Annotated in this window: 46 protein-coding genes, 2 pseudogenes and 3 riboswitches (1 of these 51 running past the window's edge); of the genes and pseudogenes, 17 read left to right on the forward strand and 31 right to left on the reverse strand. The window is 48.5% G+C overall.

Going from position 1 to position 57671, the window contains the following annotated elements; genetic code table 11:
• A partial coding sequence (gene nrdD, locus JWH17_RS07445) for an anaerobic ribonucleoside-triphosphate reductase (RefSeq protein WP_269755827.1) occupies positions 1–1014 on the reverse strand: 1014 nt, incomplete at its 3' end.
• Between the two features lie 41 nt (positions 1015–1055).
• Positions 1056–1259: riboswitch (cobalamin riboswitch) on the reverse strand.
• A 211-nt stretch (positions 1260–1470) separates the two neighbouring features.
• Positions 1471–1662: riboswitch (cobalamin riboswitch) on the forward strand.
• 171 nt (positions 1663–1833) lie between these two features.
• Here nrdD and JWH17_RS07450 point away from each other — a divergent pair.
• The 4 genes from JWH17_RS07450 (at position 1834) to JWH17_RS07465 (ending at position 7647) form a co-directional block, all read left to right on the forward strand.
• A complete protein-coding gene (locus tag JWH17_RS07450; protein WP_205221969.1) occupies positions 1834–3972 on the forward strand; it encodes a methylmalonyl-CoA mutase family protein in 2139 nt (712 codons plus the stop codon).
• Complete coding sequence (gene scpA / locus JWH17_RS07455; RefSeq protein ID WP_205221970.1) at positions 3969–6146, forward strand: methylmalonyl-CoA mutase; 2178 nt, start codon at positions 3969–3971, stop codon at positions 6144–6146. Before JWH17_RS07450 ends, scpA begins: the two co-directional genes overlap by 4 nt.
• Positions 6147–6232: 86 nt before the next feature.
• Complete coding sequence (meaB, locus tag JWH17_RS07460) at positions 6233–7396, forward strand: methylmalonyl Co-A mutase-associated GTPase MeaB (RefSeq protein WP_205221971.1); 1164 nt, start codon at positions 6233–6235, stop codon at positions 7394–7396.
• Between the two features lie 47 nt (positions 7397–7443).
• Positions 7444–7647: a hypothetical protein gene (locus tag JWH17_RS07465; protein ID WP_205221972.1), complete on the forward strand. Its 204-nt coding sequence runs from the start codon at positions 7444–7446 to the stop codon at positions 7645–7647.
• A gap of 141 nt (positions 7648–7788) precedes the next feature.
• Here the strand turns inward: JWH17_RS07465 and JWH17_RS07470 are convergent, their stop codons facing one another.
• The 9 genes from JWH17_RS07470 to JWH17_RS07510 form a co-directional block, all read right to left on the reverse strand.
• Entirely contained in the window at positions 7789–9192 is a 1404-nt protein-coding gene (locus JWH17_RS07470; protein ID WP_205221973.1) for an MFS transporter, read from the reverse strand.
• A gap of 163 nt (positions 9193–9355) precedes the next feature.
• Entirely contained in the window at positions 9356–10015 is a 660-nt protein-coding gene (gene ribB, locus JWH17_RS07475; protein WP_205221974.1) for a 3,4-dihydroxy-2-butanone-4-phosphate synthase, read from the reverse strand.
• A 102-nt stretch (positions 10016–10117) separates the two neighbouring features.
• Positions 10118–10267: riboswitch (FMN riboswitch) on the reverse strand.
• Positions 10268–10442: 175 nt separating this feature from the next.
• Positions 10443–11522, reverse strand: a complete 1080-nt coding sequence (locus JWH17_RS07480) for an HD domain-containing phosphohydrolase (protein WP_205221975.1) — start codon at positions 11520–11522, stop codon at positions 10443–10445.
• A complete protein-coding gene (locus JWH17_RS07485) occupies positions 11512–13371 on the reverse strand; it encodes an ATP-binding response regulator (RefSeq protein ID WP_205221976.1) in 1860 nt (619 codons plus the stop codon). Before JWH17_RS07485 ends, JWH17_RS07480 begins: the two co-directional genes overlap by 11 nt.
• A 737-nt stretch (positions 13372–14108) precedes the next feature.
• Positions 14109–14468, reverse strand: coding sequence for a hypothetical protein (locus JWH17_RS07490; protein ID WP_205221977.1), 360 nt, complete (start codon positions 14466–14468; stop codon positions 14109–14111).
• Between the two features lie 261 nt (positions 14469–14729).
• Entirely contained in the window at positions 14730–15146 is a 417-nt protein-coding gene (locus JWH17_RS07495) for a secondary thiamine-phosphate synthase enzyme YjbQ (protein ID WP_205221978.1), read from the reverse strand.
• A 779-nt stretch (positions 15147–15925) separates the two neighbouring features.
• Positions 15926–17527 carry a 4Fe-4S binding protein gene (locus JWH17_RS07500; RefSeq protein WP_205221979.1) on the reverse strand — a complete coding sequence of 534 codons (1602 nt, stop codon included), beginning with the start codon at positions 17525–17527 and terminating at the stop codon, positions 15926–15928.
• Positions 17528–17529: 2 nt separating this feature from the next.
• Positions 17530–18450 (reverse strand): DUF362 domain-containing protein, encoded by a 921-nt coding sequence (locus JWH17_RS07505; RefSeq protein WP_205222064.1) that lies wholly within the window; start codon positions 18448–18450, stop codon positions 17530–17532.
• A gap of 193 nt (positions 18451–18643) precedes the next feature.
• Entirely contained in the window at positions 18644–19603 is a 960-nt protein-coding gene (locus JWH17_RS07510) for an alpha/beta hydrolase (protein WP_205221980.1), read from the reverse strand.
• A gap of 496 nt (positions 19604–20099) precedes the next feature.
• Here JWH17_RS07510 and JWH17_RS07515 point away from each other — a divergent pair, with 496 nt between their 5' ends.
• The gene (locus JWH17_RS07515) at positions 20100–20489 is read left to right on the forward strand and encodes a YbaN family protein (protein ID WP_205221981.1); all 390 of its coding nucleotides are present in this window, start codon (positions 20100–20102) and stop codon (positions 20487–20489) included.
• A 243-nt stretch (positions 20490–20732) separates the two neighbouring features.
• On the opposite strand, the gene JWH17_RS07520 is transcribed toward JWH17_RS07515, so the two are convergent.
• A complete protein-coding gene (locus JWH17_RS07520; protein ID WP_205221982.1) occupies positions 20733–20930 on the reverse strand; it encodes a transposase in 198 nt (65 codons plus the stop codon).
• A 112-nt stretch (positions 20931–21042) separates the two neighbouring features.
• Positions 21043–22080: a T6SS phospholipase effector Tle1-like catalytic domain-containing protein gene (locus tag JWH17_RS07525; protein WP_205221983.1), complete on the reverse strand. Its 1038-nt coding sequence runs from the start codon at positions 22078–22080 to the stop codon at positions 21043–21045.
• Between the two features lie 771 nt (positions 22081–22851).
• On the opposite strand from JWH17_RS07525, the gene JWH17_RS07530 reads away from it, so the two are divergent.
• On the forward strand, positions 22852–23340 hold the full coding sequence (locus JWH17_RS07530) for a rhodanese-like domain-containing protein (RefSeq protein ID WP_205221984.1): 489 nt from the start codon (positions 22852–22854) through the stop codon (positions 23338–23340).
• 106 nt (positions 23341–23446) lie between these two features.
• Here the strand turns inward: JWH17_RS07530 and JWH17_RS07535 are convergent, their stop codons facing one another.
• Both JWH17_RS07535 and JWH17_RS07540 read right to left on the reverse strand, forming a co-directional pair.
• A complete protein-coding gene (locus tag JWH17_RS07535; protein ID WP_205221985.1) occupies positions 23447–23692 on the reverse strand; it encodes an ATP-binding protein in 246 nt (81 codons plus the stop codon).
• Positions 23693–23857: 165 nt separating this feature from the next.
• Positions 23858–24160: pseudogene (locus JWH17_RS07540) on the reverse strand (sigma 54-interacting transcriptional regulator); the annotation flags it as partial.
• Between the two features lie 734 nt (positions 24161–24894).
• Between JWH17_RS07540 and JWH17_RS07545 the strand changes: the two are divergent.
• A complete protein-coding gene (locus tag JWH17_RS07545; protein WP_205221986.1) occupies positions 24895–26802 on the forward strand; it encodes a UbiD family decarboxylase in 1908 nt (635 codons plus the stop codon).
• Between the two features lie 144 nt (positions 26803–26946).
• On the opposite strand, the gene JWH17_RS07550 is transcribed toward JWH17_RS07545, so the two are convergent.
• Both JWH17_RS07550 and JWH17_RS07555 read right to left on the reverse strand, forming a co-directional pair.
• Complete coding sequence (locus JWH17_RS07550; RefSeq protein ID WP_205221987.1) at positions 26947–28113, reverse strand: ATP-grasp domain-containing protein; 1167 nt, start codon at positions 28111–28113, stop codon at positions 26947–26949.
• A 63-nt stretch (positions 28114–28176) separates the two neighbouring features.
• Positions 28177–29448 carry an O-acetylhomoserine aminocarboxypropyltransferase/cysteine synthase family protein gene (locus tag JWH17_RS07555; RefSeq protein WP_205221988.1) on the reverse strand — a complete coding sequence of 424 codons (1272 nt, stop codon included), beginning with the start codon at positions 29446–29448 and terminating at the stop codon, positions 28177–28179.
• 181 nt (positions 29449–29629) lie between these two features.
• On the opposite strand from JWH17_RS07555, the gene JWH17_RS07560 reads away from it, so the two are divergent.
• The 4 genes from JWH17_RS07560 to JWH17_RS07575 all read left to right on the forward strand — a co-directional run bounded on the left by JWH17_RS07560 (position 29630) and on the right by JWH17_RS07575 (position 33463).
• On the forward strand, positions 29630–30568 hold the full coding sequence (locus JWH17_RS07560; protein WP_205221989.1) for a LysR family transcriptional regulator: 939 nt from the start codon (positions 29630–29632) through the stop codon (positions 30566–30568).
• A 345-nt stretch (positions 30569–30913) separates the two neighbouring features.
• Positions 30914–31333, forward strand: a complete 420-nt coding sequence (locus tag JWH17_RS07565) for a VOC family protein (protein ID WP_205221990.1) — start codon at positions 30914–30916, stop codon at positions 31331–31333.
• Positions 31334–31452: 119 nt separating this feature from the next.
• Positions 31453–33129, forward strand: coding sequence for a glutamate--cysteine ligase (gene gshA / locus JWH17_RS07570; protein WP_205221991.1), 1677 nt, complete (start codon positions 31453–31455; stop codon positions 33127–33129).
• 193 nt (positions 33130–33322) lie between these two features.
• The gene (locus tag JWH17_RS07575; RefSeq protein ID WP_205221992.1) at positions 33323–33463 is read left to right on the forward strand and encodes an HAD family hydrolase; all 141 of its coding nucleotides are present in this window, start codon (positions 33323–33325) and stop codon (positions 33461–33463) included.
• A 127-nt stretch (positions 33464–33590) separates the two neighbouring features.
• Here the strand turns inward: JWH17_RS07575 and JWH17_RS07580 are convergent, their stop codons facing one another.
• Entirely contained in the window at positions 33591–34154 is a 564-nt protein-coding gene (locus JWH17_RS07580) for a TetR/AcrR family transcriptional regulator (RefSeq protein ID WP_205221993.1), read from the reverse strand.
• Positions 34155–35136: 982 nt separating this feature from the next.
• Between JWH17_RS07580 and JWH17_RS24320 the strand changes: the two genes are divergently transcribed.
• The 5 genes and pseudogenes from JWH17_RS24320 to cobO all read left to right on the forward strand — a co-directional run bounded on the left by JWH17_RS24320 (position 35137) and on the right by cobO (position 38070).
• Positions 35137–35385 (forward strand): redoxin domain-containing protein, encoded by a 249-nt coding sequence (locus tag JWH17_RS24320; RefSeq protein ID WP_205221994.1) that lies wholly within the window; start codon positions 35137–35139, stop codon positions 35383–35385.
• Between the two features lie 12 nt (positions 35386–35397).
• Positions 35398–35784, forward strand: a complete 387-nt coding sequence (locus tag JWH17_RS24325; protein ID WP_205221995.1) for a redoxin domain-containing protein — start codon at positions 35398–35400, stop codon at positions 35782–35784.
• A 152-nt stretch (positions 35785–35936) separates the two neighbouring features.
• Positions 35937–36380, forward strand: a pseudogene (locus tag JWH17_RS07595) (NAD(P)/FAD-dependent oxidoreductase); the annotation flags it as partial.
• Between the two features lie 148 nt (positions 36381–36528).
• The gene (locus tag JWH17_RS07600; protein ID WP_205221996.1) at positions 36529–37164 is read left to right on the forward strand and encodes a flavodoxin family protein; all 636 of its coding nucleotides are present in this window, start codon (positions 36529–36531) and stop codon (positions 37162–37164) included.
• Between the two features lie 309 nt (positions 37165–37473).
• Positions 37474–38070 carry a cob(I)yrinic acid a,c-diamide adenosyltransferase gene (cobO, locus tag JWH17_RS07605; protein ID WP_332468388.1) on the forward strand — a complete coding sequence of 199 codons (597 nt, stop codon included), beginning with the start codon at positions 37474–37476 and terminating at the stop codon, positions 38068–38070.
• Between the two features lie 262 nt (positions 38071–38332).
• On the opposite strand, the gene JWH17_RS07610 is transcribed toward cobO, so the two are convergent.
• Both JWH17_RS07610 and JWH17_RS07615 read right to left on the reverse strand, forming a co-directional pair.
• Positions 38333–38629 (reverse strand): hypothetical protein, encoded by a 297-nt coding sequence (locus JWH17_RS07610; RefSeq protein ID WP_205221998.1) that lies wholly within the window; start codon positions 38627–38629, stop codon positions 38333–38335.
• A gap of 11 nt (positions 38630–38640) precedes the next feature.
• Entirely contained in the window at positions 38641–42087 is a 3447-nt protein-coding gene (locus tag JWH17_RS07615; protein ID WP_205221999.1) for a DUF6519 domain-containing protein, read from the reverse strand.
• Positions 42088–42178: 91 nt separating this feature from the next.
• On the opposite strand from JWH17_RS07615, the gene JWH17_RS07620 reads away from it, so the two are divergent.
• Positions 42179–42331, forward strand: a complete 153-nt coding sequence (locus JWH17_RS07620) for a hypothetical protein (RefSeq protein ID WP_205222000.1) — start codon at positions 42179–42181, stop codon at positions 42329–42331.
• A 119-nt stretch (positions 42332–42450) separates the two neighbouring features.
• Here the strand turns inward: JWH17_RS07620 and JWH17_RS07625 are convergent, their stop codons facing one another.
• The 12 genes from JWH17_RS07625 to JWH17_RS07680 form a co-directional block, all read right to left on the reverse strand.
• Positions 42451–44490, reverse strand: a complete 2040-nt coding sequence (locus JWH17_RS07625; protein WP_205222001.1) for a hypothetical protein — start codon at positions 44488–44490, stop codon at positions 42451–42453.
• Positions 44487–47432, reverse strand: a complete 2946-nt coding sequence (locus JWH17_RS07630) for a putative baseplate assembly protein (protein WP_499776905.1) — start codon at positions 47430–47432, stop codon at positions 44487–44489. Before JWH17_RS07630 ends, JWH17_RS07625 begins: the two co-directional genes overlap by 4 nt.
• On the reverse strand, positions 47429–50173 hold the full coding sequence (locus JWH17_RS07635; protein WP_499776906.1) for a putative baseplate assembly protein: 2745 nt from the start codon (positions 50171–50173) through the stop codon (positions 47429–47431). Before JWH17_RS07635 ends, JWH17_RS07630 begins: the two co-directional genes overlap by 4 nt.
• Positions 50170–50538, reverse strand: coding sequence for a GPW/gp25 family protein (locus JWH17_RS07640; RefSeq protein ID WP_205222004.1), 369 nt, complete (start codon positions 50536–50538; stop codon positions 50170–50172). Before JWH17_RS07640 ends, JWH17_RS07635 begins: the two co-directional genes overlap by 4 nt.
• On the reverse strand, positions 50535–50852 hold the full coding sequence (locus JWH17_RS07645; protein ID WP_205222005.1) for a hypothetical protein: 318 nt from the start codon (positions 50850–50852) through the stop codon (positions 50535–50537). Before JWH17_RS07645 ends, JWH17_RS07640 begins: the two co-directional genes overlap by 4 nt.
• 17 nt (positions 50853–50869) lie before the next feature.
• Positions 50870–51385 (reverse strand): phage baseplate assembly protein V, encoded by a 516-nt coding sequence (locus JWH17_RS07650; RefSeq protein WP_205222006.1) that lies wholly within the window; start codon positions 51383–51385, stop codon positions 50870–50872.
• A complete protein-coding gene (locus tag JWH17_RS07655; protein WP_205222007.1) occupies positions 51382–52512 on the reverse strand; it encodes a hypothetical protein in 1131 nt (376 codons plus the stop codon). Before JWH17_RS07655 ends, JWH17_RS07650 begins: the two co-directional genes overlap by 4 nt.
• Complete coding sequence (locus JWH17_RS07660) at positions 52505–52867, reverse strand: hypothetical protein (RefSeq protein WP_205222008.1); 363 nt, start codon at positions 52865–52867, stop codon at positions 52505–52507. The genes JWH17_RS07655 and JWH17_RS07660 overlap by 8 nt, the downstream gene beginning before the upstream one ends.
• Complete coding sequence (locus JWH17_RS07665) at positions 52867–53520, reverse strand: hypothetical protein (protein ID WP_205222009.1); 654 nt, start codon at positions 53518–53520, stop codon at positions 52867–52869. The genes JWH17_RS07660 and JWH17_RS07665 overlap by 1 nt, the downstream gene beginning before the upstream one ends.
• A 126-nt stretch (positions 53521–53646) precedes the next feature.
• Positions 53647–56721, reverse strand: a complete 3075-nt coding sequence (locus JWH17_RS07670; protein WP_205222010.1) for an eCIS core domain-containing protein — start codon at positions 56719–56721, stop codon at positions 53647–53649.
• Complete coding sequence (locus JWH17_RS07675; RefSeq protein WP_205222011.1) at positions 56714–57013, reverse strand: hypothetical protein; 300 nt, start codon at positions 57011–57013, stop codon at positions 56714–56716. The genes JWH17_RS07670 and JWH17_RS07675 overlap by 8 nt, the downstream gene beginning before the upstream one ends.
• Positions 57010–57671, reverse strand: the 3' end of a protein-coding gene (locus tag JWH17_RS07680; RefSeq protein WP_205222012.1) for an ATP-binding protein. Its footprint extends 1249 nt past the window's final position; 662 of the gene's 1911 nt are visible here — the last part of the coding sequence; its start codon lies off the right edge, out of view; the stop codon is at positions 57010–57012. Before JWH17_RS07680 ends, JWH17_RS07675 begins: the two co-directional genes overlap by 4 nt.

Genomic DNA, 57671 nt, shown 5'->3' on the forward strand with positions numbered 1-57671 from the left:
CCCCTGGGCATCCCCCTCCCCCATTACCTCCAGAAAGGCCTGGTTAATCATGGTCATTTCCGCCTGGAAATCACCATACGTTGCCTCCTGAAGCACTCCGCCGATAAAAACCGGCTGGTCAGCAATGGTTGCTGGAGGCTGCAGGTCCATGGTCAAATTCGTAAATGGTGTTTGAAAACCGACCCTGGTGGGGACATTCAAGTTAAAAACGAACTCCTGAATGGCCTGTTTAACATCAGCGAACTCAAGGCCATCGTAACGGACAAAGGGAGCCAACAGAGTATCAAAGCTGGAAAAGGCCTGCGCACCGGCTGCCTCTCCCTGTAGAGTATAGAAAAAGTTTACTACCTGTCCAAGCGCTGAACGAAAATGCCTAGCTGGCATCGACACGGCCTTGCCGCTTACTCCGCAAAATCCCTGACGCAGCAGGTCCTGCAAATCCCATCCTACACAGTAGGTTGACAACAGACTGAGGTCATGCAAATGGAGATCGCCTGCTTCATGCGCTGCACGCACCTCCGGCGGATAGATGGCATTGAGCCAGTATGTTTTACTGATTTCACTGGAAATATAGTGATTCAACCCCTGAAGAGAATAGCTCATATTCGAGTTTTCCTCTATTTTCCAGTCTAATCGCTCCAGATACTGATCAATAATTCTTACATCTGCCTCTTCTGCCAGCTTACGGGCCAGGCTACGCTGCTCCCGATATAAAATATACGCTTTTGCGGTTTTTTTATGAGGAGAACTTAACAAGACCTCTTCCACCAGATCCTGAATGGACTCGACTTCGGGAATTTCGTTTTCTACCAATGCCTTTGCAAGTCCCAGTACCCAAACAGTCAACCTTCGTGCTTCCGGTTGATCGAATTCGCCAGTTGCCTGGGCGGCTTTTAAAATGGCGCCAGTAATTTTCTCGGCCTGAAAGGGGGTTACGATACCGTTGCGTTTACGGATATGGTGGAAAAACAGCTCAGGGGAGACAGCTGCCGCTGCCGGGGAACCATCATACATGTTTGTCTCCTTTCCGCGAAGGTCCGCTTGCACCAGATTGGCAAGCATGAATAAACCTGGCAGGTCTTCGGACTCATGGACATCATTCTACGTCCCTACTGGCCGTCGCTTCCCAATCCTTACACGAATCAGTGCTCAATGACGGCGGTCGTTTCCATTCACCGCTGCGGGACAGTTCCGGATTTAAACCGGATTCCCTCTTACCGCTCCTCCCTATGAGAAGCACCAGGTAGAAGTGCACTCTATATAGAGCCACTCGAATTTGTCAACACAAAATATTGGCAGTTGTGTTTCCATGATAACTTTTAGAAACAAAAAAAATAATATAAAATACCTGTAGGTTTGCCTCAAAAATCACCCTGTATTAAACTCAACCTCAACACATCATATTACAACTATTATTTCCAGTTAATCGAACTTACTTGACACCTCTTAAAATTTAATCTAAGAAACATAGCATACATACAAAGTATTGGTGCTTGATGTAACCATCGGGCTTAAAAGGGAAAACGGTGCAAATCCGTTGTGGTCCCGCCGCTGTAACCGAGGACGAAAGCTGCAGAATGTCACTGGCCATTTATGGTTGGGAAGACGTAGCGAGTAGGATGATCCGGAAGCCAGAAGACCTACCATTGACTTTTCTATCAGCGCAAACGGCGAGGAAACCGTATTTGCATGATGTAAACTGTTGAAGCATGTAGCAGTTTATTTGGGGTGATGAAGTAAACTGGGCGCAATCCCCCAGCTCTTTTTAAAAGAGCTGGGGGATTTTTTTTGTTTTTTTTTTCGAACCATCCAACAATGGAATAGGAGATAGAAATGAGTGAGGCTTTAGATATCTTACAGGCTTTTCCTGCTCACACCCATGCGGACTGGCTAGAGGCGGTTGATAAACAGCTCAAGGGTAAACCATTTGATAAGGTACTGGTAAAAAAGACCTACGAAGGGATTGATATCCAACCGATGTATTTCCAGCATGACTTGGACAAACTCGATTTTGTAAACACCTTACCCGGGCAATTACCGTATGTGCGTGGGACCTCTGCATCAGCAAGCGTTGTCAATCCCTGGGAGATTGCCCAGGAAATTACCGACTCAGACCCTGAAGAATTTAACGCAGCAGCCCTTAACGACCTCGGTCGCGGGCAGAATGCACTCAATGTAATCTTTGACAATGCCACCTGCAAAGGAATCAATCCAGACAAGGCTGCTGCTGAAGATGTGGGCAAAGGTGGGCTTTCTATTGCTACGATGGCAGATTTTGAAAAGGCTTTCAAGGACATTGATTTCACTGCTATACCGATGCAACTGCACTGTGGATTTTCAGGAGTTGGGATGACCGCGTTGCTGGCAGCACATCTGAAAAAACAGGGTACGAATCCACAAAAGCTCACAGGCTGTATTGCTGTTGATCCGTTAAGTTATCTTGCTGTGCAGGGATCGCTACCTCTTCCACTTTCCCAAGCCTATGATGAAATGGCACAAGTAACCCATTGGGGCCTGGCCAATGCTCCCGAGTTACAAACTATTGCTGTTCATGTTGACCCTTATCAGCGTAGTGGCGGCAATGCTGTACAGGAAGTGGCCTATGCTATGGCAACGGCAGTTGAGTACGTCCGAGCCATGCAGGAACGAGGACTCACCATCGATGAAATAGCACCCAGAATCATGTTCGCCTTTTCCATTGGTGCTGATTTCTTCATGGAGATTGCCAAATTTCGTGCAACAAGAATGGTCTGGTGCCAAATAGTGGAATCTTTCGGTGGCAACGAAGAGTCCAGAAAAATGAGAATCCATGCCCGCACCTCAACCTGGAACAAAACCCATGTTGACCCATGGGTTAACATGCTCCGAGTATCCACCGAGGCTTTTTCCGGAGTGGCAGGCGGAGTGGATTCCATGCATGTCAGTCCTTTTGACGAAATATTCAGACAACCCAACGAATTTTCCAGACGTATTGCACGAAATGTCCACATCGTCCTCAGGGATGAGGGTCATTTTGATAAAGTGGTCGATCCAGCTGGCGGTTGCTGGTATGTCGAAACTATCACCGGAGAGATAGCAAAAAAAGCCTGGGAACAGTTCCAGGAAATAGAAAAGCAGGGCGGCATGTTTACCTTCCTGAACGCAGGAACTCCTCAGCAGCAAGTTGCTGAAATTGCTGCTCAACGTGCCAAAAATATTGCTATCCGGAAAGATCGCTTTGTTGGTACAAATATGTACCCTAACCTCTTGGAAAAGCCTGAATCAACTGATGAGCTCGATGCTTTTGCATTTCAGGCTGACCGAGTTGAACAGGTTATCCAATATGAAGGTCAAGCAGATCAAGCAGCTCGTGACGCAGCCTTGGCACAAGTAGCTGCAAGCAAAAAGAACGTTACTGCCGACACTGTTGAAAAGGCCATAGCCGCAGCATCAGCCGGTGCAACCCTTGGAGATCTATTCCAGGCTCTCCGTGGTGAAACTACAACCACGGAAACGGTTACCCCGCTCAATATCCACCGTGGTCCTGAACCGTTTGAACAGCTCCGTCGTGCAACAGAAGCCTATACCGCCCAAACAGGTGCGACTCCCAAGCTTTTTCTAGCTAACATGGGCCCTATCCCACAACACAAAGCCCGTGCGGATTTCTCCACAGCATTTTTCAATGTCGGAGCCTTTGAAACAATCGGCAACGATGGTTTTGGTTCAGTTGATGAAGCAGCCGAAGCAACTCTGGATTCAGGAGCTAAAGCGGTGGTTATTTGTTCTACAGATACTGACTACCCTGAGGTAGTACAACCTTTAGTGAGCAAGATAAAATCTGCCCAGCCGGGCACCCTTATCATCTTAGCAGGATACCCTCAAGATCATATAGAATCCTTCAAAGAGGCCGGTGTCGATGAATTCCTGCATATACGTTCAAACGCTCTGGAACTTTTAGGCAAAGTGCAAAAACATTTGGGGGTGACAGCATGAGCAATCCTAATTTTACAAATATAGCCTTTGATCCGACCAAGTCGCGCATGGATTATTCCACATGGGCGGCAGCCATTCAAAAAGAAACAGGCATGTCTGCTGAAGACCTGGTTTGGAAAACAGTGGAACAAATAGATGTCAAACCTATGTACAGGCGCGACGACTACCAAGGGCTTGACCATCTTTCCTATATGGCTGGCATTGCCCCTTACCTTCGCGGACCATATGCGACCATGTTTGTCATGCGACCATGGACGGTTCGCCAGTATGCCGGTTTCTCCACAGCTGAAGAAAGTAATGCTTTTTACCGTCGTAATTTGGCAGCTGGACAGAAAGGTCTTTCCATTGCCTTTGACCTTGCTACCCACCGTGGGTACGACTCTGACCATGAAAGGGTTGTAGGTGATGTTGGTAAGGCTGGGGTTGCGGTTGACTCCATCCTGGACATGAACATCCTCTTTGCCGGTATTCCTCTCGATGAAATGACGGTTTCCATGACCATGAACGGCGCAGTACTGCCAATCATGGCCTTTTATATCGTCGCTGCAGAGGAACAGGGGGTTAAACAGAGTCAGTTAGGCGGAACCATCCAAAACGATATTCTCAAGGAATATATGGTTCGTAACACCTATATTTATCCGCCGGCAAACTCGATGAAGATCATCTCCGACATCTTTGCCTACACTTCCGAAAACATGCCGAAATACAACAGTATCAGTATTTCAGGGTATCATATGGAGGAAGCCGGTGCGACTTCAGACATTGAAATGGCCTATACCCTCGCCGATGGCTGGGACTATGCCCGTGCTGGTGTAAATGCGGGTATGGATATCGACACCTTTGCTCCACGGCTCTCCTTTTTCTGGGCCCAAGGCATGAACTACTTTATGGAAATTGCCAAAATGCGGGCTGCCCGTGTTCTTTGGGCAAGAATTATAAAGACTTTTGATCCCAAGAATGTAAAGTCCCTTGCACTGCGGACACACAGTCAGACTTCAGGATGGAGTTTGACCGAAGGCGACCCCTTCAACAATGTATGCCGAACCGTTATCGAAGGAATGGCTGCAGCCCTTGGCCACACCCAGTCCATGCACACCAACTCACTGGATGAGGCCATTGCACTGCCCACCGAGTTCTCCGCACGTATCGCTAGAAACACCCAGCTCTACCTGCAGGATGAAACCAATATCCTCCGCCCTGCTGACCCTTGGGCCGGTTCCTACTACCTTGAAGCCTTGACAGGAGCGATCATGCAGCGTGGCTGGTCTCTTATCCAAGAGATTGAAAGTCTCGGCGGTATGGCCAAGGCTATTGAAACCGGTCTCCCCAAAATGAGGATTGAGGAAGCTGCAGCTCGTCGACAGGCAGGGATCGATTCGGGACAAGAAAAAATTATCGGAGTCAATAGTTTTTGCCTGGATAAAGAAGAAGCATTGGATACCCTTGAGGTAGACAATACTGCTGTTCGCGAAGCACAGCTTGAACGCCTGGCAAAACTCAAATCAATGCGCGACGAAACCAAATGTCAAAGCGCTTTGAACGGGTTAACTCAATGCGCAAAAACCGGGGAAGGCAACTTGCTGGCGCTTGCCATAGAAGCTGCCAGAGCCAGAGCTTCATTGGGAGAGATTTCCGATGCGCTGGAGAAGGAATGGGGCCGTCACACCGCTGTCATCCGTTCCATATCCGGTGTCTACAAATCCAAATTCAGCGAAAAGGAAGAAGTAGAAAAAGTCATTCAAATGACCAAAGAGTTTGAACAAGAAGAAGGACGACGTCCTCGAATTATGGTTGCGAAGATGGGCCAGGACGGTCATGACCGCGGCGCCAAGGTTATCTCCACCGCCTTTGCCGACCTTGGATTTGATGTGGATATCGGCCCTCTGTTCCAGACCCCGGAAGAAGCAGCCCGTCAGGCAGTTGAAAATGATGCCCATATTGTCGGCTTCAGCTCCTTGGCCGCTGGTCACAAAACCCTTTTACCCGCTCTGGTTGATGAACTGAAAAAACTCGGCCGTCCTGATATCATGTGTGTCATTGGAGGCGTAATCCCTGCTCCTGATTATAAATATCTCAGGGAAAGGGGTGCTGCGGCCATCTTTGGCCCAGGTACGGTTATTCCGGTTGCCGCCCAAAAGGTATTGGAAGAGCTGAAAGCTCGCTTACATGGCTGATGCATATACCTTTGGCAAGTACCTTTCAGCGGATTTCCTATCCGCTGAAAGGTACAGCCAGTTAACCAATGAGGGAGGATAATGACATGGCTGACAAGGATAAACTACCGGAATGGGCTCCTCAGGAAGGCGGTAAAGGATTTGCCTGCCGGGTTATGGACGGCGTCGAAGGAGGTCACGACGGCATAAGTTCTTACAGTGGCACTCAGGCAGGAAAACCAACCAGCAAGTATAGACGGGCGCAACTGACTCCAGACCAGTATGCAGAAGGGGTACTTAATGCGGACCGCGGTATAATCGGCCGTACTATCACACTGGTGGAAAGCAACCTGCCAGCCCATACGGACCAGGCCCAGGAAATTCTGAAAAAACTCCTGCCCCACACTGGAAACTCAATGCGGGTCGGCATCACAGGTGTGCCGGGTGTCGGCAAAAGTACCTTTATCGAATCGCTTGGGTATTATTTAATCCAGGGAGGGCATAAGGTTGCAGTATTGGCCGTTGACCCCAGTAGTTCCATATCCGGCGGCAGTATTCTTGGCGATAAAACCAGGATGGAGCGATTGGGAAGAGATAAGCGTTGCTTTATAAGACCATCGCCTTCCGGCGGGACCTTGGGCGGTGTTGCCAGAAAAACAAGGGAAACCATGCTCGTTTGTGAAGCAGCAGGGTATGATGTGATCCTTATTGAAACAGTCGGGGTCGGCCAAAGTGAGATTACTGTCAGGTCTATGGTCGATTTTTTCCTGCTACTCATGCTGGCTGGTGCCGGCGATGAACTTCAAGGAATCAAAAAAGGGATCATGGAGCTGGCCGACGCCCTGGTAATCAACAAGGCAGACGGTGACAACAAGCTCCCTGCTGAAACAGCTCGTAACGAATATGAACGCGCAATGCATTACCTGCAACCTTCGACCGAGGGGTGGACATCCCATGCCTTTACCTGCTCTGCAGTAAAAGACCAGGGTATCGAGGACATCTGGAAGGTGATTGGTAAATTTAAAGAAATCACCACAGAATCAGGTATTTTTGAACAACATCGAAAGCAGCAAAGTATCAAGTGGGTCCACGACATGGTGGACGAACATCTCCGCTCTCTTTTCAGCAGACATCCGGAGATCATCAAGATGATCTCCAAAATTGAACAGGATGTCGCTGAAGGAGTTTTGCCGGCGGTTTCAGCGGTACAAAAATTGATAGCTATTTTTGAAGGAAAACGGATGCAGGAGGGAAAGCAGACAAGGCTCTAACTTATTTGACCATGCTCTAAAACCATTAACTGACAGAGGAGAAGACAATGAAAGATGATCGAGACAAAAGGTTTTATGTGTCAAGCGTTGGCAACCTGTTTCTTAAATCTTTGGAGATGTTTGCAGACCGAATAGTATCAGCCCAAGGTCAGGTGGTGGATCCGAAAAAAATGGAGCTTAATGAAAGTGCTACCGTAGAGTTTCAAGGCCCCACAAGAACAACCCGTACATCAGTAGTCAGAATTGAATAGCCTGCAAGGCTATCAGCACGCAGATAAAAAATTGTTGGTCAGCGTCCACTCAACCCCAAAGAGCAGGGGTTGCATCAAGCACGCTGATCAGCAACCGTCTTTACCCCAATATCCCACTCGAAAAAGAACAAGCGAGTATTTTTAGGGACGAACCTCCCCCCGAAACCAGGAAAAATACACGCCGAACAGGCAGAAAACAGCAGAGAAAATATAGACTATATGGACACTGCGAAGAAAGGGACCAAAGATCTCCGGGGTGATCGACTGCTCCCCAACAATGATCGAGAGCACGACCGTGGCCAGAGCCATGCTAAACATTTGTCCCAGCAAACGCATGGTGGCCACCGCTCCAGAGGCAAGACCATAGTAACGTTTTTCCACAGCTCCCATGATGGCGCTCATATTGGGAGAACTGAACAGGGCAAAACCTGTTCCGAGCAGAAGCAAATCAGCTACAATGAGAGACAGGGGTGTATGGGGAGTGAGCATGGTCAAAAGAGAGACGCCGATGACCGTAACCAACATCCCGGCAGTTGCAAGCAGGCGGGGTTCGATTGTATCTGACAGTCTTCCCGCAAAAGGAGAAAGAATCGCCATCACTATCGGCTGAGCCATTAAAAGGGTGCCGGCAGCTTGAGGGGACAAACCTTGTACATACTGCAGATACAAGCTGAGGAGAAAGGTTACCGCAAAGGTGGCCGAATAGTTGAGTAAAGCTGCCAGGCTCGAGAATGCAAATACCTTGTTGGTGGTAAAAAGCTGTACCTCAAACACAGGAAACTTTGCTTTGAGTTGCTGGCGGATAAAAATATAAAAAAGCACGCCACCGGCTGCTAAAAGCCCAAACCCGAGAGCCGAAGGAATTCTGGTTACTCCATATACTACCGATAAAATGGCTACCGCATACAGCAAACCGCCTGCAATATCGAAGTGTTGCCCGGGTTCACCATACCATTCACCTTTCAAGTGATGCAAAGTCAGGTACAGCGAGGCGATCCCCATGGGCAGCATTACAAAAAAGATGGACCGCCATCCTAAATGTTGGGCAAGCAAACCACCCACAAAGGGCCCCACAGACAATCCAATATACACCGCAGCAACATAAACACCGATCACTTTTCCGCGTTTTTCAGGTGGAAAAATAGATGTCAAAATGGCCATACCCGTAGTCACAAACAGGGCTGAACCAACCCCTTGAATAATACGCGCAACGATGAGCACCAAAAAGGCATGAGCAAAAACTGCTAACAATGACCCGACAGTGTAAATAAAAAGTCCTTGGGCAAACAGTTTTTTACGGCCGAAAATGTCTGCCAGTTTCCCGGCCGGCACAAGCACGACCGCCATGGCCAGCAAGTATGAGGTTGCAATCCAGCTCAGCTGCACAGCGTTGAGTTGCAAATCTTTCTCCATCGCAGGCATGGCGATGTTGACAGACGAGAGCATAAACGGGCCCATGAATGACGTTACGGTTGCCACAATCAGCGCGGATCGCTCAATTCTCGCCTGTTCTTTGCCGGCCTCTTCTTTGTTGCGTGCGTGCATGTTCACCTCTGATATCTCTCACATCAATGTGCATTACAACCGAATCAGAGAGAGCAACAAATCGTTTTTTCCCTTTTGGGGGTACATCTTGCCGGCAATCAATTCCCTGCCCCGCCTTATCGAGACGAGGCAGAAGAAATTATCTACAACTGGGCCGCGTTAATTAATTGCTTTTCTCAGTTCCCTGATTGGTCTCCCTATACTGCACAATATCCTCAATTGTAAGCACAATCATGTCATGCTTATCTGCAAATGCTACAATTTCGGGTACTCTGGCCATGGTACCGTCTGGATTGGTCAACTCGCAGAGTACTCCAGCCGGTGCAAGTCCTGCCAGCTGCATCAGGTCAACGGTTCCCTCGGTATGACCACGCCGACTCAACACGCCTCCTTCACGAGCTCGTAAAGGAAAAACATGCCCAGGGTTATTTAAGTCCTCTGGTACGCTTGTCGGTGCTGCGGCTGCCTTGATAGTGGTTACCCGATCTGCAGCTGAAACGCCGGTGGTAACCCCGTCTCTTGCTTCAATGGAAACCGTAAAAGCCGTTTGATACCTGCTGCTGTTGTCTTCAACCATGGGCGGCAACCCTAAAGCTTCAACCTTTTCACCTGTCAGACAGAGACACACAATACCGCTACATTCACGAATCATCAATGCCATCTGTTCGTTGCTCAAGTGCTGAGCCGAAAAGATGAGATCTCCTTCGTTTTCCCGATCCTCATCGTCAACGAGTAACACTCCGCCACCGGCGCGCAAAGCCTGCAACGCCGAATCAACCCGCTGTTGCGAGTCACCAAATTTTGCAATCAAAGACTGATTCATGGTAATTTCTCCTTATACCTTTACCAGAATCAGGGCACAGAAGAGCTGGGAACGATTGCGTGGACACACAACCGCAGAGGCAGAATACACAACAAACCGCCTGGCTACTCTCTCCCTTCCGGACTATAACCGTCGGCTCTGGAATCTCACCAGATCTGCTTGACCCTGCTGCTCGGCAGCAGGCGCTCGCGGGCTTTTCCTGAAACAGGCATCACCGCCGGTGGGGAATTACACCCCGCCCTGAGAATAGTTAGTACATGACTCTCCTGCTTTCTACCAAGCAGCTGTGAGCCATGCACACCTCATTATAATTACTTGAGGGGTGTTTACATCGCATACTATCTTTGCTGCACAGCCCCCAAGGCGGTTACATAGTACAGAAGAGCAAAACAAAGTCAAGTTGAAAAAAATTATACATTGTAACTTATCAGTCCCTATAAGCCAGAGCGACTTTATAGAACTGCGGTTCCACCTTGACAAGGGCATCAATAAGCAGAGGATCAAAATGACTGCCTTTCCCATCAAGCATTATTTGCAACGCATCGGCATGGGATATAGCATCTTTATACACCCGCTTTGAAATAAGCGCGTCGTATACATCGGCAATAGCCATTATTCTTCCAGCCAACGGAATATTTTTTCCTGCCAGTCCCCTGGGGTAACCAGACCCGTCATATTTTTCATGGTGACTGCCTGCAATTTCTTTGGCACAGCTTAAAAAAGAAGTGGAATATCCGGCCATCTGCTCCAGGTTGGCAATAACTTCTTCGCCAAACAGGGTGTGTTTTTTCATCTCGTCAAACTCTTCAGCTGTCAGCTTGCCCGGCTTAAGAAGAATCGAATCTCGGATAGCCACCTTGCCGATATCATGTAAAGGAGCGGACTTCTGCAGCAGGTCAATGTATTCATACGTCAACTGATCTACAAAATGACCATTTTCAACCAGTGAAACAGATACCAGCTCCACATATTTACGGGTACGCTGAATATGGCGCCCAGTTTCCGGATCACGATATTCCGCCATCTCACCCATGGCCTCAATGATGACATCTTTTAATTGTTCTGTCTCATGGGTTCGCTGTTCAACCAATTCTTCAAGGTGAGACCGATACGCATACAATTCAAGATGATTCTGGACTCGTGAACGTAACTCTGCCCCATTAAAGGGCTTGACAATATAATCTACAGCTCCCAGCTCAAGGCCGCGGGTAATGTCAGCGGACTCTGCCCGAGCAGTAAGGAAAATAACTGGAATATCTGCAATCACCCGTTCCTTTTTCAACTCCACCACAGCCTCAAAACCACTCATGCCAGGCATCATGACATCCATTAAAATAAGCTGAGGGTGAGCCGCTTTTATCCGCTCCAATGCCTGTTCTCCAGTGGTAGCATAGGCAAATTCACAATCGAGCTCTTGCAAGTGTGACAGGGCTATTTGAATATTTTCAGGGACATCATCCACGATAAAGATAAGCGGCCGACTACTTTTTTTCGTTTTACTGTTCATTTTTAACCAGTTGTGTCAAGAGATTCTCTACGCCGATAATATCGTGCTCAGTGGCATAAAGTATCAGTTCTTCGCCAAAGTCAATCACCGTTTCCAGCCCTCTTGATTCACCTTCCTGCTTTATCAATTCTCCGAGTTTGATCGCAGTGGAAAGGCTGCCGGTAAAGATAGCCTTTTCAAGCTGTACTTCTAACTCATCACTCCATAAGGAAGAAATCAGCAACATCTGCTCCTTGCCCTCCTCATTAGCTATTGAGGACTCCGAATCCACCTCACCATCACCAGAGGCAGAGCCAAGATTGTATTGAGCAATAATTTCTTCTATTTCTTCAAATCGAAACGGCTTTTGCAAGTGGCCATCAAAAAGTGGGTCAGCACCAGTATCTTCAATTAACTCTCCTGTCATCATAATCACCGGAATATGTTCCGTCGCTGGATTGGTTTTCAGTTCCATGGTCACCGCCTTGCCATCCTTGCTGCCGCTAAGATGCAAATCCATAAAAATAATGGCCGGTTTATGCTGAACTGCAGCCTCAACTGCCTCATCGCCGGTTGAGGCAGTTGAGACCTTCATGGACGATCCGCTGAAATAATCAGTAAAGACTTCCTTGATCAGTTCTTCATCGTCAACAATCAACAACCTGGAAACAGCCGCAGGAAGCGGCTCAGGAGCTTCAGTAGTCTGTGAGGCTAAATGGTACTGTGTTTCGGCCATGGAAACATCGGTTAGGGTAACCGTAAACGTTGTGCCCGCTCCGAGGGCGCTTTCAAGTACAATTTCCCCGCCCATCATGGCAACGAGCCGACCACATAAAGCCAACCCAAATCCTCGACCATTATAATTGGTGACAGCTTCCTCTCCAGTCGGGTTGAGTATATGGGATAGGATCGCAGAATCTTTTTCAGGGATACCTATCCCCGTATCAGCAACGACAATGCGCAAATTATAGATATCTGCTTGGCTGCTATCCCACTCCCCCTCTATGGTTACGCAAATACTTCCTTTACGGGTAAACTTAATCGCATTACTCAGCAAATTCTGTATAACCTGCTTGAGACGTATACCATCAATAAACACAACCGATGGAATATCCTTATCAACGAAATAACTCACATCCAATTTTTTAAGTTGCGCCTGATCACGAAACAGATCAACTACCTCGCCGACAAGATCCGGCATGCGAACCGGTATTTTTTTCAATTTCAAATGGCCCGTTTCGATTTTTGACAGATCCATTAAATCATTGAGGATTGTCACCAAGGTCATTCCACTCCGGAAGATAGTTTCGGCAAATCTCTTTTCCCTATGGGGAAGATCACTCCCTGCTAACATTTCCGCATAACCAATGATAGCATTCATGGGGGTACGGATGTCGTGGTTCATATTGGCAATAAACTCTTGGTGAATATTACGAGTCTGCTCCGCATTTACCGGTACGCCCTTTTCCTTGTATGTCTTTCCCTCACCTTGAAGAATATCTTTTCCGTAACGAATCACAAAACGACCGTGTTCGGTTTCCTGCAGCAACAGCAACTCCTCGTTACATTCCACAGTGCCGTCCGCATAGGTACGGGTTCTGAGATATTTTTTTTGTTTCTCTTTACCTGCAAAAAAGTCGGCAATAATTTCTGCAGAAAAAGAAGGGTCCAGCTCGTAAGCAGGAACGCCCAAGAGAGCAACATCAATATTTCTTGCATTAATAAGGGCTGTTTTATTTGCCTTGGCAACACAGTACTTTTCATCAATCCACCAGATATCCAAAGGAACATTGTCCAACGCCTCCAGTACTATGGCAGGTGTGTTGTCATTTAATCGGTGATCCATAACTGTAAGGGTTTTCTTTTGCATGTGATGGGTTATTAAAAAAAAATGTGCGGATGAACAATATACCAGCAATGCCCCACAAAGAAGACGTGCTTTCACTTATTGCAACAGTAAACTTTCTTTTTGACTTGTTGGGAGGCTGTCGGATACTAAGCTTTTATCTCAAACCATTTATAGTAAATCAAGCAGAGCCGGATGGCTGGCAACAGAGTCCATGCTCAGCAGGGAGCATTGATTTTCAAAAAATGACGCCTAAGTGGGAAAAAAGAACATCATCCGAATGGCTTCCCATAGATACTACATTACTCTCCTAAGTTGTATACTAGAGCAAGTAGTGCTTGATTACCAAATGTTAATTCAAAAAGATGTTCTTTTGTAGACACTTGTATGAGGATTTACAGAACGAAGCGATAGAATAAATCATCTCTGAATAACAGCTGACACTCGCTGGTTACGCATACCGCGCGTAATTGAGGACAAGCATAAAAAAATATACAGAAAGGGGGTCACTGCTCTCTGCAGTGGGTTTGAGGTAACCATTCAGCGAATATTTAAAAACTTTCATTCTACCCTGAACTGTCACTGCTCTACAGGGCTCCAAATATTCGGAACAGACCGATTAAGCAGATAAGCCCCGACTTCGATACATCGGCATGCTGGACGAGCAGATCGTGGAGAGTTGGAGTGTTGCTGAGTTACAAACACTGGTTTATTTTTCCATGCAGCCCGGCCTACCTGCCAAATAACATAAAATTCTTTGATTAGAATAACTTACTACCAACTTTAGCATTAACTGCCGGCGAGACAAACGTGGCCTCACCGCTTTCTGCTTTTGGATATTGCACGCCTAAAACCAACACCTCTGAAGTGACAGGTCCCATTGGCCTTGGGTCAAAATTTAAAACTCCGAGTACCAGTCTGTCTTTAACGTCCTCAACCGGGTGACAGGTAAAGCGGCCGTAACTTACTCGCTTTCCATATTTGCCGAAATCTACAACCATCTTATAGGTCTGCTTATTCGTTCTGGTTTCCAGTTCGACCTCAACAATCCTGCCAACTCGTACATCAAGTTTTGCAAATGAGTCATCATAGGAAACAACAGGTTTTATTTTGCTTGCCATTTTTCTTTTCTCATAACATGAAGACTAGAGTGAATGCTGCGTACTATTACGTTTTTTGTTTTGAGCTTCATTTTTACAAGGTTGATACGGAAGCAAGGTACAAATCCTGCTTACGTTTATTTAATGCCCTTGAAGGAAAATTTCCTGTTCAGGAACAGAGTTAAAAAAACAACTGAACATGTCTTGAACATATTTGACATCGAGCAGCTAAATCAATAAACAAAGTTGCTACTCACTGGCATTGTAACGCCACTTTGGAAATCACTCGCCGATAATTTTCACCAACACCCTCTTCTTCCGGCAACCATCAAATTCGCCATAAAAAATCTGCTCCCATGTGCCGAAATCAAGCTGTCCGTCTGTGATGGCAACCACCACTTCACGGCCCATGATCTGCCGCTTCATGTGCGCGTCGGCATTGTCTTCATAGCCGTTATGGCGATACTGGTTAACCGGTTCGTGAGGCGCTAACTTTTCCAGCCATACTTCGTAGTCATGATGTAAGCCACTCTCATCATCATTGATAAACACTGATGCTGTTATGTGCATCGCATTCACAAGAACAAGCCCTTCCTGCACTCCACTTTCACGGAGACACTCTTCAACCTGGGGGGTAATATTGATAAAACCTCTGCGCGATGGAACTTCAAACCAGAGCTCCCTCCTATAGCTTTTCATACATGTACCTCTCTTAAAATTTACAAAAAATAGTAACAATTCAGCGAAGATCTAAAAACTGTCAATCTACCTCGAACGGTAAGTGTTCAGCAGTGCTGCAAATGTTCACAAACTGTCCGATTAGCAGAGAGGCCCCGACTTCGATACATTGGTATGCTGGGGGGACAGGTCGTGGAGAGTTGGGCCGCTGCCTCTAACCCGAATTTCTCATGAACATTGTGTCAACCTGTCAAATTACAAACAATCTTTATATGTTATACAAACTAAGATGAAGTTGAAAGTTTTTCACAATGTTCACCAAAGGTCAGTCCATCCAGCACCATTTTCTTCAGTATTTTGGCAATGAATATAGGCTACTATGATTCATTGCCAAAAACTTTGAAACTGGCGCTGCCTGAACTGATGAGAAATCCAGGCTAAGTAATAATTTCAAATCCAATAATTTCTGCTTTTCAGCTGTTTACCAGGGACCATAGTTTGACGAAAACAATAGTTTGCAAACCACCTACACTATTAATGTGATAATTTAGTGACGCCACAACCGTACTCAACAAATCGCGGACGAAAACAGGGTAACGGTCAACGATCACTTTGCTTTTTTAATATTTTCAACATCCGTTTATGCACGTTACTCAAATAGAGGCCGCCCCTCCGGTCGCACTGCTGAACACAACGATGACCAAGGACCTTGTTTTATTTCATAAACAGACCCCATAAAGAGTTCCGTAAGTGTCTGAAAACCTGTTTTCGTCAACAATCATGTCGCAAATCCGGTAAAATTAGAATGGAAAATCAGCATCGCTCTCAACCTGTAACTCGACCTTGCTGACAAGAGGTTTCTTTGCAGTTTTATGCACAGGGTTGCCGTCAACAAAGATCGCTTTATATGGCTTGGTCGGGCATGCGTGTTCACACCCTCCGCAGCCGATGCAATAGTCTGCTGTAACTTCCGGAATGACGAGCAGCCTATTGAGTGGATTTTCGTACGGCACCATCTTGACTGCTTTGGTCGGACAATGTTCGGAACATGCACCGCAGGCAGTATTGTCGGTATAGACCACGCAATTTTCCCTGATAAATGTAGCTACACCGATCTGCGTTATTTTTTTCTCCGCCACCTCAAGCGGAAGTAGAGCACCGGTTGGGCATACATTCGTACAGACCGTACACTCATAATTGCAGTGACCCGTGCGATAGTTCATCCGCGGCAACATTACTCCGGACAGGCCATATTCCAGGACAGAGGGAAGCAACACCTGAGTTGGACAGGCACTCACGCATAGATGACAAGCTGTGCATGTGGCCGTAAAGTGGGCGACGCTGGCTGAGCCCGGCAAGGAGACTGGACTTGTCCTTATCACCGGAATAACGGTCGGTTTACTTTGGATAATTGTCTTCACTGTTTTGGCAGTGGTTCCAGCTTCTGCCAATCCGGCTATTCCCAAAAGGTATACCCCTGAATGCAAGAGCAATAACCGTCGTTCCCGATCCGGCTTCAGGGCGTTTTGGGCAGCCCCCCTCCCCCAGGTCCTCCGCCTTGAATATTGCATTGCACCGTTTGCGCAAACGGCCAGACAGTTGTAACAGCTCACACAACGGCTCATATCGACTGTCTTTGCGGCAAGATCAATACAACCGGCCTTGCACACTGTTTCACATCGCTTGCACCCGATACAGGATTCTTGCACAATCTTGATTCGTAAGAAAGAAAATCCGGCAACAAACCCCAGAAGCGCACCAACCGGACAAACACTGTTGCAATACAACCGACCACGTGTAGCTGAAAGCCAAAGAACCAGCAACAGCATTGCCACGGCAACCCCGGTGGAGAAAGGTGCCATGGCTGCCCAATGGCCACGAGCCAGAAAATAAATATCATACTGTTCCAGCGCCATGGCGCCGACATTGTTCACACCAAGAGCAATCGGACGCATGATATTGGTCATCATCCGGCCAAACCCACTGAAGGGATCTAAAAAGTTCAGTAAAATATTGCTGCCTGCCAACAGCAAAAGAGCGGTGAGCAAAAGTACCGAATACCGCAAAGCATTGCCAGGTTTGCGATAGCTAAAAAGAGCATGTTTCCGCCTCTTCCGCACAACAAAACCAATCATATCCTGCAGGGTTCCGAGCGGACAGATGGTTGAGCAATAAACACGTCCGGCTGCCATTGTCAGAAAAAGAACGAGAAGAAATCCAATTGCTCCGAGAGTAGTAGAATGGATGAATTTCTGCAAAGAAGGTACAAATTGCAGATAAAGAAGAGTACTGCCGGCAACAGGGGCGAAGGTGTTCCTGAAATCAAAAAACAACAGTACGGTAAGGATAAAAAAGAGCACCGATACAGCAACACGTACTCTTTTTAACTGATGCAAGTACATAATCAGATCTTGATGCGGTCGATCGAAAGCTCTTTCAAGTTGATCTTGCCAAGATGCATATCCGCTGCCAGCTGAATGTGACGAATATCTGTCGGTTTGGCACCGAATATCATCGCCGCTGCCGCATCGGCCGCAACCGGATCAGGAGAGACAATCAATGATTTCATAGAAACGACATCCCCCACAGAGACACCACGGGGCCCATTCTGCTTCACCACGTTATAAGCGTCCACCACCGTAAGATTCGGCTTTCTGTAAGAGACAAAATCAGCAATGCACTGGTGCAGGTCGTTCCTGTGATAGTACCATCGATCCCACACGACCCCCATGAGATTCTTCATGCCGATAGTAACCATTGAGGAGCTGTGGTGCTTCAGTACCGGAGCATTGATGATTATATCTGCATCCAGTACCAACTCATGTACCTTGGTTTCAGTGAGACGTTTTCCATGAGGTACCCTGACCTTATGATAGTACCCTTCATTATTACCAGGAACAATTTTCCCGCCGGCATCCTTTACGGCTCTCTCAACACCGCTGTTTTTGTAACACTGAGACCAGGCATCACAGGTATGATCGAATACCGATACTTGTTTGGCTCCCGCTTGCAGGCAATGTTCGATGATGCGACCAACAAGTTTTGGATGTGTATTGCCAGCTCTATCAGGTGTCAAATCCCAGCCAATGTTTGGTTTGACCAATACCTTACTGCCTTTGGGCACAAACGTTTGCATCCCACCAAACGATGCCATCGCCTTGTCAAACATCTGTTCCGGTTCGCCTCCCTTGACAGCCACCAGATCATATGGAGCCAGTGGATTGCCGATCGCGGCAAGGACTCTCGAATAGTCCCCAAATGCCAATGAAGATCCGACCACTAGCGAACTGCCGATCACATTCTTTAAAAAATATCGTCGATCCATAATAACCTCTCTCGAGTTGTTGGTCTTGGCATGCACTTTACTTGCTCTGCGACGCATCATCTCGTTTCTTCATCATTTACTCTGTTATTGTCTGGTGCGCACCTGGAACAATGTTGAACAGTTCCAGGTAGAATTTAAGACCTTTTTTTATTATTGGCTAAAGAATTGCCCCTAATATGCACAAACAGGTTCGTTAAGTGCTTGCGCAGACAGAGAGAAAATCGAGAATAATTGTCTCGATTGTGGCAGTACAGTTAGGTGCAAGGATATCGCCAGCCAGAACATGTCGTTCCGGTGCTTCAGTATCGCTAATGGGGACGAGGAGCTTATCGGCTGATCCGATTCGGTTAAAGGTTGCCGGTATTGCTTTGGGATCGATCACCCGGTCAAAGGGGGAATAGATGGTCAACCACGGCTGGCTGATAGTTTCCAGGGGGAGCGAACGGATTAGGCGAACAAACTGTATCATAGGCAACAAGGCCCTGGTTGGGAAACGGTAAGTCCAGTACTTGCTGTGGAGCGGATTTTGTGGTTTCCAGCTATATTCAGGGCCATTGACCAACTCACCGATAAGCCCTCCCCATGGCCAGCTCAGCAACAGCGAACGCTTATCGGCCAAGGCGTAATTGGGTGAGATCAAAATAAAGGCAGCAACCTGTTTTCCCATCGGTTGCACGGCCAGCCAGGTTGCGGCCGTCGCTCCGGTGGAAAGACCGATAACTATAACTCGGTCGCCGATCCGGCGGCCGATAGCCATTGCCTCGGAAATGTCGTTTATATAAGCATTTACGCTGCACTCAAGCATAGCCTCACCTGTGCGGCCATGCCCAGTAAACCGGGTATAAAACAGATTGGCCCCCATGGCCTCCGCCACCTTATCCGCAAGCGGAGCCGACTCCTGGCGGGTCGCTGAAAAGCCGTGTAAATACACGATGGAGAAAGGAGTTTTCCGGCCCGGTTCGTCTGCCCAACGGATGATCTTTTCGGTTCCCGGAACCAGGTCATCATAGGCGGCCTCCTTCTCTGCCAGATAGGCATCAAGATCTTCTGGCAATGTCAGCGGATGCAAGGTGGTATCCACTTCTACCCGCGGTCCAGCAAGTAAAAGGATAATCAAGAGCAGGAGTATCCCACCCCCCAGTAGCAGGTACATCGATTCTCTCTCCCTTTGAGTGGATAGTAACCCTGATTGCTTATGAGCAGTATGTCAATATGTTCAATCGTCAACAATCTCAATGCATTGAACGTAACCACATGAATGTGCAAATTTGCACAATGTTCACCAAAGGTCAGGCCAGCCGGTATCGTTTCCTTCAGAATAACATTTTAGCAGGCAAAAAGAAAACCGATGAATCAATCGCTTTTCTCCTCCGACTCAAGTATTGCAAAGGCAAATTGCGCATAAAGCAAACAACCACCCATGAAACAAAGCTCATCCACAATGAAAAACTTCCTTGCCCCATAAGATTTGGCACCAGAGCATTCGCCCGGAGAAGACTACAAAGGTATTTGTCAGATAAAAAAGGTATTCAGGAGAGTCTCGAGGCAGAATGTTTGCTTGAAGATATTTAGCGCTGTATTAAATTTCACCTTATACAGAAAAGCTGACCATGACGTATAAAAGCACGATGTACCATTGGAACTAAATTATGAAAGCTGTCTCAGAACCGCTTATGCGAGTTGTATTGAAAATCGGTGCTTGCATCTGCATTGGTCTCGGAGTCATAGGAGCCTTTCTCCCACTCTTACCAACAACGCCTTTTTTGATTTTGGCAACACTGTTGAGCTATAACTCTTCGCCAAAGATCAGACAATGGCTGCTTGACCACCCTGTGTTTGGCGAAACCATTCAGAATTATATTGAAAACCGATCAATAACTATTCCCGCACTTCGCAGTGCCCTTGTCACCCTGTGGCTAGGCCTTTTGATAAGCATCTGCCTGGTGAGTAATATTTGGGTGGGTACACTTTTGCTTGTTATAGGGGGCCTGGTGACGTTGTACCTACTAGGGTTGCAGAGAGAATCTAATAAACAATGAGCAGGAAGCGGGGCAAATAGAGGCAGTGCCAAGATATGTAGAACTTGGATGTGGCGCTGTAACGTTAAACCCAGTCACCGCAAGAAAAACACTGCGGCTGAGTCATGTTTTTGTGCCAGTCGGAAATCAGTTCAAGTAAGGGCGCTACCTTTGTCAGCTCGTCATCCTTTCCAACAAGATGCGTATGGATGCTGCTCCAGCGGTAATCTTCTGGATTTTCCACTAACCGTGCGCCAACAGGATTCATTTCGACATATCGGCTGTGGCCAACAGGTGTTGCTCATCTATGGGAAAAGAGGCAAATTTTTCCTGCCACAGGTGACCTCTCCATTTTTCCCGGCAATTGATCCGTCGAGTATAACGGCTATGGACTGCACCAACGGCTCGGGCAAGCCCACCTTTGGTGTGAGGGACAGTAATCAGGTGAACATGTTTCGGCATAATGCAACAAGCCCAGATCTTTACTGATGTATCGAAGTCTGGGCTTATCTGTTAACCCATTAAGATTGTCAACATTTCGAGCCATGCTGAACAAATCCAGTTCGGGGTAGAGTCATACGCCCACATCTAAGTTCTTCCAACCGTAATTTTCTACCAAAGCTTTTAAATTTGGCGGTCGGTAGCCGGAGTCTGCCTCGTACCGACTTTTCACGCTTGGGTGGATTTTGATAGGTTTACCTTTGACAACCAAAGGTCGATGCAGGGGAGATTTGAGTCGGTAAACATGCTTGCGGGACTTGTGTAACTTTCCAAGACCACCATCAGTTATAGAGGCCTTAAGATGTTGTTCAACAAACAAACCGGCGACCTCCGCTTCGTCCAGCATCCACTCAAGAGGAGTGTCAGATGCCCGGATTCCTGTTTTCTTGTCAGGTGGGTATGACCCTCCAACGTCAGCATGCACTCCTGCAAACCAAATTTGTTTTAGATCGACTCCGGGCCTGGGATGCCAGATTGTGGGCTCAAAATCCTCACGCTGCTCATCAATTGCCATAGCGTGGCGGGCAATTGCTACGTTTGCCCCCATTTTTGTATCATAAAACTCATCATGGCTCTCAAATAATCCCATCAAACTGAAAGGAATACCTAAAGCGCCAACAGTATCCCAAACACCTACAAAATGGACATTGCGCGAGGGGTGGCTATGCGTCTCTCTGAACTGCCTAGCAGCAACTTCGTTTGGTCGATTTTTCTTCAGTGGGCTCTTATAGATCTTAAAGGCTTCGGCAATAAGCTGAGCATCAGAGCGCTTTAAAATACCACAATTATTAACAAGGCCGCTCAAGGCCCTTACTGTATATGCGCCGCGGCTGAAGCCAAAAAGGAATATCTTGTCATCGGGCGCATAGTTCTGAACGATATAGCGGTATCCATCCGTTATGTTTTTGTGAATTCCACGACCAGTCGCACCAGCACTCACATTACTGTGATAAGAGCCTAACCCCCAATCGTAAAAGACATGCTGTTTAATACCATTTGCGGCAGGTTTAATGGATCGAGATAATTTCAACACATTAGTCGGGAAATCTTTTTCGATGTCTTCTTCCGGCCGATTCCAGGTTCCATCTGCACAGATAACTATATTTGCCATGGTCTCCCCCCTTTGCCCACGGGTTTGTGTTTAGTCGTGCTTTATTAGTGCCAAAAAAATGCTAATGAGCCTGTAGAAAAAGTCTTCTAATATGGCCGACTGCTCCTGACTCTTCGATAATTTTTCGAAAAGGCCTATGGTGCTATAGCTCCAAGTGAGCACTCTTTTGTGTTTTCAGAGGCCTTTTTTCAGTGTATTAACAGAGGGCTCTGTCATTTGTCGTCCCACTGCCTTACTCTGAAAAAATCTTTACCATAGCGATGGATTTTTTTCAGATTGTGGATAATGGATAATGGATTCCACGGGGTCTTTACTTTATCTATACCCTGTAGTGTAAAGCGATCGAGTCAAAGAACAAACCGGATATAAGCAACCACCGATTTACCGACGGCAAGGCGCATCCTGTATAAAGTTCTTCCTGCCGCTGTATCGATTGTAGCTTTCATCTTATCCGTAAAATGCTGTTTACCATTGGCTGTTTTCCGGCGAGGTAGGCATCCTAACGAATTTCGGAAGCTACTCACTGTTATTTGGTGCACCTAAGCCGACGACGGTTTTTAGATATTCGATGAATAGGTACAAATTAATTTGCATTCCCATTGATAGTCTTTAATGTCTGAAGTAGGTGAGGCCTACCATACGAAGTAATACGCGAAGCATTGAAAGCAAGGGGTAGCATGATTAAAAATCTTATGCAAGGAGCCCCATTAGTCGAGTGTGTAGTGAGATCAATATCTGAAACCGACTCTCATTTATTTTGCGGAGATCACTATGAAAAAAGTTATTGTTTATGTGTTTTGTACCATTAGCCTATTTTTCTTTACCGGCAATGCTTTAGCTGAGCAGCCGAAATGGATGGAAAATCCAACCGGAACATTGGTCCAGGAAGCGCGTAATAGTACCAAACAAGTTCCAATCACAGAGCTGAAAAGGGTTCTTGATGCGGAGGAAGATATAGTTTTGCTGGATGTTCGGACCCCTAGGGAATATGAGGCCGTTCATATTCCCGGTGCAATCAATGTCTCAAGAGGGCTTTTAGAATTTAGCATATGGTCCGTTGTGCCCGGTAAAGATGAAAAAATTTACGTGTACTGCAAGTCTGGTGCACGTGCAGCCCTTGCAACCAAGCAACTGAATGAGTTTGGCTATAAAAATGCGGTTGCCGTAGCCACAGGCATGGCTGAGTGGGCAAAATCAGGATACCCAGTTCAAACATCTATCACTGACGAGCAAATTATTCTCGTACCTGTAGAAGAATAGCAAACTCAGAGAATAATCTGTCCGTTGATATTTTTGAAAAAGTTATCGGAGAAAGCCCTGCGGAATGAGCCACAGGGCTTTTTGTCAGAGCCTTTGATGCACAGGCTTACATCGTATTTGAAAGCTCAATAGCACCCACAGGACATTTTAAAATACAACTACCGCACTCGTCGCAGCGTTCGCCTCGCACACTATAGGCATCACCTTCCTCGATGGCCTTGAAAGTAGACGCCTCGTAACACTCACCGCAGGCCGTGCATGTATCCGGGTCAATGCGCGCCCCGGCCTCGTTAACTGTCTCCCCGCCAAATGCGAATCGCTTGAGCAGTAGTTCGTGGTCGCGTGTCTCCATCTCAAAATCGTAATCGTACACCTTCCCCCTTTTCCTTTTCCTTTTCCTTTTCCTTTTCCTTTTCCTTTTCCTTTTCCTTAAAAGAATATCTTGAAATACATGCTCATAACAGCAGCGAATAGGCAAGTGAGCAGCAATCAACCGAAATTGAGCAGTTTAATAATTTTTTCTCTTATGATCTAGAAAATGGGCCACAAGCGCCGGGATATCTTCTATTCGCTGCCGCAGTGGTGGAATCAGGATGGGGAAAACATTGAGCCGGAACCAAAGATCACGGCGAAAGCGGCCCGATTGGACCATTTCTACCAGATTGCGATGGGTGGCGCTAATGACCAGTACATTGACAGGGATCGACTTGGTTCCTCCGACCCGCTCAATTTCCTGCTGCTGCAAGACCCGCAACAATCGCACCTGGGCAGCAGGCGGTAGCGCTCCTGCTTCGTCGAAAAAAAAAGTCCCTGTGTGTGCGATGAAAAGAGAACTCGATACAGCCAATCTTGAAACAGTGCGCTCATTTGCCGGTATTGCAACAGGATATGCTGCAGGCGTAAAAAAGTTGTTGAACTATGGCATCAAGCAATTTGCTGATTTTCTATAATATGAAAACAAATTGCTACGCAAACTGCGTCGAGCCTGGCAGATTGAAGAAGAAAACTGCTTATGAATAATTTTAGAAAAAAATGATTACAATTATTAATTGAACTTTACAGGAGGATGTTTCGGCTGTCCGAGGAACGTAAATGACTGCACTGCTGAAGCCTCTAAGCAGACTGAACGAAAGGACGTAAAGGCGCAACTATTGGGCACTATCCCACCTGGTCTGCGCTTACCTCTGCGCACGATCAGGCAGCAAAACATAGCATTTTTCTAGTTATCAAGCCTGATTGTACGCAGCTGGAGCATTGCAGCGCTGTTACAAATCGAGGTTAAGGCGAGGTTATTTGTTACTCGTTGAATAACAACTATTTCTGAAAAATAACCGCTGATTGATTAGGATGGTTTCTTCTTTACCCTCTCTGTCCTTTTAGCTATTCTCCACCCGTTTCCATGCTATAAGGGCAGGGACAGGTCTGAATAGTTATGGGCGCAGACTTTGTTATAAAAAATTATGTACAGGTGAGTATATTTTGTTTGATCTGCAATGCAAATGCTCTCTTCAATTTTTCACAATACTTTTCATTTCATACGCTAAGGGGTAATTCATGTATAAATCCATGTTGGAATGTATCGATGATCTGGAGCGAATCGGTCAACTGCTAAGGATAGAAGAAGAGGTCGACCCTTATCTTGAAATAGCCGCCATCCATCGACAAGTACATCGGGAAAATGGTCCCGCCATTTTGTTTGAGAATATTAAAGGCTCTAATTTCCCGGGAGCTTCCAATATTTTTGGAACCATAGAGCGTATGGAGTATCTTTTCCGGAGCTCACGAAAACCTTTGCAGCTTTTCCTGGAAGCCTGGAGTGATCCACTCCCTCTTCTGAAAAAGCCCGGAAAATGGTTTACCCTTCCCCGAACCGCCCTTCATTCTCTCCCCCGACATGTTCGCTCCGGCTTGCCAAAAGCAGTTCGTTTAAGTGACGTCACAGCTGGTATGAACTCCGCCTGGAAGAACAAGTTACCAATATTAGAATGTGAATGTCGTATACAGGACCTCCCTCAGATCCATTCCTGGCCAATGGATGGTGGGAGCTTTATCACTCTTCCCCAGGTATGCTCTTTGCCCCCTGCAGATACGCCGAATATTTTAAAATCCAATCTGGGTATGTACAGGGTGCAAATGTCAGGCAATGAATATGGTGATGATGAAGTTGGGTTGCACTATCAAATTCACAGAGGGATTGGCATTCATCATACCCAGGCAATAGAAGCCGACAAGGAGCTTAAAGTGAGTGTTTTTGTTGGCGGTCCACCAGCTCATACTGTTGCGGCCATGATGCCGTTGCCGGAGGGAATGAGCGAGCTTACCTTTGCAGGAATGCTTGCGAGAAGATGTTTTCGTTACACTTTAATTGATGGTTGGGTCGTATCAGCAGATGCGGATTTTTGTATTTTAGGAACAGTTGGGGCAGATACAAAACCGGAAGGCCCATTTGGCGATCACTTGGGATATCACTCACTAGAACATCCTTTCCCCTATCTGAAGGTTGAGAAAGTCTTTCACCGCAAAAACGCGGTGTGGCCTTTTACGGTGGTAGGGAGACCTCCCCAGGAAGACAGCATATTTGGTAAATTTGTTCACCGGTTAACCGGCGATATTCTTCCCACCCAGGTGAAAGGGGTTCGTGAAGTTCATGCCGTGGATGCCGCCGGTGTACACAGCCTGCTCTTAGCCATTGGATCTGAGCGATATGTTCCCTATGACCGAAGAGAACCCCGGGAAATATTAACCCAAGCCAATGCGCTCCTTGGTTTCAATCAAGTTTCTTTGGCAAAATACTTGTTTATCTGTGCCGGTGAAGACAATCCAAAACTTGTTGCCTCGGATGTCAGGTCTTATTTTCAGCATGTTTTGCAACGAGTGGACTGGCGGGAAGATCTCCATTTTCAGACCAATACGACAATGGATACCCTGGATTATACAGGCCACGCCCTGCATAAAGGATCTAAGCTCGTCGTTGCAGTTGCCGGTGAAAAACGAAATGAGCTTTGCGGTCAGCTCCCAGAGGGACTGCTCCTGCCGGATGGATATAGTAATCCCCGTATTATCCTCCCAGGAATTTGTGTAATAGAAGCTCCCTCTTATACTTTGGGGGAAGGAAAAGTACAGTATGGTGCAAGAGAAGATCGCACGCAAGAAGTGGAACAATTCTGCACCGAAATGGATACCTTGAATCCAGAACTTTTTTCCAAACATGGAATCGCATGGATCGTTTTAGTGGATGAAAGTGACTTTTGTGCAAAAAATTTGGATAATTTTCTCTGGGTTTGTTTTCTGCGCTCCAATCCAAGCCAAGATACCTATGGACTGCAGGCATCCTACGAAGCCAAACATTGGGGATGTAATGAGTCTTTGGTAACAGACGCCAGGCGCAAACCGCACCACACTACACCGATGGAAGAAGATCCTGCCGTCGAGCAAAAAGCCGCTGAAAAATGGAAGATATGAATTGCGGCCTGGGTTTAGCTAATTAAGGGCTAGCCCAAATTTCTAAACCACCAACAGGGTTAAAGGAATAGTTGAACAGGGTCAAAGTTGTGTAGGGTGGACAAACGTAGCGCATCCACCCTAAGTACTGATGAGGAATCCGGCCTAGTTTGCATCTCGAACAAAGCGGCTCGGGTCCATGCTCAATATCAAATCAAGTTCCTCTTCCGTCTCAGGGGAGACCTCGAAAAAGGCGAAGGCGTAGAGCGGAAAGGTTCGATAGTTCATTTTGCGAAGTGTGATGAGCGAGCTAAAGAGCTTTTCAAATGCTCCATAATCAAAAACCTGCTCATCGCTCAGCGTGCTCGCCCGTTCAACCACACCCATGGCATAGGTTGCAGATTCTTTTCCCTTTAAGAGCGTTGCCCAATCAGGCCGTGTTCTGTTTGCAAAATGCTCATAAACATTCAGGCCATATCCATAATAGGCGATATCTGTTGAACACCATCCGGCAAAACGCAAAGGATTGATCTCAATGGGCCGAATCCGCCCCTCTTTATCGATTCTGATTTCGGCGTGGACGGGAAGCCCTTTGTAGTCACCAAGTGCAGCTATATCTGTGAGAAATTCCTCAATAGGTTCAAGCCTGTCTTCAATGATCTTTGCAGAGGTAACATAGAGCCGGTCGCTCATATCCTGCTCGCTACTAAATCGGTGGTAAAGGATGTTGAGAACAACAGGCTTGTTGTCCTCATCAAAGTAGGCATCAGCAGCATACTCTTCTCCTTCGATAATTGACTCTACAACAAATGTGTCACTGTTTATGACCTCACCAGGAAAGGCGCAGGCGGTAGCTTCTGTCTCCTGACAGATCTTCTCCTGTACCGCCTCCCATTCTTCGGGAGTATCGACCCGATGGACTCCGGCGCTGATAAATCCCACATTAGGCTTGATAATAAAAGGTCGGCCAATACTTTCAAAAGTGAGCGTTGCAATTTCCGTGGCCGGCACTTTACGAAAAGTGATATCTGGAAAAAGGGAAGCAGTGGATTTCCTGAATTTTGCTTTATCCTTAAACACGTCAATTTTTTGGGCCAGATCAGAATCGGCACCAAAAGTTTCTGTTATCCAGGATATTGCATTCTCACTGTTGCTGTATACCCATCTGAAATTCTCTTTTTCCAAGTGTAAGGCAGCCTCTGCTGAAGAAATGAAATTGGCCGCAGAAGAAACGGATTGACTTGCAAAATCATTTGCCAGCAATGGCATTTGCGATTCAACCAGAAATTTCTCTGCCACATCTGAAATATACGGTTCATCTATAATAAACATATCGGATTATGTATTGTAAGCGGGTAGCAAAAGTAGGTCTCGTCTTATCATGCCAGTGTGCATCTACAGTTTTTCCAGAGCTTGGGAAAAATCGGCAATAATGTCGTCAACACCCTCAATCCCTACAGAGACCCGTATTAACTCAGGTAAAACACCAGCCTTGAGCTGGTCCTCTTCACTCAGCTGACGGTGGGTCATGCTTGCAGGATGGAGAACGCCAGTTCTCACATCAGCCACATGAACAACTCGTTCAGCAAGCTGCAGTGCATCCATCACACGTTCAGCAGCGGCACTGCCACCCTGTACACCGAAGGTTAAGACACCGCTGCCGGCCTTCATATACTTGACACAGAGCTCATAATTAGGGTCACTTTCCAAACGAGGATATTTTACCCAGGTAACCTTTTCATGCTTTTCTAGATACTCTGCCAGTTTGAGGGCATTTTCACTGTGTCGCTCCATGCGAAGATGCAGTGTTTCCAAGCCCTTGTTAGAAAGAAAAGCATTCTGGGGGCTCATATAGCAACCAACATCACGAACCCACTGCACCCTTGCCTTGACGATATAGGCGTTCGGGCCAAAGGTATCCACATAACTCAGGCCGTGATACGATTCATCAGGCTCAGTCATGCCGGGAAACTTGCCGTTTGCCCAATTGAAAGTTCCTCCATCCACGATCATCCCGCCAACACTTGTGGCATGGCCATCCACATACTTTGTTGTTGAGTGAATGACAATATCAGCTCCCAGTTGCAGAGGATTGCAGAGATAAGGTGTGGGAAACGTGTTATCCACGATAAAAGGAACATCCATTTCTTTGGCAATTGCTGAAAATTTTTCAAAATTCAGCATATCGGTTCCAGGGTTTGACAAGCTCTCGCCAAAGAGGAGTTTGGTATTGGATTGAAACGACTGTTTCACCTCTTCAGGAGAGGCTTCGGGATCGACAAAGCTCACCTCAATCCCAAGTTTTTTCATTGTATGTTTAAAGAGATTGAACGTTCCACCGTAGAGGGTTGAAAGGGCAACGAAATGATCGCCGGCTTCACAAATATTGAGAACCGAAATGGTGGAGGCAGTCTGCCCGGAAGAAAGGGCAAGAGCCCCGACCCCACCTTCAAGCGCAGCCATCTTATTCTCAAAGACCTCGACCGTAGGGTTGCTGATCCGTGAATACATATGGCCGGCAACTTTCAAGTCAAAAAGATCTGCAATGGCTTGGCAGCTATCGTATTTATAGGTGGTACTCTGAACAATGGGGGCAACACGTGGTTCTCCGTTCTTCGGCGAATAGCCGCTCTGCACCGCCTTTGTCTCCATACTCCAATCTTTCATTCTTTTAACCTCATCATAAAAACTCTTAAAGTGGCACCCAACAGGCTTTACGCCGAAACATTGCAACCAATTATCCTTGTATACGCGGGGCTACTTTCGCAATCTTCAAAAGTGACGATTGACAAAGTAATAGCGATGATGAATAAATAAAAGTTAAACATTATAAACCACAGGTTAATTCATGCTTAAAACAATTGACTTAAATAAGTTAAAGGTTTTCTACTATATTTACACCTGCAACAGCATCAGTCATGCGGCAAAAGAACTCAATGTCACCCCCTCCGCCATCAGCCAGAATTTAAAAAATCTGGAAGCTGAGATACAAACACGCCTCTTTACCCGGATACACAAAAAACTCATCCCAACAGCTGAAGCCAAAACACTTATTCACATTCTGGAACCATTTTTCCTTGAACTGGAAGAGGGCTTGAAAAATTTCATCATTGGCAAGAACACGCCGTATGGAATGTTGCGCCTGGGAGTTCCAGTAGAATTCGGGAAGACCTATCTGCCATGGATAATCAGTCAGTTCAGAAAAAAATATCCCAATGTGACCTTTTCTCTAGCCTTGGGTAACCAGGAAACACTTTTACAATTGATAGCAGCCGGAGAGTTGGATTTCGCCATTGTGGACCTCTTTCTTAACCAAAAATCGTCTGCCAGCAATCTTGATCAATACCATGTTGAGGCCATCCTAGATGAAGAGATCATCCTTGCGTGTTCTACATCGTATTACCATCAGCATCTCAACGACGACCTCTCTGTTAACACTCTTCTCAAACAGGATTTCATTTCGTATGACAACAACTCCCTGGCCATAAACGGCTGGTTTAAACATCATTTTGATAAACAATCGGCAAAAGTCAAAGTGGTGCTGACAGTGGATAGTGTTCAGGCCGTTCTGGCGGCAATCGAAAATGATATTGGTCTTGGCGTCATCACTTCAAACCAGATGCATACAGGAAATATCATGCCCATCACTACCCACAAACATGAAATTATCAATACAATATCACTGATTCAGCTTAAGGATAAAATCCCTACCCTCACCGAGAAAACATTTCAAAATTTCCTTAAAACAGCGCTGCAAACCTCAAAACAAACAACTTTCATTTCCTGAAAAACAACCGTTTTATTGGTTATTATCGTCGTTTCCATCACATTAAAACTCAACACCCCCACGAAATATTTTTTTACCTTCAAGATATCAAATAGTTAGATAACGACGCAGGCCTTCAACTTGATTAACCATTCAAGAAAGCATTGACAGACACCTCCCTCCAACTTACCTTGCTCAGATACTGAAAAATGGTCCACTCAACTGTCCTTGCACAGGCTATGGGCGAGCAACAATGCAAAGCTTTTTTGCATCTTCCTGATGATGCATTATTTTATAAATATAAATTATACGAGTCTGACGCTGTAGCGCGTAAGCATCGACATCAATTTCTAATAAAGAGAGAAAATGAAATTTTTACATACAATGGTAAGGGTACAAGATCTTGACCAGTCTCTTGATTTTTTTACACAAAAACTTGATCTGGTTGAAACAAAGCGAAAAGACTATGAAGACGGGCGCTTCACCCTTGTCTACCTGGCAACGGCTCCAGGAGAGCCTGAAGTGGAGCTTACCTACAACTGGGACCAGGATACTGCTTACAGTGAAGGTAGAAATTTTGGTCATTTAGCGTTCAGTGTCGAGAATATCTATGCGTACTGTCAGATGTTAATGGACAAAGGGGTTACCATCCTACGGCCCCCAAGAGATGGTCATATGGCATTTATTCGTACCCCCGATCAAATTTCCATTGAACTGCTGCAAGAGGGAGAAAAATTGCCGGTCAGGGAGCCATGGGCCTCCATGGAAAACAAGGGAACCTGGTAAAGAGGATGACCAAAATAAATATTATTCATTATATTCAAATATTTATCTTTTTTATTTTCTAAATCTGCAACCAGCTTTTACTATGCTTGACCTCGGTCAAGCTGAACAGGAGTTCGAACTTGAAGCAGTCATGGCAAAACACGCTGGAATCATTCTCGCGTTCCCAATATTCAGCAGCTCTAAATGGAATTCGCCGCGGTATTGAAAAAGAATCTCTCCGGGTCAATGGTGATTCCAGCTTGGCTTCAACCGCCCACCCTGTATCACTCGGTTCACCACTGACCCATCAGTGGATAACCACCGACTATGCCGAAGCATTAATGGAATTTATCACGCCGGTGGACACTAATGCGAAAAAATCGCTCGGAACCCTGGCCGACATCCATCGACATGTCTATCACCATATCGGCGAGGAGTTGCTCTGGCCGCTCAGCATGCCGTGCACGATTGCAGCAGAAGAGGATATTACGCTGGCGCGTTATGGCAACTCCGATGTAGGCAAGACAAAGACCATTTATCGTCAAGGGCTGAAAAACCGTTACGGCAGCATGATGCAGTCTATCGCCGGAGTGCATTATAATTTCTCCATGCCCGATCACTTCTGGCCGGTATGGCAGCAGATTAAAGATGACAAGCAACCGCTTCAGGATTTTATCTCGGAAAGCTACCTTGCGCTAACCCGCAATTTTTTACGCTTTGGCTGGCTGGTACCATACCTTTTTGGTGCTTCGCCGGTTGTGGATTCTTCATTTCTAACGCACACACGCAGTACATTACCGCTGGAGAATATAGGACGGTCAAGTCATTATCTTCCCCATGCAACGTCCTTAAGAATGAGCAAGCTTGGCTATAACACTCAGGCCCAAGACAATCTGGCTATCAGCTACAACAGCCTCCCTGCATTTATCAGCGGGTTACGCCAAGCAACAAGCCAGCCCAATCCCGTGTTTGAAAAAATTGGCGTGATGCGGCACGGGGAATACCAGCAACTCAACACCAATACGCTCCAGATAGAAGGCGAACTCTATGCGCCTATCCGCCCCAAACGGGTCACAAGACCCGGTGAACGACTCTCCGATGCGCTACAAACTAGAGGCGTCCAATATGTCGAAGTGCGTTCTCTGGATGTCAATCCCTACGCAGAAACAGGGATAGACCTCGAACAAATCTACTTTTTAGATATCTTTCTGACCTATTGCCTGCTGAAAGAAAGCCCTGCTTTTTCTTGGCAACAGCAATGTACTGCTAAAAAAAATATGCAGCAGGTTGCAACCTGCGGCCGAGACGTATCCGTGATACTGCAGGATGGAGAGCGCCCCAGATCGCTGAAAAAATGGGGCGAAGAACTTTTTTCCGACCTGAGTGAGGTTGCACGCTTACTCGGCAAGCCAGCCCAAAGCATGAAATACCAAAAGGCACTGCACCATCAACATCAAAAACTCAAAGATCCCGCGAAAACACCGTCTGCGAGGATACTCAAAGATATGGCAGAGCAAAAACTGGAGATCAATGAGCTAGCGTTGAATCTGGCAAAAAAACATCGCCATACACTACTCAAAACTAACTACACCCAGGTGCGAAGCTGTGAATTTGCCAGGGAAGCTCTGGTTTCCAGGTCCAAACAAAGGGAACTCGAGAAGAGTAAACCAGCAAACATTAACGACTACCTTCGCCTTACACTTGACGTCTTCCCTCCCGCCCCCAAACCGGAAAAGGTATTAAGGGGACAATATTGCCATATACCGCCCAGGTTATGCCCTAATAAAGCTTCGCACGAATCTACCTGCTGCGCCTAACACAATCAACCAAGTGCTTTTGTTAAAAATGCGCACGTTGGACCTGTCACCAAAATGTCAGCTTTTGACTTTATGGCTGGATAACCAAACCGCGAAATAAGCCACCACTCAAAAAAGACAGCCTTATTAAACCTGTCTCCCGGTATAGCGGTCGCCCTTTGCTTTCAATTTAAATAACCGAAATTTCTCGACCATGACCACACTTGCATTTGATATATATGGAACCTTGATCGACACCAACGGCATTATTGAAACATTAAAAAAAATTATTAACGATAAAGCAGTAAGTTTTCCCCAGACCTGGCGCGACAAGCAGTTGGAATGTATCCAATAATTACGAGCATTCTTTATATAATCCGGGCTAATGGTAAATTGGATTATTCCTTCTGTAAAACGGTGGACAGATAAACTGTAAAAAAATAAAGGCAATCTGGTAACATCTTCTCCTCAACACTGCCGACTTACTTCCAGGGGAGCCAAGGCAGCCCTTCTCTCAGCCCTTGCCGCATACGCTCAACACACCCTTCTCGATAGCCATAAACTCTTACCCCAAAGATGTGCATCATGAGGCTGGTAGCACGTCGCTGACTCACTTTTTTACTATATTCCTTTTTAAGGTAACTCTCCAGAAGCGCTTCCACTTCATCCAATTTTGCGGACGCGTACTTATAGAGTTCATTTCCTTCGGCAGCTAATTCAAGCCTTGTTTTGACAAGAAAGCAACTACAATAATTTTCTTTAGCCGACTCCTCGACGACTTCCTCAAGAATCGTACATAGCCCTTCGCCGACTGTTGGCGCTGCATCCAATATTTTATGTAAGTGAGCTGCTCGTTTTCGGGCATAACTTTCCAACGATTCACGGAACAAGGCTTCCTTGTTACCAAAGGAATAATAAATAGAGCCAGGCTTGAGGCCGGTTCTTTTCACAACCTGCTCCATTGATGAAGCATTGAAACCTTTTTGCCAAAACAGCTCGATCGATTTTTCAATAACTTCGTTTCTATCAAACTGAGCCCTTGCCATTGCCTTACCTCGTATTCTTATATTGCGATTGTATTTTATTAAAAAGTAGTAATTTCAGGGTCATGCTTCAACATCAACAAAGTACAAAATTACCAAAATACTCACCGAAGGTCAGTCCATATGGGCCCTGAACTGATGAAAAATCCGGACTAGATCTTCGCTAAATAATGACAGGAAGCATACCACACCCATTTGAATAATCACTCAAAAAACTACGCGCCAATTTGATTACCCAGTCAAGCTAATAGCTTTTACAAAATAGGCTATCATTACCAGCCATTGAACGAATGAAAAAGAACACCTCCTTCTCTTGCCGAGGTGAGGTCCACGCACCGATTGTGAATATCGTAATCGTTTACCGATTCTCCCTTTTCGTCATCATCAGTGACCATTAAAGTACGTAGAGTCGACAAGCGCAGTGTAGCACATCCACGCCGAACAGTCGGATAGTCGAAAATGGTAAACAATTACCTTTATACATTTGATAAAAGGTACAAATTAAATTGAGTATTTTCTTACAACAACAGTGTAATCACTGTGAGAAGGCAAGCTAATCATTTTGAGTGATCATTCAAAAAAAATATTAACAATGCTATCCTCCCCGCTTAAGTTGATTAAATATTCAACGTGTTTTTGTTAACAATCAAAGAATTAAGCAATTATTATGTTTCTTGATCGTTAGAAAAACAGATTTTGATAACCCGCGAAAAAGTCCTCGACTATGCGACATTTTCTGCCGTGTCTGCTTATGGGGTATGGGTTACTCCATGATTCACTTTGCAACAGTGCTCACCGGCGTGGCCCCTCATCTGATGGACTCCCTACAGCAATTACTGGTTGCAAATTTACATGGAAAAGAAGGGATGGAAGCTCATTTATCAAGCTGGCCCCTTAACTAAAATGCTCAATGATAACGACAAGCTGCTTACGATAAAATATATGATTTCGGCAGCAAATTCGCTTAAACACCATGGAGGCCAACATGACATTACAAGAGAAACTGAGTGCAATGAAAAAGGAGTCTATGGCAACAAGACCCCCTGAGGTTGTTGCCACTCTGCTTCAAGAGGTTGAAAATCTTATCCAAGCTGGAATCGCTGACAACGCACTAAAGGTTGGTGAAACGCTTCCTGACTTCTCACTTCCCGATGAAAAAGGACAGTTAGTCAGCAGTAAGGATCTTCTTAGCAAAGGTCCACTGGCGATCAATTTTTATAGAGGAATCTGGTGACCTTACTGCAACGTGGAGCTGGAAGCTCTGCAGGAAGTCTATGGCCAAGTACAAAAACTTGGCGGCTCACTTATTGCGATTTCCCCCCAACTGGGAAAATACACAAAACAGGTTGTGAAAAAGCACCACCTAACCTTTCCGGTCCTCACAGATGAAGGCAACACGGTTGCCGACTCATTTGGCCTGCTCTTTACAGTGCCGGCAAAGCTAAAGGAGATCTACCTCAGTTTTGGTATCGATTTGCAACGATTCAATGGTAATGATACGTGGGAACTCCCTATGTCAGGAAGGTTTCTCATCGATAATAAAGGTATTATCAGAAAGACCGATGTACATCCAGATCATACTATCAGGCCTGAACCAAGTGAAATAGTAGAGTTCATACAATCATTGGATTAAAGTCTACATTTCAAGTAGATGCAGATATAAAGCACACAAAAAAAAACCAGACAAACCACAGATTCGTTTTCTCCTGGTGAGCTTTAGATGCCAATTTCTACCGCGGTGCCACGGTAGCATTAACGGCTGCCGGGAGCGCAGCCGTTGATGGTGCCCTCCCCCTGCTCGATTATACTGCCAAGGTCTACCTTATTGCCAATGAGCTAGACGTTACCCAGGAGTTAGAGAGTAAATTACACTCAAGCGATGTAGACCATATCGCTGATGGTATCGAAGCAATAGTTGGAGAACATGCTGTAGAATCGATGCGACTTGAAAACGGACAAACGATAGAAACCGAAGGTGTTTTCATTGAACTAGGTTCAAAAGGAGCACTGGACCTGGCCGCCCAAATCGGCGTTCAACTGGACACAGAGTCATTCAAGTATATAGAAACCAACAAAAAACAAGAAACTAGTATTACCGGCATCTATGCAGCCGGTGACATGGTAGGACCTCCTTATCAAATGGCAAAAGCTGTCGGTGAAGGATGTGTTGCAGGAATGGAAGCTACCACTCACGCTCGCTCACTTATCCTTCAGTTGGAAAGGGTTTAGCAGATTCGTTGAAGCAACTTCTAGTTACGGAGCAGCCTCAAAATTTGAAAAATTTTACAAAAACGAATACTTAAACAATAAAAATTGAATAACAAATTGCCTAAACAGGCTCAGAGATTAATCAAAATCACGAAAAAGGAGAATGCATATGAAAGTTGTTGGATTTAATGGTAGCCCCAATAAAGAGGGGAATACAGCCCGTTCATTACAGATCGTTCTTGATCAGCTGGAAAATGCAGGGATTGAGACGGAAATGATCCATGTCGGCAAAAAGAAAATACAGGGATGCATTGCCTGTTACGGCTGTGTAGAAAATCAAGATGAAAAGTGTGCCATAAAAAACGACCCTGTCAATGAGTGGATTCAAAAAACAAAGGAGGCCGACGGCATTCTGCTCGGGTCTCCTGTCCATTTTTCCGGTGTTGGTGGGACAATGAAATCCTTTTTAGACAGAACGTTTTTCGTCTCTTCGGTCAACGGCAACCTTTTCCGGCACAAGGTCGGAGCCGCTGTTGCCGCAGTCAGACGATCCGGAGGGATTTCCACGGTTGAAACCCTTAATCATTACATCAACTACTCCGAGATGATCATGCCGTCTTCAAACTACTGGAACGTGGCCCATGGTCTTAAACCAGGAGAAATGGAGCAGGATGAGGAAGGCAAGCAGATCATGGAGGTACTCGGTAAAAATATGGCCTGGATCATGCGAGTTATCGAACATGGAAAAGAACAAATTCCCGCCCCTGAACCGGTTGCTAAAACCATGACTAATTTTATCAGATAATGGAGCTGTTTTTCATTTAAAAAATTATTTTCGAGTTAAATGCGTTTGTTGACAGGCCACGCCCTGTGTTTGCAAGAAACTTGCACACAAGGGAAAGCACAGCGCATCCAGGCGGAATCCGATGTCTGGAAATGGTGGATGCGCTACCCTTATCCAGCCTACCCGGGTATGGTATCACCAAACGGTTACGTTAATAGTGGTGTTGGCTTAGAAACTTGATATTTTCGTAAAACTATAGCCCCTGCTGAACAGATACAGCTCGTGGTGAAGACAAAGTCATTTTTTATTCGCTGAAGGGCTAGGATCTTTATTTACTGGAAGTTTGAAGCACAGCAAGAAAATTTAACCATTGATTCACACGAGGAAAATCAGCAGATGGCTACAACAAAAAAAGGGCTCCTACTTGTTTTTACGGGTAATGGAAAGGGTAAAACCACCTCGGCCTTAGGCTTGAGTATTCGGGCGGCCGGCAACAACATGCCGATCTGCTTCATCCAGTTCATCAAAGGATCTTGGAAATATGGCGAGCTGGATGCACTCAAGCGATTTGATGATCTCATAGATTTCCATGTCATGGGGCGAGGATTTACCTGGAAGTCAGATGACCTTGAAAAGGACAAAGCGCTTGCCCGCTGTGGATGGGAAAAAGCAAAAGAGGCTATATCCAGCGGCAAATATAAAATGGTTGTCCTTGATGAGTTCACCTATCTTCTGAAATACGGTATGCTTGAAAAAGAAGAGGTGTTGCAAGTATTAAAGAACAAACCCGAAGATGTACATTTGGTTATTACCGGTCGGGATGCACTCCCGGAGATTATTGATGCTGCTGACTTGGTTACTGAAATGCAGGCAGTGAAACATCCCTACAAGTCCGGCATAAAAGCACAGAAAGGAATTGAGTTCTGATCAACCGGCAGGTATCGATGCACTTCAACGCATCCGGATGAACGGGATTTCCTAATAGAAACTAAGTAAGACAAAACAAGGCTCCTGAAAACAGACAGGAGCCATACTTGCTAGGGACGTACGATACATGAGTACGAAACGCCTCCTTGTCCGTATTACAAAAAATCAAATAGCCCGAGATAGATGAGGGAAGGTGCTTCCCATTGTATTTTAAGGAAGAGCGATAGCCATCATTTTTCAGGCACCCTTCTACTGCTACGGCCTACCCTTTTTCAATTTTCTTTAATCTCTTCTTCATATCTTCCAATCCTTTTTGCAGAAGCTCGACCGCAGTCTCGCGTTTTTGTATCCGCTGTTCCCAGCGTTTGGCAGCCAACGCTTTCTCTTTCTTGCTGTTCTTCAACGCGGCTCTAGCCTGGGCGAGCAGTTGCTCCTGTTCTTTAATCGTTTCTGCGACGGGGGGAGCCTTATCTTTGCCCAGTTTCTCAATATTGGCGGCCAAGCTGGCCGAAAGTTCTTTCTGTAGTTCCAAAGCTTGCTTAAAGTCTTTGATCTCCATCTCAAAACTCCTTACGTACGAATATTAAAATCGGTGAGCGGGGCCGGAGTAGTTGTGCCGACGCGAATATAGCCACCGGTGGTTATGTTGCCCATCAACGCCACCCTATGCCGGTTCCCCAGCGACATGGCGTTGACGCCCCTATTCGCCTTAACATGGTTGCCCATGGCTATCAGGTTACGGCCCCACAGCCGTACCGTGGCGCCGTCCTCCTGCGGTTCGACATTGAGGTGTTCACAGATATTGTTATTGAAGGTGACCTTCTCAAAGCGGAAGTCAATAAAGTCGTTAATGGTTACCGGAAAAAAATCAACCAGATAACTACGCCCCGGACCACGGAAACGGTTGTCGTCCACCACTGCGCTTCCAATCATCCATTCAATGGTTACCTCGCCTGTGTTATAACGAAGCGCAAGAGGCCCCACCATCAGCAGGGCGCGATGTTGTAGTGCCGGATCCAGGACATTTTGACTGTAATTGGTATGGTTATGACTAACAGAGCATGAAGCACACAGCACCGCGATACCAAGCGAGGCGTTGCTGCTCCCCTGATTAGTGAAGGGGTCGACACCGGTATCCAGCACATCGTTGCCTTCAATCCGAACCATGGACTCAGACTCGACAAGGATATGCTCGGCAAACACGGCAATACCCAATGAAACGACACCGCTATACCCACAATTGATCAGCCGGTTTTCGGTGACCTTAGCTGTGGCAACGACTTCCAGCGCGATACCGGTCATTAAGCAGGCAACCAGATCATTGTTGCCCACATCGAGATAATTCTCGGACAACGAAGAGATCCCCATACCGCATTGTGTGAGGTGGTTGCCGGAAACATGACTGCCCGCACCGCCACTCAAGTAGATCCCGAAAAAAACATCCTCCACGGTATTGTGCCGGACACTGACATTATTACTATCCGCCACCCGTACGCCAAACCAGCCAGCCCCCATGCCATCGGCCGTATTCTCTGCCACCACAACCTCATTGGCACGGGAGATGATGATACCTGTTTGGGGACCGAGCAGTGTGTTGTTGATCACGCGGCTGTGATCGGATCCGCTCCCTTCATCAATCTGACCGCTGCAGTAGATGCTGCCGGGCACCGGGGCAAACGGGCTGACTTCGCTTGCAGCACGGAGTGTATTATCTGCGATCAGGGTATGTTCCGCCCTGGCATGAATCCCTGCCCAATGCGAAACAGAGAGATTGATAAGATTACCTTCAACACGGCAGTGATCATCGCTGATATCGATGGCATAATAACGTTGGTCAAGATAGCTGCGCAGCTCGTCAATGGTTGTGGGTATGGTTTGTTCATATTGCTCACCGAGGCGAAGAAACGTATTGTTTCTCACTGCAGAATCGCGCGTACCGTAGCCTAGCAATACACCCCTCCAGAAATGATTTATTTGGTTATGCTCAATCCGGCAGGGTACGTCAAAATCATTGTCAATCACAATCCCATATTCCCCAAACGAGGAATCAACGTCATTTACCGCAACGCTGATTCCTGAAACCTGATTTTGCTCGATGACCAGTCTATCCAGATAATCACTGACCCGAATGCCGCTGAACAGGTTGTTGAGCTGGTTGCCTGCAACGACCACATCACGCACACTTCGCATGAAAAGACCGATATAGGCAGCCGGGTTTTCCGACACTACCTCACAGACGCACCCTGTAATCCGTACCTCGGCGCAGTGATTGAGAAAAAGCAGTGAAACGCCTGACGAAGCAGGCTGCTGGGTTACTTCAAAACGAATACCGACAACTTCAATATCGGTTACATCCAGATCGGCTTGGCCAATCTCCAACATGTAGGGCAGCGTGGTGACGGCTCTGACCACAGTGCCTGGGCTTTCGCCTTGGAACTTGATGTGTGAAGCGTGAATCTCCAGTGGTGTTCTGATTTCATGTAGTCCTGTCTTGAGGCAGATACAACCGCCTTCATCGGGTAAGGCATTAATCGCCGCCTGGATATTATCGCCTGGATTGACCATGATGGTGCAACACCCACCGCCACAATCGGGTGGCCAGTGCTCGCGGCAATCGTCTTCATTGTCAGGAAAGGAGACCAACGCAAGGCGAGCATAATGGCGATGAATGCCATGCGGGGGAGCCTCGGTCAGGATCTGGACTGAGGCATCGCCGCTGCGGGCAGCGACCATCCAGTAATCATTGCAGTGAAAACCACCTGCAGCCGGATCTTGACTGAACTGTACCTGGACGCCATTTTCAAGGTGTACCCAAACATCCGGGGGAGGCACCGGGATGATGCCGGGAAAATACAGTGGGTCGCTGGAATCGACAAGATTTGCTATGGTATTGTTATCCGCATCGCGCACAATATTGTTCTGGTCCCAACGAACGACGCGTAGATGACGCCGTTTTAGGGTGTCATCACCGCTGCCGGTGGGGATCAGGTTGGCTGGCAGAGCCGGACTGAAGCTGATGGTTTGCTTGGCATCATCAACCGTTATTTTTCGTATCTCGCCAACGCGTCGTACGGGGTCGCCATCCTCACCGGAAAGCTCACGCCAGTCATCAACTATCTCAACCCAGTCACCGCTGTTAAAACGAAGCACTGCATCACGCCCCAGACTGTCCAATTTCAATTCAGTAGTAGAGACGATTTCTGCCACACTGGCGGTGACACTGGCATTATCACGCGACCACTTAAAGGTGGCGGTACCGACACCGCCGCCATCATGAATCTCGATACGATACAGCTGGTTCTCCAAGCCACGATAGCCACCGCTGGGCGGCAGTTCGCAAGGATCCGTAACACCAGACACACCAGCATCGCGGCTGGAAAGTCGGCCTGCAGAAGGGCTTATAATAGCATCCCAAGCCGCCGCTAAAGCACTATCCGGACTTGTGCAGGTGATGGTGCTGTCAACGTTCTCCAACAGACGTACCTGCCATACGGTTTGCGTACGGGTGGTGGTGTCGACGCCAATTGCTGTTTCCACCAGGTCGGGACGCTGCAGATGGGTCACTTCCCGTTGCCACACTTCCAGATAAACAAGATGCGGGCCGGTAGAAGGTAAAGGAACCGGGTTAGGATGATAGGGTTGTTGATCGTAGCCGATCGAGTCCTGGCTGCACAGTTCCGCTAATACCGGATCAAATTGCTGCGTGCCGTCAGGGTCGCCATGGTTCTCCGCCAACAGACCATCGACATACATGCGGCCCGGACCAATAGTAAGCTCACCGCCCACAGCCTCGATCAAAAAGGCGCTGGGTGTTTGCGGCGACACCACCGCTACACCAGTGATGTCGGTAGAGAGACTGACACCAAAGGTGTCTACCGTTTCCGCCCGCGTGCGTCGATCAATGGCATCGGTCCACTCGTTCCAGTCGGCGTCCAGTTGCACCCGGCCCTGTTGCATCTTGACCCCGCTATAATTATTGCGGGGATTGAAGCGATGTCGACTATAGTCACCACTCATTGGCGTTCTCCTTATGTTAACCCTTCGTAACTTGTTCGGGGTAGATTGTCAGTTTTTAAATCACCAAGAGTATTCACGGAATATTTTAGTGATGCCGCAGTTGTGTAGGGTGGATAAGCGTAGCGCATCCACCACTCCCAGAAACCGGATTCAGCGTGGATGCGCTACGCTTATCCACCCTACGCTCGAGACGGATCGCTGGCGAAAACTGGATGCCAATGAACGATTACTCTGCTTCTTTTAAGATTTTTAAAATCTGCTTTTGCTCGTTATTTTTCAAATAGAGGCCGGGACCCCGATTGTATTGCTGAATAGGTACATCCCTTCATTTTTTTCTGGCATCCCAGTTGCCCTGCATCCTTCTCAACTGGCGTAAAAAATACCAGCCTTTAGCCCAAAACGCAGATACTCATCCAATCGTATCTGTATATTGGTTTCCCGCTGCGGCTGATACAGATCATGCATTACCCCCATTTCACTCTCGTCATGAGCACCCCGACGAATACTTTCCGGTGTTGCCAGGCGCAGTTGACAGTAACCGGCATCACCATACAGCATCGAGGTAAAGTGAGGCCGCGTAAGCAGATCGCCTTCCTCTGGTTGACAGTGATAGCGCCGGGGTGTGCGCGAGCCGCGCGGAACAAAGGAAAAACGTACACAACCTGTCTGACGACGCTCAACCCACAGAGGTGCAGGCCACGTCTCACCGCTTTGTGCCAGCAGGGCCACAAACAGACAGTTGCCTGCCAGGGTAAGCTGCCGCGTATGGACTTTACCGATCACGGTACAGCCTTCCAGCGTCATGGCACCACCAGGCAGCAGTTCATCGGCCGGAGCATTGCCGGGAGCCCTATAGGCAACCAATTCAGCATCGGTGGCATCGACTATGCACTGACGCAGTTCGATTTCGGCATCAGCAGCGATATGCAGCGGACCTGTGATACAACGCTCCAGGGTAACCTTGGCAAAAGGATGAGCAACAGACAAGGCCGGTTCAGTGCTGCTGGGTACGATAGTGCAGTCGCGCAGGATCAATTTGCGAGGTTCATCATCGCCAAAGTCGATCATGCTCAGCGTACCGCCGGTGATAATCCAGCCATCCAGGGTCAGGGTCGACTTAGCTCCCAGATTGAGGTTAACTGCTCCTCCGGCCACCAGTAATGGTCGATGCCCGTTGCCGGCCCGCAAGGTAACACTGGCTTGGGCAGCAACGGTTATACCGGGTGTCTCCAGATAACGATAACTGTCAGTCGCCTCAACGGCTCCCCCGCCCTGGACGGCATCGAGGGCGGTTTGCAATGCAGCGCCACCACTGACACTTACCACCGGTGGCACTAACCCACTGGTGCCGCGTTCATATTCGCCACCACCAATGGCTAGGGTAAAGCCATAGTGAAATGTGGCCAGTAGCGTTGTGGCTGGTACATCGCCAAGAGCGATGCGCCCCAGCACCGGATCAATAGCGATCCTTCCCGAACCGGCTGCCGGCTGATGGGCCCAGCCGATCACGGTTCCACCTCCATCTTCGATATCACTCAGGTCGCAGATATCGACATCGCTCCTGGGAATCAGTTGTGGAGGGTCGCTTGGTGTAGCTCCTTGCCACTCAAGAACCATGCTCTTGTTCAGACCATAGTAATCGTCCAGGTTGGCTTTAAGCCGGCGACGATCCAATGAGAGGGGCACATTGATCGGTTCGGCAAGATGACTGATCTTTTCTTCGGTTTCGGGAGTGTTGTAAAGCGGGCTATCAGTGCCAAGCGGATTAAAGCGCAGGAGCAGGCCGCCGCCCAGGGTAGTATCAGCCACAGCCGGCGAACGGGTCAGGGAAAAAGCACGTACCCGCCATAGATACAAACCGATGTTGGGAATATTATAGCGACCACTGCCGGTGGAGATACGCCGCACCTCTGCAGTGTGGGCCACGGTGTCAAAGGGGCCGTCGAGCCATTGCAGCTTCTGCCATTGCCGCAGGTCAGGGGCGTAATGGGCGCTGGGTCGCTGGTGATTCATATATTGACTCCATCCCAACAACTGGAAAAATTCAACAGCCCGCGCCGGCCAGCCGGTAACATCTCGAGCCACCTGTTCGAGCATCGAGGCCGTACCCTTACGACGACGATAACGAATTGTGTTGGCCACATCTGCCCTCGGCGAAGCCACCCCTGGTACCACGCCATGAAGGGTACGGTAACCGATCAGATCGCCAATATACGGCGCAACCCACTGAGCGCAGGTCTCAATGAACTGGTCATCGTAAAGCTGCTCCATGTTTTCTTCCATCGCCGCTACCTGTTCGGCTATCACACTCAACAGTTCACGCAGAGGATAGCCCCGGCCGGCATCGCGAATGCGATGAATAGCGGGCAGGCGTTGATACATGGTTTCTGCCAAACTGCTCATAGCATCTCCTCCAAATAGTCAAACGGACCGGGGTCAAGCAGCAGCAACTCAGCCGCCACGCCGTCTCCATTGTCATCAACGGCAGCGGCTGCCGGTACCAGCCGATCTTCAAGGTTCATGCTGGTGCCGCGATAGAAACGATCCACATCTACACCGACAACGCCTTTGACTTGCTGCGCCACATTAATTATTTCAGAGCGAGCTACAATTTGGCCGAAGTCACGATTATCAAAGGAAAAGGCCTGCCGCAGTGCCTTCTCAACATCCGCCACCACACTATCAAGCTCATGATCCGGATGTCGCTTGATGTTGAGCGCCAGCTTGAAATAGGCCACGTTATAGGACGCAGCATCGCATGCTACAAAGGGATCGCTGTTCTTCTTGAGTGAATTAAGCAGGCTGTTGATGGTCGGACTACCAGCCTCAAGCTGAACGCCATTGGTACCGGCCACGCTGATAAAAACAGTGCTGATCCCGCGTATGGGCAGCACGCCGGCCTGGGCCTTGGCAATGCCGGTATAGGCACGGGCAAAATCTTCGTAGTCCAGCAAAGAGACAGCCCTGCCAAGGGTTCGCACCCCCAGCGGCATGTTAAGGCGAGCATCGTCAAGTGATTCGGCATTCACGCCGCCACTGGAAGCCCTTGGGTTAGTGACCTCTTTGAGCCCCAGGGGACGAGTCAGCAATTGGCTCAACTGACCGGATTTGAGATTACCATCGCTGCCGATACCCTTACGATAGATGGCACGCACATTCTCCTGCCCCGTCGGGAGCCGCGTGCCATGGATGCCGTCGCCGAACTGGATCTCACCGACGCCGTCCTCATCAACCCGTACCACATACTTACGGTCACCGGCCTCGGTGCCATACAGAGTGGAAGCCTCATGCCAGGCGATATCGTTAACCCGCACCTCCAATGCCGCCTCACCGCCGCTTTCGTTATCCGCCCTGACATAGGTCAGCGGAGCATGTTGAAGCCTGAAGCGCTGGTGGGCCTGACGCGCTTCACCATTACCAAGTATCTGGTGCATGGTTTCACCATGGGTTGCCCGCGCTACGTTGGCGTAAATACTGACGGTGTCGCGTTTGTAGTTATGTTGCAGGGCACTGGTGAATACAAGTGTAGAGTATGCGCCGTCCGGCACTGTCTCAAGCAAAGTCACCACTTCGCCCGCTTTTTCGCCTGCTGTGGTTTCACCGCTGAGTATGAACATGTGGCCAGGCTGCAATTCCTGCACATTGCGATTTACCCGTACAGAGCTGTCTTTGACATCGGTAACAATGGGGGTCTCAGCTAAAGTCACCTGCTCACTGTGCGCAAACACAGCTGTCTCGCGTATTTTTTCATTGAACAGTTCTCGCAGGTTCTCACCTTTGAGCACCAATCGCGTTGTCTTACCAGTGAGGGTGAAACTTGCTCGGGAGTCCTCAGCGACAGTGGAGACTTGGTACAACTCCTGGTACTCGGGCACAGAGAGTACCAGCCAGCTGTCCGGCACGATCTGCGAATAGGTGTTATCCAGATGCAGCGTATGGGTATTTCGCGGATAGAGCCTCGACTGAGGAATGATCTGTTTACTCTGCCCCGGATAGGCCCAAGAGAGTGTGATCACCGCGTTGCCGGTATTTTCATAATACTCCAGAGTGATGTCATATTTCTCGTTGGCGTTGAGGGTAATAGTACCGCTGTCTTCGGTGGCGCCATGAATGCTCCAGTTGTTGATGACCAAGACGCCATTAACCCACAAACGCACTCCATCATCAGACAATGTATAAAAAGTGTACTCACCAGTTGCAGGTGCCTGTACCCACCCTGTCCAGCGTACCGAGAAGGTCCAGTTAACAATCGAAGGATCGGGTGAGCCGCTTCCCCAATCAAAATTCACGGTACTGTCAATGCGACTCAGCACCCGCTCGGATAAATCTTTATCATTGTAATACACACCATAGAGGCCAGTGCCGGTGGCACCATTGGTGGGTGGGTCGGAAATATCGGCAATGGTAAAACCGGGCCACTCTGTAGCAGTAATGGTGTTGGAAGGCTCCAAACCCAGATACCCGCGTTTGACCTCGTTGGTCATGATCCGCCAGTCAGGGGCATTGTGGCCGAAGAGCGAGGTACGCAAACGCAAAACATAAACTTTTGGATCAGCTGAAGGGGCGACGTAAGGAATGGTCGAGCCTACCCCCTTTTCTAATGTCACAACAGTATGGTTGGCATTGCTGTCAATCCTCAGGTCCTGAATTCGGCGAAAATCCCAACGCTCACTACCGGTATCAGCTTCACGCTCACTGCCGACAAACAACAACGCATCACCGACCTTGAGCTGGGTTGCGGTACCCTGCAGATAAATCACTCGCGTACCATGCACCGGCAGCATCATCTCGCTCATTCTCGGCTTAAGCAGATTCCACTCCGGTCGGGCCTCAATCTGCTCAACCGTCTCGAATATCTGTGGTTTTTCATCCTGTCCAGGCACACTCTGTACCTTGATGCCGCTATCCAGTCTCACTTCTTCAGGCGCACCTTCGGCCTCCTCTACGGTAAAGGCCAGATAGGTCTCGGCGGCAACGCCGGGGTTAAGACGATAACCGATCAAGCGCGCCAGTTCCTGCAAGGACAACCGCTCACTGGCGCTGCGCAGAAAGGATTCGTTGACAATCCGTTCCTGGTAAAAGCTTAACACATCAGCCATCGAGGCATAAGCGTCGAGCAGGGCAATGGAGTAGTCATCCGAATCACGGGTACGCAATCGTGCCAGGGCCGGATATTCCTGAGAAGAAAGACGCGCCTGCATGGTGGCCAGCACATCAGCATGATCGCCAATGCGATAGGCGATGGCCGACAGACCAGGACGATTGTGGATAACTACCGGGGCCTGGCTGCCAACACCTTGACAGCAACCACAGGCGTCTTGCGGTGTGAAGTCAGTCTTACTCATTTGCCACCTCCCACATCAAGCCTGAACACACCACGCTCGGGGAAATTTGGATCATTGTCCAGACGGGCGATCTCAAGCCGGTCCAGGGTTAAAACCCCTTGCTCTAATGGTATTGGGTCACTGTGCATGCGCAAGCGTTTAAATGTATCGATCACCACTGAGGCCACACCTTGTACCGACTGAGCCGCTGCATAGAGTTCGCTCAAATAGACCGGCTGACCAAAAGTAAAATTGTCGGGATGAAACATGGCTGGGCGTCCATCTTCCAACCAGCCCTTACTGAAAATACGCATCAAGGCAGCACGTACATCCGCACGAAAATAGTCGGGTTTGACGCAAACAGTCATCTCAAGTTCCAGCGGCACATAACGCGGACCGTCCACTTCCAGGTCATACCCTGCCATTCGGTAGGGCTCCACATGGTCAAGCATTTCCTGCTCAAACGCTGCGTCAACGGCCTGCCCTTGCAGGCGATCAGTGGTAAGAAAAACAGTATGCCAGCTCCCGGTCCAGCGGAAGGTAGCGGCAGCCTGTTGGACATCGCTATGGGCTTTGCCGACATCGGCGTAATCTTGCGGAGTGACGGCTCGTTCTTGTTTGCGGAAGGCCTGCGGTACATCGCGTTTAATCTGTTCAGCCGTTTCCGGATCAACGCCGCCCTGAGCTGGGAGTGGGTTGCTCACCCGCAGCAAGCGGGCATCATCACTCACGACATGAACGATTGACTCAAGACCGACATTGCCACTGCTGCCATTACCGATACGATAGTCGGCAGTGAACTCGGTGCCGGCATCGGGACGTTTGCCGTGATAATCATCGCCAAAGCGGATGTAGGTTTTGCCGTCATGTTCACACTCGGCCACAAATTCTTCCGCCGCGGCATCGCTGGCTAAAAGGTCTGCGCGCGGCAACCACAGGCTCTCATTACCCGAGTAGCGACCAGTGAGATTGATTTCCGGCCTGGCCCGCCTGGGGTCAGCGGCGGTCATTCGAATTGCTGCTTTCCCCTGTTCGTACATCTGGAGCTGCCCGGCTTCCAGCACCAGACGATACGCACTGTTACCGTCGGCGACCGACCAGGTTCCGTCTCCACCCTGTACGATCACCGCACCGCTGAACTGCACGCCCTGACTCTGCAGAGCCAATTGCACAGCAGAGGAATAGTTGCGTGCCTCCAGGTCGGCCAGGATAGTTGGCGTGGTTGGCATGCTCAGCAGGTGTTGCCGTTGCAGCGGCAGGGCATGGGTGAGCGGTTTTTCATCCAGTCGCGGCCGAAAACGAGGCACAATGACTGACTGGGCAGGACGGGCACAGGTGACATGGGTAGCTGTTGCTGCGGCGGCAAGCACGGCCTTGGGCACTTCACCCAACTTTTCGCTCTCAATAGTCCGTCCATGGTCAACCAACACCACATTGCCATAGGCGACACTGATCTGGTCGAGATAACTTTCACCATAATCCTGATCGGTGATGGTAGAGAGACACAGCGGGAAAGGCAGGGCGTCCTCTTTTTGCCACTGAATCTCCGTCACCGGAGTGGGATTATTATTGGGCGGCTCTACAAACAAGCCACCTGAGGGGTCTTCAGCCAATAGCACATGGCTCAATCGCACGGCCCACCGGTGGGTGCGATCGGCATCTTCGTCGTAGCCGGTGCGTGGTCCACGTTGTTCAGCAAAGATCAATACATCGCCTGCCTTGAGATTGGGGTAGTGCCCGCTTAAAGTCGCTGCTGTCGCGCCTTTGGGAAGGCAGCATTCGCGCTCACCCCAGGTATAAAACTTCAGCTCTTCATGCTCTTGATAGAGCAGGTTTGTTTCTATGGCTTCAAACACCTCGGCACCGGCAGCCAAAGCATCAAGCCAGGCATCGCTGTTGGGGGCGATGCGGTCGTCGAGATCGGGGGTGCTGGTTAACATGGCTGTGCCTCTTGGCAGTTCAACACCATTATCATTCACAAACACCCGCAGCCAGGAACGGGCGTTGCAGCCTTCATGTACCAGGTAGTCCATTAAACGGGCATGACGCCGTAATGAAGTACGGCGCCGTGCTGTACCAATATAGGCTTCGGTGGCCACAGCATCCTGTTGATAGGAGAGATGGTCGCCGACATAGGCCAGCAGTTCAACCAACGTAATACCCAGGTCGGCAGCATTGCGGTTGCGCCTGTCGGGCAACAGCAAACTCATCCGATCCAACATCAACCGACGAAAGCTTTGGTAATCCTTGGCCAGATAATCAAGTTGCGGCACGGCTGCCGATTCCTTTGGACAGGGGGTTTGAGCTGCGCAATCAAAATCCGACGCACACTGTACCTTGAAGAAAAATTGTAACGTTGAGAGCAGCGGGTCAAAACCGGCCGGTGGGGTATCAATCCCTGGAGCGCTGACCAAGCGCAAATCATATAAGGAAAAATCGCCCGGAAACTTGGTGCGAATCACCAGGAAATGATCTAGGGAATCAAGCTCGTCAACCAGGTCTGGTGGCTCACCTGGGGGCAAGGCCGTAGCCGGAGCGACCCAATCAATTGCAACCTCTTCGATCCGTTCGCCGCCATCGATAATAACGTTCTCTTGGTTCAAAACAGGTGGTGGCCGCAGGAACTTGAGAAACAGCGTCAGTTGCCGCATCGGATCAAGCGGCAGGCCGCTATCGTCGACTTCCACATAGTCGAGGCCGTTGAGGGTACCGGTCAGTTTGACCACTTCGCGGCGGCGTTCATCGCAGCAGTAATATCTCATGGTGCCCCTCCTGCTACGTTGATCTCTGCCCTGGCACGAGTCTGACTACGACGCACGACGTATTGTACAGTGATCAGCAAAGCGCTCTCTTGCGCCTGCACATCAACGGCTTCGATGGTAATCAGGTCGGCCAGCCATTGTTGCAATGAACTCTGCACCAGGTACTGACTGGCAGTGGCCGCTTCCGGACTGGCAGCACCAAACAACAGTTGACGCACACCACTGCCGAAAGTGGGCCGCATGACTCTTTCGCCCGGGGCTGTGAGTAATACCTGCTCGATCAATTCACGGATATATTCATCCTCGTTACTCTGAGCTGTGCGGCCCCGTCCATCAAATTGAAAAGGATAGTCAATTCTATTCATGTCGCCAATACCCTAGTTTGTGCCACCAGCGGCAACAGTCCTGTGCCGGTCGGGGTGCAGACTGCGGTGCTGGTCTGAACAACCACCGGCACCCCTCCTGCCATTACACGTACAGCCCCCACCACCCATTGTGCCGTGACACAGGGTGGTGCCCCGGAGCCGCTGAGCGAGCATCCACTCACAGCGTAGGGCGTGGCCAGGGTAACTACCGGTTGACCACTGACCAAAACCCGCGGGAACGGGGATAACGGTTGCGCTGGACCGGCATGCAAGCAGGTGACGGTTGCGCCGAGATGGAGGATGGGAGCAGGCATATGTCTTTATTCCCTCCTCAAACAATTGTGAGCGCGCCGGCGTTGATATCCACGGTCGGCCCGGTCATGTTGATGATAGCGCCTTTGCCATTGGAGATGGTGATACCGATGTCGGTTACCGAGATCATGGCGCCGGTTGCGGTCTGCAATTGAATGCCACCGGTGGGGCCGGGCACATCACTAATCACGACCCCGTTTTTCAACGGTGTCTGCAGGGTGATGCCGGGCACTGCCGGCGGCACGGTACGAGACAGCACCGGTACCTCCGCAGCCGTTCCCCAGTAACACCCCACCCAAATTGGATAATCCGGATTCCCCTGTTCAAATTCAACCCATACACCGGCACCGATCAACGGCAAGGTGAACATCCCCATGTTCATGCCGGCTACCGGTACACAGGGCATGGCCCAACTGGAGAGCATCACGTTGGAAACATCCGGCACCATCACCTGCAGACGACCTATCTGCATCGGATCGACATTGTTCACCACTGTGCCACGATATTTGCCAAAATGGAGTTGATTCTCAGTCATACAGGTACCCTCGGTGTAGTGGAAAGTAAGCCATTGCGAGCCAGGGAAAAGTTTTGCTTGTATTCGCCGCGTTCAATATTGTGGGTGACGCTTTTCACATAGTAGAGCCCGTCAAAGGCTTCGCCGGCACCTCGTACCCCGACCAGTTGTCGCGCTTTCAGCACCCGGCCATAGCGGGTGACATTGAGACTGCCTTCACCCGTTACCACATCGGAATGACGCGAGGCATACGCCATCCCCTGCATAACCGCTCCAATGGGTGACAGCTTGGCAGTGTCATTCAAAAATTTAAGTTTGGGCGGCAGCGGTGGCACAGCGCCCAAGGGTGGATTTAAGGGAGTGATGTCGGGAATGGGGATTGGAATCGGTGCCTTAGTGGCCTGATTCTGAATGAAAACCACCGGCATTTCTTTCAACTCCTTATCAAATTGAAAGGAGAGTGATTCAACATTGGTGAATACATCCATGTCGGTATTCAATGCCGGTTGCGGCGGACCGACCTTGATCTCCGGTCCCCAATAGGCACGAACAGTTCCAGGCACCGGTAACGGATCGATATAAAAGACATAACCTACCTCATGGGCCAACTGCGAAACATAGGCCAGATCGCTGCCTTGTTGGGTAGGAATACGCTCGATTGGAATCGGCAGGTCTTCCACCACGCTGGGTATGACCATTGGTATTACGCCAAATGCGGCGTATTTTGCGAGGATAGTCAGTACCCGTATCGCCGGCGGCATGGCTGGATAAGGGATACCATCCAGCTCGATAAAATCCATCAGCGCGGTGAGATCTTTACCTTTGACAACAAGGGTTGATTTGCCGCCATCGCTGCCGGGACGGATCTCGTGATGGGTCATAACGCCATCCATGATGACCTCGCTAATACCACCCAGGCTAACCATGATCACCACCCGCATGACAGGTATAGTGCTCCCACCGGTGAGCAGAAACAGCGTCTGCAGCGGTGACCGTTTGGAGAGTGAAAAACTGAGCTCAAAACCACTTGGCATATCGCCGCCATTGACCTGCACCTGTACCTTCTCCAGCGCATCAATCGCCGCCCGTGGAGCTGGGACGGGTATCGCCGGCCCGATAAACAGATTGAGTTCAATAGCGTTAGCCATCGCTCTCCCCCGGTACCCCTTCAGGCAACGTAATCGCGACCCTGTCACCAGTAATTTCGGTCAACTCGTCGGGCCGCATGACCCCATTGGCATCACACAGGCGCCAATAAAGTTCAGGATCACCCAGGTATTGCGCCGCCAGATTGTCGACCCGATCACCTTCAACCACTGTATGTTCCTGAATCACGGCAAAGCGCTCTGGTGAAGGCACAAGACGACGTTTGAGATAGGCGATCGGTTCCTGGTTACTCTGCGCAAGGGTCGTGATCGACACGCCGTGGTAACGACTATTTTCCGGAAACTTGGATATATTCAGCACTCCTGCATCGAGCAGGGCTTTTAACGGATCATTCATCACAACCCCTCCAGACCCAAGCTATTGAGAGTGGCGCTGCCAACTGTGCCGGCCAGTGCCTCTTTATTTTTCAGGTAACTCATAAACAGGCTGCCACCTCGGTGCTTGAAACCGAGGTCATTCACCGACAATACCCTGAAACCGAGATTGATCTTGGCCCGAAGCGGATTAAGCGATGTATCAAAGGCCTCTTCGGTGATGGAAAACTCGGTTATCCGTACAGGGACGGCGCGGTGCTTGCTCCACACAAACAGGCTGAGCGGCGCTTCCATCGGCACGATCTCCAGCACTCCCCTGCCCGCCTGTTCATGATTGTTTTGCAGAGCCTCGCTCGTCGGATAGAGCAGGGTCTCCAGAGCAGCCAACTGCCCGTGGATACCGTTATCGACAATGTTTTGATGCTGGTCAGGAAACTCCAATTGATCCGTGGCATCGATCTCGGCTTCCAGTTTAATGGTCTCAACCGGTGAGCTCTTCAGGCGCAAGGCCTCTGCGCGATCAGTGCCTTCACTATAAGACTGCACCTGAAACGTTCTGGTCAGGGTATCCGGATTGTATTGCAAGGAGATGATGCGAATCACCTTACCGCTGTCCGGTTCCATAATGACGATACCGCCTTTTAGGAGGTTGGGTGAATTTGGAAAAGAGCTCATTTTCCTCCCTGTATCTGCTTAACTTTGTTGACTATTATTGCCACCCATTCTGATTACCGACATGATAAAAATGAATTTTCACGACCATTGTACTCACTCTTCTGTCGTGAGTGTTTTTTGGTTCCTCTAGGGGCGCCGGATAATATGTTTGTCATGACGTGGGTCCTCGGGAAATATGGGGTCAACAATAGTAGGATAGCGACGTGATAATAGCCCGATGTATGTCCTCTCCGCAGCCTTACGAAATCTTTTTTTATAGTATTTACTCAGGGCAACTGCGGTTCGTCCCTTGGGGTCAAACTTCTGCGCTACCAGCCACTCTGCAAGGGCCTTGGCTCGCTTGGAATTGTCCATATGGACGATGGGTTTGTTATGTTCCGCACTCACCCCAGCGACCAGCTTGCCGCTTCGAACCGCTGCAGTGAACTCCTGTACAGTCGGAGCTGCTGTCGCCACTGGCGGTGTCAGTACAGCTGCCGGCAATTGAAGCACCTGGTTCGGTTTGAGCTTCGACGGGTTCTTGATGGTCGGATTGGCTCCCCATACCTTGGGCCAGGTGTATTGATTGCCCAGGTACCCCTTACAGAAATCCGATAACGTACGGTAAATTCCTGCGGTAACGTTGCGCCGCTGTACCAGCCAAACGACATCACCAGGCTTGAGCTTGTTTGGATCCTTAATCTCAGGATTGAGTTTACGCACCTTTGCAGCATTAAAACCGTACTTGATCGCTAGGTCCGTCAGTTTTTTTTCATTGACTACTCGTGTCATCTCACCAGCCTGCATCCGTTTAAGATCTTCAAACCCTCTCGCCAGCCCTGTAGATGGTTCATCAAATGCAGCTTCTAGTTTTGCATCTTCGGTCGGATTTTTGAGGTAAGTCTGGAAGCTCAGCCTAAAGAAGTATTGGTATAAGTCAGGAGCTGAGATTGACGGTAGGTTGCCGGAGCGTCCGAAATACCCCCGGTAGGTATCTAGCAAATCCGGCTTGCGGCCAACGTTACAACCCCTAATTTCGATGTGGGTCTTGTCGCTGATTTTATTTTTCACTCTCCGCAACTTGCGCAGATAAGGGCCATCTGCACCTTCTCCAAGCGATTTAGTCAAATCCCGTCGTAGACGCTTCTGCTTCCCTGCACCTTCCAGAAACGGATCGGCTAGCGAATCTGCTACCTCCTGCTCCATTGGGGTGAATGTGATCGTGTTGGAAGCCAAAACGGCCGGCAGATGTTTGATCAATTCAGCAATGGCCTTGGTGCGTTTTTTCCTTTCAATTTTACTGGTGCCTATATTCACTACAATCTTACGATAGAGGCCTAGACGTTGATTGACAAATGCATTCAATTGAGCACGGTGGGCAATTTTTGGTCGTTTGCCGGAGGGGAGTTTGACATCGGCCAAAAAACGCTGATCCACTATGGCGCGCAGTACAATACCGAGTGCACTTGTAGCTGCCGGAGCTCTCTTCCCGGCACCCAGTAACGTGAGCAGTGCTCCGGTTTTGGTATCCGTTTGCAGCAGTCTGTATATACGTTTAAAGAATGATTCGCTGACCAATTTCATTTTCGCAAACTGTTTGCGAAAGCGTTTTTGAGTGGTAAACGTTGCCGCATCGGCACCAAATTCTTCCGGCGACAATTGCGGCAAAAGGCCAAGGTCCAGGCCGGTACTCGATCCGTGGGAAACTATGCGAAATTTATCGATGGGGCCTTTACCACGATCCAGATCGGTGAGTACATCATCCATGTTGGATACGCGCTTGACATTAGGGTAACCCCACGTCTTATAGAAGCGCGCACCGGCATCCAGGTAATCCTTTTCACCGAGCTTTGAAACATAGGTGCCATGTTCTGCACGCTGAATTCTTTGCGTGGCTCTCAGTTGAGAGAAACTCCCACTTGAAACCTTTTTCCCGTGTAGGGCCCCAAACGCTGCATCATCGGCTTCATGTTCCAGAGCTCCTGCCCCGGTGTCAAGTTGGAGTCCCCCTTTAGGTGGCTGCGTTGAAGCTCGTTGCTGTATTACGTGTGCAAGTTCATGTGCCAGTAGATGTCGCCCTTGAGGTGAATAGGGTGAATAGTTGCCGTCTGCAAAGACAAGATTGTTTCCTACAGTATAGGCCGATGCACTTATCGCTCGGGCCGATTGGCCTGCTCGGGCATTGGCGTGGATGCGCACTTGACTGAAATCGTAACCGAATCGAGACTCCATAAAGGTCCGTGTGTTTTCATCAAGAGAGTGTCCCGGATCTTTTAACGTTTCATAGACAATTGCAGGCACACCACTCTTCTGAACGGTGCCGTTTGTTTTGCGTTGAACCGGTGTCTCTTCTTTCTTTTTTTTCGGTTCTTCTCTCTTTGGTTGTTCGCCGCTTATCCTAAACTCTGAAGCATAGGGTGCAAGTGGTGGGGGAAAAGCTTTTCCAGACAGTGATGGTGTTGTGGTTTGTCCTAAGCCTATTCCTGCGGTACCCAAGGAGAATGGAGAACCGGTGGCGCCATAGAGAACCCATGCAGTAATCATGTTTTGCTCTTCCGCTTTCTGCGCCGGTGTTTTCATTGACTCACGAAACTGGTGCTGCTCCATTGCCATGCGGGCCGTTTCAGCACAGAACTGTTGCGATTTGGTCATAGCGGGCTTCTTACTTTTTTTGGCTTCAGCCAGAGGTATGCTGAAGCCGACCATGACCTTGGTAGGGTTATTTACCGGTCCTTCGTATGTTATCTTGAGCTTGAGGCCCGGCTTTATCTTATCCAGCGGAATCTCAGGGATGTCGATGGGCAATTCCTTGTGGGTCGCTGCAAGTGCTGCGACAGCGCCTGTGATCGCTGAGCCTGCGATGATCTTGCCGGGTAGTGTCGAAATAAACGCATCACCCAGTTTCTCTGCTTTTTCTTTAATCTCCTTGCCTGGGCCGGTTTCGAGAAAGGCCTCGCCTAGCTTCTTGGCCGCTTCCTTATATTTTTCCCCCTCGCTTTTTGGTTTAGATTTCTGTTGGCGTTGCAGTGGCGACGAAATATTAATTTTCGAAAATGACCAGCTTCGTCTGTGGGCAACACCATTCATCACTGCGTCTGCTGTTCTGTCAGCCTCTTGTTCATAAGCGTCGTCTTTCTCGCCTACGTGTAAAGTCGGCTTGCGGTGTAACGTAAAAGAGCTGTGGTTATGCTCCTGCTTTGTTGAAGAGGCGTGGTTACGCATCGTGACTGCCTCCCAATTGAGTTTTTTTGCCTGATTGTATTGCACCCGTATTCTGCGCAATGATGCTGCTTATACTTTGCCCCAAAGCCTGGCCTAACTGATCAGCTCCTTCATCGATGGGTAGCGTGATTTTTGTTCGTAGGCGAGGTAGATTTGTTGAGGAAGAAGCAGGGTGCAATGAGAGTTGTTCAACCAGAACCTGTCGCAAAGCTTCAGCCAGGGCATAACGATCGACCTGATGCAGTCCATGCAAGACAATACGTTCAATATTGAGGTTGATGGTTGTTTTCATATCCATGTCCTCAATTCAGATTCGTTAAGTGGCTTCTCCAGCTTGGCGTATTCCATTCGTGCGGCATGGGCCAAGTCGGCCATGCACAGCGGCCTGCCTTGATCAGCCGCTAAAAAGGCCGCATTCATGGCAATATTGCGGATGTTGCCGCCAGTCACATTAAGACGGGCCAGTTGTTCGATATTGAGCTCCGCACGAGGCAGCTGGTCGGGAAAGATATGCTGCCAGATAGCGCTCCGTTGCTCCAGATCGGGAAAGGGAAACTGCACTACAAAGCGGATACGACGCATGAAGGCAGCATCGAGTGCCGATTTTATATTACTGGTGAGAATGGAGAGACCGCGATACGATTCCATCCGTTGCAGCAGATAGGCCAGTTCGATGTTAGCGTAGCGGTCATGACTGTCTTTGACATCACTGCGTTTGCCAAACAGAGCATCGGCCTCGTCAAACAGGAGGATGGCGCCACTGCTTTCCGCAGCACAGAAGAGGCGTTCAAGATTTTTTTCGGTCTCACCGATGTATTTGTTCACCACCGAGGAAAGATCAATGCGGTAAAGATCGAGATTGAGATCGCCTGCAAGTACTTCAGCGGCCATGGTTTTGCCGGTGCCACTCTCGCCGGCAAACAAGGCACTGATACCCAGCCCGCGCTCAC

The sequence above is a fragment of the Desulfogranum marinum genome (genome assembly GCF_016918565.1).
GTDB lineage: Bacteria > Desulfobacterota > Desulfobulbia > Desulfobulbales > Desulfobulbaceae > Desulfogranum > Desulfogranum marinum.

Bases quoted from the DNA above. Each gene is read 5' to 3' on its own strand.
- JWH17_RS07450 (WP_205221969.1), top strand. From the start codon at position 1,834: ATGAGTGAGGCTTTAGATATCTTACAGGCTTTTCCTGCTCACACCCAT.
- scpA (WP_205221970.1), top strand. From the start codon at position 3,969: ATGAGCAATCCTAATTTTACAAATATAGCCTTTGATCCGACCAAGTCG.
- meaB (WP_205221971.1), top strand. From the start codon at position 6,233: ATGGCTGACAAGGATAAACTACCGGAATGGGCTCCTCAGGAAGGCGGT.
- JWH17_RS07465 (WP_205221972.1), top strand. From the start codon at position 7,444: ATGAAAGATGATCGAGACAAAAGGTTTTATGTGTCAAGCGTTGGCAAC.
- JWH17_RS07470 (WP_205221973.1), bottom strand. From the start codon at position 9,192: ATGCACGCACGCAACAAAGAAGAGGCCGGCAAAGAACAGGCGAGAATT.
- ribB (WP_205221974.1), bottom strand. From the start codon at position 10,015: ATGAATCAGTCTTTGATTGCAAAATTTGGTGACTCGCAACAGCGGGTT.
- JWH17_RS07480 (WP_205221975.1), bottom strand. From the start codon at position 11,522: ATGAACAGTAAAACGAAAAAAAGTAGTCGGCCGCTTATCTTTATCGTG.
- JWH17_RS07485 (WP_205221976.1), bottom strand. From the start codon at position 13,371: ATGCAAAAGAAAACCCTTACAGTTATGGATCACCGATTAAATGACAAC.
- JWH17_RS07490 (WP_205221977.1), bottom strand. From the start codon at position 14,468: ATGGCAAGCAAAATAAAACCTGTTGTTTCCTATGATGACTCATTTGCA.
- JWH17_RS07495 (WP_205221978.1), bottom strand. From the start codon at position 15,146: ATGAAAAGCTATAGGAGGGAGCTCTGGTTTGAAGTTCCATCGCGCAGA.
- JWH17_RS07500 (WP_205221979.1), bottom strand. From the start codon at position 17,527: ATGTACTTGCATCAGTTAAAAAGAGTACGTGTTGCTGTATCGGTGCTC.
- JWH17_RS07505 (WP_205222064.1), bottom strand. From the start codon at position 18,450: ATGGATCGACGATATTTTTTAAAGAATGTGATCGGCAGTTCGCTAGTG.
- JWH17_RS07510 (WP_205221980.1), bottom strand. From the start codon at position 19,603: ATGTACCTGCTACTGGGGGGTGGGATACTCCTGCTCTTGATTATCCTT.
- JWH17_RS07515 (WP_205221981.1), top strand. From the start codon at position 20,100: ATGAAAGCTGTCTCAGAACCGCTTATGCGAGTTGTATTGAAAATCGGT.
- JWH17_RS07520 (WP_205221982.1), bottom strand. From the start codon at position 20,930: ATGCCGAAACATGTTCACCTGATTACTGTCCCTCACACCAAAGGTGGG.
- JWH17_RS07525 (WP_205221983.1), bottom strand. From the start codon at position 22,080: ATGGCAAATATAGTTATCTGTGCAGATGGAACCTGGAATCGGCCGGAA.
- JWH17_RS07530 (WP_205221984.1), top strand. From the start codon at position 22,852: ATGAAAAAAGTTATTGTTTATGTGTTTTGTACCATTAGCCTATTTTTC.
- JWH17_RS07535 (WP_205221985.1), bottom strand. From the start codon at position 23,692: ATGGAGACACGCGACCACGAACTACTGCTCAAGCGATTCGCATTTGGC.
- JWH17_RS07545 (WP_205221986.1), top strand. From the start codon at position 24,895: ATGTATAAATCCATGTTGGAATGTATCGATGATCTGGAGCGAATCGGT.
- JWH17_RS07550 (WP_205221987.1), bottom strand. From the start codon at position 28,113: ATGTTTATTATAGATGAACCGTATATTTCAGATGTGGCAGAGAAATTT.
- JWH17_RS07555 (WP_205221988.1), bottom strand. From the start codon at position 29,448: ATGAAAGATTGGAGTATGGAGACAAAGGCGGTGCAGAGCGGCTATTCG.
- JWH17_RS07560 (WP_205221989.1), top strand. From the start codon at position 29,630: ATGCTTAAAACAATTGACTTAAATAAGTTAAAGGTTTTCTACTATATT.
- JWH17_RS07565 (WP_205221990.1), top strand. From the start codon at position 30,914: ATGAAATTTTTACATACAATGGTAAGGGTACAAGATCTTGACCAGTCT.
- JWH17_RS07575 (WP_205221992.1), top strand. From the start codon at position 33,323: ATGACCACACTTGCATTTGATATATATGGAACCTTGATCGACACCAAC.
- JWH17_RS07580 (WP_205221993.1), bottom strand. From the start codon at position 34,154: ATGGCAAGGGCTCAGTTTGATAGAAACGAAGTTATTGAAAAATCGATC.
- JWH17_RS24320 (WP_205221994.1), top strand. From the start codon at position 35,137: ATGACATTACAAGAGAAACTGAGTGCAATGAAAAAGGAGTCTATGGCA.
- JWH17_RS07600 (WP_205221996.1), top strand. From the start codon at position 36,529: ATGAAAGTTGTTGGATTTAATGGTAGCCCCAATAAAGAGGGGAATACA.
- JWH17_RS07610 (WP_205221998.1), bottom strand. From the start codon at position 38,629: ATGGAGATCAAAGACTTTAAGCAAGCTTTGGAACTACAGAAAGAACTT.
- JWH17_RS07615 (WP_205221999.1), bottom strand. From the start codon at position 42,087: ATGAGTGGTGACTATAGTCGACATCGCTTCAATCCCCGCAATAATTAT.
- JWH17_RS07620 (WP_205222000.1), top strand. From the start codon at position 42,179: ATGCCGCAGTTGTGTAGGGTGGATAAGCGTAGCGCATCCACCACTCCC.
- JWH17_RS07625 (WP_205222001.1), bottom strand. From the start codon at position 44,490: ATGAGCAGTTTGGCAGAAACCATGTATCAACGCCTGCCCGCTATTCAT.
- JWH17_RS07630 (WP_499776905.1), bottom strand. From the start codon at position 47,432: ATGAGTAAGACTGACTTCACACCGCAAGACGCCTGTGGTTGCTGTCAA.
- JWH17_RS07635 (WP_499776906.1), bottom strand. From the start codon at position 50,173: ATGAGATATTACTGCTGCGATGAACGCCGCCGCGAAGTGGTCAAACTG.
- JWH17_RS07640 (WP_205222004.1), bottom strand. From the start codon at position 50,538: ATGAATAGAATTGACTATCCTTTTCAATTTGATGGACGGGGCCGCACA.
- JWH17_RS07645 (WP_205222005.1), bottom strand. From the start codon at position 50,852: ATGCCTGCTCCCATCCTCCATCTCGGCGCAACCGTCACCTGCTTGCAT.
- JWH17_RS07650 (WP_205222006.1), bottom strand. From the start codon at position 51,385: ATGACTGAGAATCAACTCCATTTTGGCAAATATCGTGGCACAGTGGTG.
- JWH17_RS07655 (WP_205222007.1), bottom strand. From the start codon at position 52,512: ATGGCTAACGCTATTGAACTCAATCTGTTTATCGGGCCGGCGATACCC.
- JWH17_RS07660 (WP_205222008.1), bottom strand. From the start codon at position 52,867: ATGAATGATCCGTTAAAAGCCCTGCTCGATGCAGGAGTGCTGAATATA.
- JWH17_RS07665 (WP_205222009.1), bottom strand. From the start codon at position 53,520: ATGAGCTCTTTTCCAAATTCACCCAACCTCCTAAAAGGCGGTATCGTC.
- JWH17_RS07670 (WP_205222010.1), bottom strand. From the start codon at position 56,721: ATGCGTAACCACGCCTCTTCAACAAAGCAGGAGCATAACCACAGCTCT.
- JWH17_RS07675 (WP_205222011.1), bottom strand. From the start codon at position 57,013: ATGAAAACAACCATCAACCTCAATATTGAACGTATTGTCTTGCATGGA.